The organism is Pseudomonas fulva (assembly GCF_023517795.1).
GTDB classification, from domain to species: Bacteria; Pseudomonadota; Gammaproteobacteria; order Pseudomonadales; family Pseudomonadaceae; genus Aquipseudomonas; species Aquipseudomonas fulva_D.
Window position 1 is genome coordinate 2,850,792 of record NZ_CP082928.1, and the last position, 54,331, is coordinate 2,905,122.

The 54,331-nt window shown below is 63.4% G+C and carries 60 protein-coding genes (2 of these 60 only partly in view); 50 read left to right on the forward strand and 10 right to left on the reverse strand.

Going from position 1 to position 54,331, the window contains the following annotated elements:
• The 7 genes in view from K8U54_RS12895 to K8U54_RS12925 are tightly spaced (at most 2 nt apart) and all read left to right on the forward strand, a layout consistent with a single transcriptional unit that may run on beyond the window.
• Positions 1–37, forward strand: the 3' end of a protein-coding gene (locus K8U54_RS12895; RefSeq protein ID WP_249906238.1) for a lysis protein. The gene continues 587 nt to the left of window position 1, outside the view; 37 of the gene's 624 nt are visible here — the last part of the coding sequence; its start codon lies off the left edge, out of view; the stop codon is at positions 35–37.
• Positions 37–336: a DUF2730 family protein gene (locus tag K8U54_RS12900; RefSeq protein ID WP_249906239.1), complete on the forward strand. Its 300-nt coding sequence runs from the start codon at positions 37–39 to the stop codon at positions 334–336. Before K8U54_RS12895 ends, K8U54_RS12900 begins: the two co-directional genes overlap by 1 nt.
• Positions 336–632: a VpaChn25_0724 family phage protein gene (locus K8U54_RS12905; protein ID WP_249906240.1), complete on the forward strand. Its 297-nt coding sequence runs from the start codon at positions 336–338 to the stop codon at positions 630–632. The genes K8U54_RS12900 and K8U54_RS12905 overlap by 1 nt, the downstream gene beginning before the upstream one ends.
• Positions 633–634: 2 nt before the next feature.
• Entirely contained in the window at positions 635–1,183 is a 549-nt protein-coding gene (locus K8U54_RS12910; RefSeq protein ID WP_249906241.1) for a phage protein Gp27 family protein, read from the forward strand.
• Between the two features lie 2 nt (positions 1,184–1,185).
• A complete protein-coding gene (locus tag K8U54_RS12915; RefSeq protein WP_249906242.1) occupies positions 1,186–2,847 on the forward strand; it encodes a hypothetical protein in 1,662 nt (553 codons plus the stop codon).
• Positions 2,841–4,409, forward strand: a complete 1,569-nt coding sequence (locus K8U54_RS12920) for a DUF935 domain-containing protein (RefSeq protein WP_249906243.1) — start codon at positions 2,841–2,843, stop codon at positions 4,407–4,409. Before K8U54_RS12915 ends, K8U54_RS12920 begins: the two co-directional genes overlap by 7 nt.
• Entirely contained in the window at positions 4,399–5,673 is a 1,275-nt protein-coding gene (locus K8U54_RS12925; RefSeq protein ID WP_249906244.1) for a PBECR2 nuclease fold domain-containing protein, read from the forward strand. The genes K8U54_RS12920 and K8U54_RS12925 overlap by 11 nt, the downstream gene beginning before the upstream one ends.
• Here the strand turns inward: K8U54_RS12925 and K8U54_RS12930 are convergent.
• Entirely contained in the window at positions 5,640–6,107 is a 468-nt protein-coding gene (locus K8U54_RS12930; protein ID WP_249906245.1) for a hypothetical protein, read from the reverse strand. The two genes, K8U54_RS12925 and K8U54_RS12930, sit on opposite strands and share 34 nt — an antisense overlap.
• 129 nt (positions 6,108–6,236) lie before the next feature.
• On the opposite strand from K8U54_RS12930, the gene K8U54_RS12935 reads away from it, so the two are divergent.
• The 26 genes from K8U54_RS12935 to K8U54_RS13060 all read left to right on the forward strand — a co-directional run bounded on the left by K8U54_RS12935 (position 6,237) and on the right by K8U54_RS13060 (position 29,878).
• On the forward strand, positions 6,237–6,806 hold the full coding sequence (locus K8U54_RS12935; RefSeq protein ID WP_249906246.1) for a phage virion morphogenesis protein: 570 nt from the start codon (positions 6,237–6,239) through the stop codon (positions 6,804–6,806).
• Positions 6,807–7,026: 220 nt separating this feature from the next.
• A complete protein-coding gene (locus K8U54_RS12940; RefSeq protein ID WP_249906247.1) occupies positions 7,027–8,124 on the forward strand; it encodes a phage protease in 1,098 nt (365 codons plus the stop codon).
• 2 nt (positions 8,125–8,126) lie between these two features.
• Positions 8,127–8,531: a hypothetical protein gene (locus tag K8U54_RS12945; RefSeq protein WP_249906248.1), complete on the forward strand. Its 405-nt coding sequence runs from the start codon at positions 8,127–8,129 to the stop codon at positions 8,529–8,531.
• 14 nt (positions 8,532–8,545) lie between these two features.
• Positions 8,546–9,436, forward strand: a complete 891-nt coding sequence (locus tag K8U54_RS12950) for a Mu-like prophage major head subunit gpT family protein (RefSeq protein ID WP_249906249.1) — start codon at positions 8,546–8,548, stop codon at positions 9,434–9,436.
• Between the two features lie 10 nt (positions 9,437–9,446).
• The gene (locus K8U54_RS12955; RefSeq protein WP_249906250.1) at positions 9,447–10,091 is read left to right on the forward strand and encodes a hypothetical protein; all 645 of its coding nucleotides are present in this window, start codon (positions 9,447–9,449) and stop codon (positions 10,089–10,091) included.
• A gap of 3 nt (positions 10,092–10,094) precedes the next feature.
• On the forward strand, positions 10,095–10,607 hold the full coding sequence (locus K8U54_RS12960) for a gp436 family protein (protein ID WP_249906251.1): 513 nt from the start codon (positions 10,095–10,097) through the stop codon (positions 10,605–10,607).
• Positions 10,604–11,050: a phage tail terminator protein gene (locus K8U54_RS12965; protein ID WP_249906252.1), complete on the forward strand. Its 447-nt coding sequence runs from the start codon at positions 10,604–10,606 to the stop codon at positions 11,048–11,050. The genes K8U54_RS12960 and K8U54_RS12965 overlap by 4 nt, the downstream gene beginning before the upstream one ends.
• Positions 11,047–11,241, forward strand: coding sequence for a DUF7210 family protein (locus K8U54_RS12970; protein WP_249906253.1), 195 nt, complete (start codon positions 11,047–11,049; stop codon positions 11,239–11,241). The genes K8U54_RS12965 and K8U54_RS12970 overlap by 4 nt, the downstream gene beginning before the upstream one ends.
• A gap of 11 nt (positions 11,242–11,252) precedes the next feature.
• On the forward strand, positions 11,253–11,990 hold the full coding sequence (locus tag K8U54_RS12975) for a hypothetical protein (protein ID WP_249906254.1): 738 nt from the start codon (positions 11,253–11,255) through the stop codon (positions 11,988–11,990).
• 1 nt (position 11,991) lies between these two features.
• Positions 11,992–12,459: a DUF6631 family protein gene (locus K8U54_RS12980; protein ID WP_249906255.1), complete on the forward strand. Its 468-nt coding sequence runs from the start codon at positions 11,992–11,994 to the stop codon at positions 12,457–12,459.
• Positions 12,460–12,497: 38 nt separating this feature from the next.
• Entirely contained in the window at positions 12,498–12,644 is a 147-nt protein-coding gene (locus K8U54_RS12985) for a hypothetical protein (RefSeq protein ID WP_249906256.1), read from the forward strand.
• 67 nt (positions 12,645–12,711) lie between these two features.
• Entirely contained in the window at positions 12,712–13,167 is a 456-nt protein-coding gene (locus K8U54_RS12990) for a hypothetical protein (protein WP_249906257.1), read from the forward strand.
• A gap of 119 nt (positions 13,168–13,286) precedes the next feature.
• Positions 13,287–16,781 (forward strand): tape measure protein, encoded by a 3,495-nt coding sequence (locus K8U54_RS12995; protein ID WP_249906258.1) that lies wholly within the window; start codon positions 13,287–13,289, stop codon positions 16,779–16,781.
• The gene (locus tag K8U54_RS13000; RefSeq protein ID WP_249906259.1) at positions 16,781–17,629 is read left to right on the forward strand and encodes a hypothetical protein; all 849 of its coding nucleotides are present in this window, start codon (positions 16,781–16,783) and stop codon (positions 17,627–17,629) included. Before K8U54_RS12995 ends, K8U54_RS13000 begins: the two co-directional genes overlap by 1 nt.
• A complete protein-coding gene (locus K8U54_RS13005; protein ID WP_249906260.1) occupies positions 17,629–18,498 on the forward strand; it encodes a hypothetical protein in 870 nt (289 codons plus the stop codon). Before K8U54_RS13000 ends, K8U54_RS13005 begins: the two co-directional genes overlap by 1 nt.
• A 2-nt stretch (positions 18,499–18,500) precedes the next feature.
• A complete protein-coding gene (locus K8U54_RS13010; RefSeq protein WP_249906261.1) occupies positions 18,501–20,213 on the forward strand; it encodes a hypothetical protein in 1,713 nt (570 codons plus the stop codon).
• The gene (locus K8U54_RS13015; protein WP_249906262.1) at positions 20,203–21,021 is read left to right on the forward strand and encodes a phage BR0599 family protein; all 819 of its coding nucleotides are present in this window, start codon (positions 20,203–20,205) and stop codon (positions 21,019–21,021) included. Before K8U54_RS13010 ends, K8U54_RS13015 begins: the two co-directional genes overlap by 11 nt.
• A 1-nt stretch (position 21,022) precedes the next feature.
• A complete protein-coding gene (locus tag K8U54_RS25245) occupies positions 21,023–21,445 on the forward strand; it encodes a hypothetical protein (RefSeq protein WP_349654554.1) in 423 nt (140 codons plus the stop codon).
• Positions 21,430–21,645, forward strand: a complete 216-nt coding sequence (locus tag K8U54_RS13025) for a hypothetical protein (RefSeq protein WP_249906263.1) — start codon at positions 21,430–21,432, stop codon at positions 21,643–21,645. Before K8U54_RS25245 ends, K8U54_RS13025 begins: the two co-directional genes overlap by 16 nt.
• Positions 21,638–23,836 (forward strand): phage tail protein, encoded by a 2,199-nt coding sequence (locus K8U54_RS13030; RefSeq protein WP_249906264.1) that lies wholly within the window; start codon positions 21,638–21,640, stop codon positions 23,834–23,836. The genes K8U54_RS13025 and K8U54_RS13030 overlap by 8 nt, the downstream gene beginning before the upstream one ends.
• A 1-nt stretch (position 23,837) precedes the next feature.
• Positions 23,838–24,782 carry a hypothetical protein gene (locus tag K8U54_RS13035; protein ID WP_249906265.1) on the forward strand — a complete coding sequence of 315 codons (945 nt, stop codon included), beginning with the start codon at positions 23,838–23,840 and terminating at the stop codon, positions 24,780–24,782.
• A gap of 170 nt (positions 24,783–24,952) precedes the next feature.
• Positions 24,953–26,398 carry a cytochrome ubiquinol oxidase subunit I gene (locus tag K8U54_RS13040; protein WP_249906266.1) on the forward strand — a complete coding sequence of 482 codons (1,446 nt, stop codon included), beginning with the start codon at positions 24,953–24,955 and terminating at the stop codon, positions 26,396–26,398.
• Positions 26,399–26,400: 2 nt separating this feature from the next.
• Positions 26,401–27,408 carry a cytochrome d ubiquinol oxidase subunit II gene (cydB, locus tag K8U54_RS13045; RefSeq protein ID WP_249906267.1) on the forward strand — a complete coding sequence of 336 codons (1,008 nt, stop codon included), beginning with the start codon at positions 26,401–26,403 and terminating at the stop codon, positions 27,406–27,408.
• Positions 27,408–27,551, forward strand: a complete 144-nt coding sequence (locus tag K8U54_RS13050; protein ID WP_249906268.1) for a DUF2474 domain-containing protein — start codon at positions 27,408–27,410, stop codon at positions 27,549–27,551. Before cydB ends, K8U54_RS13050 begins: the two co-directional genes overlap by 1 nt.
• Before the next feature lie 402 nt (positions 27,552–27,953).
• Positions 27,954–29,030: a methyl-accepting chemotaxis protein gene (locus K8U54_RS13055; RefSeq protein ID WP_434060026.1), complete on the forward strand. Its 1,077-nt coding sequence runs from the start codon at positions 27,954–27,956 to the stop codon at positions 29,028–29,030.
• Between the two features lie 32 nt (positions 29,031–29,062).
• Complete coding sequence (locus K8U54_RS13060) at positions 29,063–29,878, forward strand: nitrate- and nitrite sensing domain-containing protein (protein ID WP_249906270.1); 816 nt, start codon at positions 29,063–29,065, stop codon at positions 29,876–29,878.
• Positions 29,879–29,896: 18 nt separating this feature from the next.
• Here K8U54_RS13060 and K8U54_RS13065 read toward each other — a convergent pair whose 3' ends face one another.
• Entirely contained in the window at positions 29,897–30,685 is a 789-nt protein-coding gene (locus K8U54_RS13065; protein ID WP_249906271.1) for a transporter substrate-binding domain-containing protein, read from the reverse strand.
• Between the two features lie 429 nt (positions 30,686–31,114).
• Here K8U54_RS13065 and K8U54_RS13070 point away from each other — a divergent pair, with 429 nt between their 5' ends.
• Both K8U54_RS13070 and K8U54_RS13075 read left to right on the forward strand, forming a co-directional pair.
• Positions 31,115–32,557, forward strand: coding sequence for a TldD/PmbA family protein (locus tag K8U54_RS13070; protein WP_249906272.1), 1,443 nt, complete (start codon positions 31,115–31,117; stop codon positions 32,555–32,557).
• Complete coding sequence (locus K8U54_RS13075) at positions 32,557–33,876, forward strand: TldD/PmbA family protein (RefSeq protein ID WP_249906273.1); 1,320 nt, start codon at positions 32,557–32,559, stop codon at positions 33,874–33,876. Before K8U54_RS13070 ends, K8U54_RS13075 begins: the two co-directional genes overlap by 1 nt.
• A gap of 75 nt (positions 33,877–33,951) precedes the next feature.
• Here the strand turns inward: K8U54_RS13075 and K8U54_RS13080 are convergent, their stop codons facing one another.
• Positions 33,952–34,248 (reverse strand): type II toxin-antitoxin system RelE/ParE family toxin, encoded by a 297-nt coding sequence (locus K8U54_RS13080; RefSeq protein ID WP_249906274.1) that lies wholly within the window; start codon positions 34,246–34,248, stop codon positions 33,952–33,954.
• Positions 34,236–34,493: a type II toxin-antitoxin system Phd/YefM family antitoxin gene (locus tag K8U54_RS13085; RefSeq protein ID WP_249906275.1), complete on the reverse strand. Its 258-nt coding sequence runs from the start codon at positions 34,491–34,493 to the stop codon at positions 34,236–34,238. The genes K8U54_RS13080 and K8U54_RS13085 overlap by 13 nt, the downstream gene beginning before the upstream one ends.
• A gap of 253 nt (positions 34,494–34,746) precedes the next feature.
• On the opposite strand from K8U54_RS13085, the gene K8U54_RS13090 reads away from it, so the two are divergent.
• From K8U54_RS13090 to K8U54_RS13115, 6 genes are all read left to right on the forward strand, one after another.
• Positions 34,747–35,766, forward strand: coding sequence for a substrate-binding domain-containing protein (locus K8U54_RS13090; RefSeq protein WP_249906276.1), 1,020 nt, complete (start codon positions 34,747–34,749; stop codon positions 35,764–35,766).
• On the forward strand, positions 35,750–36,754 hold the full coding sequence (locus tag K8U54_RS13095; protein ID WP_249906277.1) for an ABC transporter substrate-binding protein: 1,005 nt from the start codon (positions 35,750–35,752) through the stop codon (positions 36,752–36,754). The genes K8U54_RS13090 and K8U54_RS13095 overlap by 17 nt, the downstream gene beginning before the upstream one ends.
• 103 nt (positions 36,755–36,857) lie before the next feature.
• The gene (locus K8U54_RS13100) at positions 36,858–37,625 is read left to right on the forward strand and encodes an ABC transporter permease (protein WP_249910443.1); all 768 of its coding nucleotides are present in this window, start codon (positions 36,858–36,860) and stop codon (positions 37,623–37,625) included.
• The gene (locus K8U54_RS13105; RefSeq protein WP_249906278.1) at positions 37,622–38,416 is read left to right on the forward strand and encodes an ABC transporter permease; all 795 of its coding nucleotides are present in this window, start codon (positions 37,622–37,624) and stop codon (positions 38,414–38,416) included. The genes K8U54_RS13100 and K8U54_RS13105 overlap by 4 nt, the downstream gene beginning before the upstream one ends.
• Positions 38,413–39,444: an ABC transporter ATP-binding protein gene (locus tag K8U54_RS13110; RefSeq protein WP_249906279.1), complete on the forward strand. Its 1,032-nt coding sequence runs from the start codon at positions 38,413–38,415 to the stop codon at positions 39,442–39,444. The genes K8U54_RS13105 and K8U54_RS13110 overlap by 4 nt, the downstream gene beginning before the upstream one ends.
• Positions 39,437–40,288 carry a phosphodiesterase gene (locus tag K8U54_RS13115; RefSeq protein WP_249906280.1) on the forward strand — a complete coding sequence of 284 codons (852 nt, stop codon included), beginning with the start codon at positions 39,437–39,439 and terminating at the stop codon, positions 40,286–40,288. Before K8U54_RS13110 ends, K8U54_RS13115 begins: the two co-directional genes overlap by 8 nt.
• Positions 40,289–40,331: 43 nt before the next feature.
• Here the strand turns inward: K8U54_RS13115 and K8U54_RS13120 are convergent, their stop codons facing one another.
• Positions 40,332–41,453 (reverse strand): methyltransferase, encoded by a 1,122-nt coding sequence (locus tag K8U54_RS13120; protein WP_249906281.1) that lies wholly within the window; start codon positions 41,451–41,453, stop codon positions 40,332–40,334.
• Positions 41,454–41,757: 304 nt separating this feature from the next.
• On the opposite strand from K8U54_RS13120, the gene K8U54_RS13125 reads away from it, so the two are divergent.
• Positions 41,758–42,747 carry a TRAP transporter substrate-binding protein gene (locus tag K8U54_RS13125; protein WP_249906282.1) on the forward strand — a complete coding sequence of 330 codons (990 nt, stop codon included), beginning with the start codon at positions 41,758–41,760 and terminating at the stop codon, positions 42,745–42,747.
• A gap of 349 nt (positions 42,748–43,096) precedes the next feature.
• Here the strand turns inward: K8U54_RS13125 and K8U54_RS13130 are convergent, their stop codons facing one another.
• Positions 43,097–44,017 carry a LysR family transcriptional regulator gene (locus K8U54_RS13130; protein WP_249906283.1) on the reverse strand — a complete coding sequence of 307 codons (921 nt, stop codon included), beginning with the start codon at positions 44,015–44,017 and terminating at the stop codon, positions 43,097–43,099.
• 113 nt (positions 44,018–44,130) lie between these two features.
• Here K8U54_RS13130 and araD1 point away from each other — a divergent pair, with 113 nt between their 5' ends.
• The 4 genes from araD1 (at position 44,131) to K8U54_RS13150 (ending at position 49,644) form a co-directional block, all read left to right on the forward strand.
• Entirely contained in the window at positions 44,131–45,126 is a 996-nt protein-coding gene (gene araD1 / locus K8U54_RS13135) for an AraD1 family protein (protein ID WP_249906284.1), read from the forward strand.
• Positions 45,127–45,195: 69 nt separating this feature from the next.
• On the forward strand, positions 45,196–46,773 hold the full coding sequence (locus tag K8U54_RS13140; protein WP_249906285.1) for an aldehyde dehydrogenase (NADP(+)): 1,578 nt from the start codon (positions 45,196–45,198) through the stop codon (positions 46,771–46,773).
• A 249-nt stretch (positions 46,774–47,022) separates the two neighbouring features.
• Positions 47,023–47,796, forward strand: coding sequence for a ferredoxin--NADP reductase (locus tag K8U54_RS13145; protein ID WP_249906286.1), 774 nt, complete (start codon positions 47,023–47,025; stop codon positions 47,794–47,796).
• Between the two features lie 282 nt (positions 47,797–48,078).
• Positions 48,079–49,644 (forward strand): TerC family protein, encoded by a 1,566-nt coding sequence (locus K8U54_RS13150; RefSeq protein WP_249906287.1) that lies wholly within the window; start codon positions 48,079–48,081, stop codon positions 49,642–49,644.
• Between the two features lie 63 nt (positions 49,645–49,707).
• Here the strand turns inward: K8U54_RS13150 and mscL are convergent, their stop codons facing one another.
• Positions 49,708–50,121, reverse strand: a complete 414-nt coding sequence (gene mscL, locus K8U54_RS13155) for a large-conductance mechanosensitive channel protein MscL (protein ID WP_070886103.1) — start codon at positions 50,119–50,121, stop codon at positions 49,708–49,710.
• Positions 50,122–50,405: 284 nt separating this feature from the next.
• On the opposite strand from mscL, the gene K8U54_RS13160 reads away from it, so the two are divergent.
• The gene (locus K8U54_RS13160; protein ID WP_249906288.1) at positions 50,406–50,660 is read left to right on the forward strand and encodes a DUF465 domain-containing protein; all 255 of its coding nucleotides are present in this window, start codon (positions 50,406–50,408) and stop codon (positions 50,658–50,660) included.
• 80 nt (positions 50,661–50,740) lie between these two features.
• Positions 50,741–50,977, forward strand: a complete 237-nt coding sequence (locus K8U54_RS13165) for a YdcH family protein (RefSeq protein WP_249906289.1) — start codon at positions 50,741–50,743, stop codon at positions 50,975–50,977.
• Positions 50,978–51,145: 168 nt separating this feature from the next.
• On the opposite strand, the gene K8U54_RS13170 is transcribed toward K8U54_RS13165, so the two are convergent.
• Positions 51,146–51,631 (reverse strand): GNAT family N-acetyltransferase, encoded by a 486-nt coding sequence (locus tag K8U54_RS13170; protein WP_249906290.1) that lies wholly within the window; start codon positions 51,629–51,631, stop codon positions 51,146–51,148.
• Positions 51,632–51,768: 137 nt separating this feature from the next.
• Here K8U54_RS13170 and radA point away from each other — a divergent pair, with 137 nt between their 5' ends.
• Together radA and K8U54_RS13180 are read left to right on the forward strand one after the other, a co-directional pair.
• Positions 51,769–53,136 carry a DNA repair protein RadA gene (gene radA / locus K8U54_RS13175; RefSeq protein WP_070886107.1) on the forward strand — a complete coding sequence of 456 codons (1,368 nt, stop codon included), beginning with the start codon at positions 51,769–51,771 and terminating at the stop codon, positions 53,134–53,136.
• A gap of 107 nt (positions 53,137–53,243) precedes the next feature.
• On the forward strand, positions 53,244–53,414 hold the full coding sequence (locus K8U54_RS13180; protein WP_249906291.1) for a hypothetical protein: 171 nt from the start codon (positions 53,244–53,246) through the stop codon (positions 53,412–53,414).
• An 82-nt stretch (positions 53,415–53,496) separates the two neighbouring features.
• Here the strand turns inward: K8U54_RS13180 and K8U54_RS13185 are convergent, their stop codons facing one another.
• Complete coding sequence (locus K8U54_RS13185) at positions 53,497–53,868, reverse strand: PilZ domain-containing protein (RefSeq protein WP_013793044.1); 372 nt, start codon at positions 53,866–53,868, stop codon at positions 53,497–53,499.
• A gap of 346 nt (positions 53,869–54,214) precedes the next feature.
• Positions 54,215–54,331, reverse strand: partial view of a response regulator gene (locus K8U54_RS13190; RefSeq protein WP_070886109.1) — the end only. Its footprint extends 510 nt past the window's final position; 117 of the gene's 627 nt are visible here — the last part of the coding sequence; the start codon falls outside the window, past its right edge; the stop codon is at positions 54,215–54,217.

Sequence of the window (54,331 nt, forward strand, 5' to 3'; positions counted from 1 at the left end):
GCTGCTCGAACTGCACACACGCAAGGAAGCCCCTTGATGGAATGGGAAAACGTTGTACGCATCGGCCAAGGGGTCATCACCGTGGCCGTGCTGGTGTTCTCGGTGATCACCAACCGCCAGAAGGCCTCGGCCGCCAAGGCCCAGGAGCTGGAGACGCGCCTGGTGACGCTCGAGCAGCAGCTGCTGCACATGCCCGATGCTCGCCAGTTCGCCGAGCTGGCCGGCGACGTGAAGGCCATGAAGGCCGAGATGCAGGGGGTTGCCAGAGAGCTTGGCCCTTTGCGCGTATCGCTTGACCGAATGAATGACTACCTCCTGAACAGCAAGGTGCAGTGATGAGCAACCAATACGCCGACTTTCTCCGCCAGGATCAACGCCTGGTGATGCTGCGCATCCTCTCCGAGCTGCCGCAGTACTGCTCCAACTCTTCGGTCATTTCCAACCTGCTGTCTCAGTTCGGTCACAACCCGAGCCGCGACCAGGTGAAGAGCGACCTGGTATGGCTCAGCGAACAAGGTCTCGTGTCGGTGAACGATATTGGCTCTGTCATGGTGGCAACACTGACGGAGCGCGGTGGCGATGTAGCGGCTGGCCGCTCCTCGGTACCTGGCGTCAGCAAGCCGAGACCCTGACCATGGCGCGCAAGAGCAGCGTCGAAAAGGCGCGTGATGAGGTTCGTGACCTGATCAACCGCATGCTGCGCGAGAACCGCCTGACTCTCGATGAGATGAAGGATGTTCTGGCCGAGCAGTTCCCCGACGAGCCAACGCCGAGCCGCACCGCGCTGCACCGCTATCGCCAGGGCTTCGCCGAGATCATGCGCAGCCACCGCGAGATCGAGGTCGCCAGCCAGGCTCTGGTCGCTGAGCTGGGCGAGAACTTCGACGACAAGTCCGGGGCATTGCTGGCGCAGGCGGTGACCACGCTCGCTACCCGAGCGGCGCATGACGCCCTTGGCCAGGATGAAACCGATATCGGCGACGTGCTCGATCTCACCCGTGCAGCGAAATATGCCCAGGAGACCCGTGCGCTCAGCCGTAAAGAGCGCCTGGCCGTAGCAAAAGAGGCACGCGAGCAGCAGCTCAAGGAACAAGAGCAACGTCTGGAAGAAATGCGCGGTACCGACGGCATGAGCGAGCAGCTCGAAGATCGCATCCGCCGCGTGCTGATGGGTAAAGCCTGACCATGGCCACTGACAGCAACGCCAAAAGCCTCAAGGCCACCAGCCTGCCGCGCAAGATCGATCTCGCTGCCGAGATGGAGCTGCACGGCGTCGTCGTGCCCCAGGACATGGCCGACGCGAAGCCCGCCGCCGAAGGCGTGTTTCTGCCGTACCAGCAGCGCTGGTTCGACGACACCAGCCAGATCATGATCGCCGAGAAGAGCCGCCGTACCGGTCTCACCTGGGCCGAGGCTGGCCGTAACGTGATCAATGGAGCCAAGCCTCGCCGCCGTGGCGGCTGCAATACCTTCTACGTCGGCAGCAAGCAGGAGATGGCCCTGGAGTACATCGCCGCCTGCGCGCTGTTCGCCAAGGCGTTCAACGACCTGGCCCAGGCCGACGTTTACGAGCAGACCTTCTGGGACGAAGGCAAGAAGGAAGAGATCCTGGCGTACATGATCCGCTTCCCGAAAAGCGGCTTCAAAATCCAGGCGCTAAGCTCACGCCCCAGCAACCTGCGCGGCCTGCAGGGCGACGTGGTGATCGACGAGGCCGCCTTCCATGAATCTCTGGAGGAGCTGCTGAAGGCAGCGCTGGCCCTGACCATGTGGGGCAACAAGGTGCGCCTGATCAGCACCCACAACGGTGTCGACAACGCGTTCAACACCTACATCCAGGACGCCCGCGAAGGCCGCAAGGACTACAGCATCCACCGCATCACCCTGGACGATGCGATCGCCCAGGGCCTGTACCGCCGGATCTGCTACGTCACCAACCAGGAATGGTCGCCCGAGGCCGAGAAGGCTTGGCGGGACAAACTCTACAAGAACGCCCCCAACATCGAGTCGGCCGAGGAAGAGTACGGCTGCGTACCGAAGAAAAGCGGCGGCGCCTACCTGAGCCGCGTGCTGATCGAGCAGGCGATGGTCGATGACCACTCGGTCCGTATCTATCGCTATGAGGCACCAGAAGGCTTCGAGCAGTGGACGCCCGCCATGCGCGAGGCTGATATCCAGGCGTGGTGCGAGGAGAACCTGGCACCTGAGCTGGCCCGCCTGCGCGACCGCAACCGCCACACCTTTGGTGAAGACTTCGCACGCCGCGGCGACCTGACTGTGTTCACTCCGCTGCAGATCGATCCGATGCTGCGCAAGCGCGTGCCCTTCGAGGTCGAGCTGCGCAACCTCACCTACGAGGCGCAGCGCCAGATCATGTTCTTCATCTGTGATCGCCTGCCGCGTCTTTCCGGCTTGGCGTTCGATGCCACGGGTAACGGTGGGTACCTGGCTGAACAGGCAGCGCTGCGCTACGGCGCCGGCCTGGTCGACCAGGTGCAACTGAACCTCGCCTGGTATGCGCTGTGGATGCCCAAGCTCAAAGGCGAGCTGGAGGCGTTCAACCTGGAGATCGCCCGGCATCAGACACGCCTGGATGACCTGCTGTCGATCAAGGTCGAGAAAGGCGTGCCTGTCATCGACAAAGGCCGCACCAAGGATCTGCAGTCCACCGACAGCAAGGCCAAGCGTCACGGCGATAGCGCCGTGTCACTGGTCATGGCCGTGCGGGCCAGCTTCATGGAAGGCGGCACCATCGAATTCACAGCATTGCCGCGCCACAGCCGCGGCTTCGACAACGTCGACGATATCGACTCAGACCTGAGCCTGCCGGAGTCATCAGCATGGTAACCAACACCCGGATCGTCGACCTCGACGGCAACCCGTTCCAGGTCAGCGAACTGCGCGAGCCGCAGACAGCGCACCTCACCAGCCTGCACCACGAGTTCCAGGGGCACCCATCCCGTGGGCTCACACCGTCGCGCCTGGCGCAGATCATGGATGCTGCCGAGCAAGGCGACCTGGTAGGCCAGTGCGAGCTGTTCGAGGACATGGAAGAGAAAGACGGCCACATCATGTCCGAGATGGGCAAGCGCCGCCGCGCGGTGCTTGGCCTGAATTGGGACATCGTGCCGCCGAGCAACCCGACCGCAGCCGAGAAGAAGGCGACCAGCGAACTGTACGAACTGATGCAAGGGCTCGATGATTTCGAGGACGTGCTGTTCGATACCACCGATGCGATCGGCAAAGGCTTTGCCTGCCAGGAGATCGAGTGGCAGCGCGTCGAAGGCAGCTGGCTTCCCAAGTCCATCACCCACCGGCCGCAGAGCTGGTTCCAGATCGCCAAGGGTTACCGCCAGGAGATCCGCCTGCGCGGCGCCGCTGGCGGTGAGCCGTTGCAGCCTTTCGGCTGGCTGACCCATGTGCACAAGGCCAAGAGCGGCACCCTGGAGCGCTCTGCGCTGTTCCGCGTGCTGGCGTGGCCGTACCTGTTCAAGAACTACAGCGTGGGCGACCTGGCCGAGTTCCTGGAGATCTACGGTATCCCGATGCGCGTGGGCAAGTACCCAGGCGGCGCCACCGAGAAAGAGAAACTGACCCTGCTGCGCGCTCTGGCCAGCTTGGGCCACAACGCCGCCGGCATCATCCCGTTGGGCATGGAACTGGAGTTCCTCAACGCAGCTCAGGGCGACCCGGCCGCGTTCAAGCTGATGATCGAGTGGTGTGAGAAGACGCAGAGCAAGGCGATCCTGGGCGGCACGCTGACCAGCCAGGCAGATGGCGCATCGAGCACCAATGCCCTGGGCAACGTGCACAACGAGGTGCGCATGGATTTGCGCGACTCGGACGCCCTGCAGGTGGCCAAGACGCTGAGCCGTGACCTGGTCTACCCGATCGCCGTACTCAACGGCCTCGCCAGCACTTGGGCGCGCTGCCCGCGGCTGAAGTTCGACATCCAAGAAGCCGAGGATCTGCAAGCCTACGCGCAGGCTCTGCCGGGCTTGGTTGGGCTCGGCTTCAAGATCCCTCGTCAGTGGGCCCAGGAGCGCCTTGCCATTCCTGAGCCTGACGAGGGCGAGGAGATCCTGCAGGCAGCTGCAGCTGCTGCGCCAAAGAGTGAAGCCCCCACGGCCGAGGTGCTCCCGCGCGCGGTGGCCACCGCACAGAAACCCGCAACCACTGCAGCCGATCGTCTGGACGACAGCCTGCAGCCGATCACTGGCGAATGGATCGAGCATATCCGGGCCATGGTCGAGCAGGCGCAAAGCCTGGAGCAGATCCGCGATGGCCTGGCCGCGCTGCTACCCGACATGAGTGTGGAGCAATACGCCGAGGCCATGGCGCAGGCGCTGGCCAGCGCCGCCTTGCAGGGCCGTTACGAGATCCTGCAGGAGGCCGCCAGTGGCCGTTAGCGCAACGTCGTTACCATTCCGGGAGCAGAACGAGTTCCTGCGCCGCAAGCTGAACCTGCCGACGCAGACCTGGACGGACATCTACACCCGCGAGCACGACTATGCGTTCGTGGTCGCCGGTGCCAACCGCGATGGCCTGGTGCAGGACTTCCGCCTGGCGGTCGAGCGTGCGATCGAGGGCGGCACCACCCTGGAAGATTTCCGCCGCGACTTCGACCGCATCGTTGCCAAGCATGGCTGGAGCTACAACGGCGGCCGCAACTGGCGCTCGCGGGTGATCTACGAGACCAACCTGCGCAGCAGCTACATGGCCGGCCGCTATCAGCAGCTCATGGCGGTACGCGAGGAGCGGCCTTACTGGCAGTACCTGCACAGCGATGCCGTCGAGTTTCCCCGGGAAGAGCACGAAGCCTGGAACGGCATGGTGCTGCGCTGGGACGATCCCTGGTGGCAGTACCATTTCCCGATCAACGCCTGGGGCTGCCAGTGCAGCGTGCGGGCCCTGAGCCAGGCCGACCTGGAGCGCATGAGCAAAAACGGCCCGGACACCGCCCCTACGATCGTTTGGGAACAACGCACCATCGGCCAGCGCAGCCCGCAAGGCCCACGCACCGTCGAGGTGCCACAGGGCATCGATCCAGGGTTCGAGCATGTGCCAGGTCGCTCACGCCTGGAAAGTCACGTGCCATTACCGCGTGAGAGTGAAGAGCTAATCCCGGCTAGTGCCCCAGGTTTGCCCAATCGCATCGCCACCGATCCGCTGCCGGCGCCGCAACCTTTTGCAGCCGAGCGTCTGCTACCAACTAATCTAACTGAAGCAGACTATGTACGGCGCTATCTCGCTGAGTTTGGTGCAACGCTGGATTCACCTGCCGTGTTTCAGGATGTACTCGGTGAACGTTTGGTGATCGGCCAGGAGTTGTTTCTGCAACGCAAGAGTGGTGAGCTCAAAGCCAACAAGCGCGGCCGTGGTAAGTGGCTGCCGCTGCTAGCACAGGCGCTGAAGGTGCCTGATGAAATTTGGGTGCGCCTAGAGTGGCTCGGTGCAATAGGCAAGGCTGTGGTGCGTCGTCGTTATGTGGCGCGCTTCAAGATAGAGGGTGAGGTTACGCCGGCATTAGCAGTATTTGAGCTGGGCACCGACGGTTGGACTGGCGTAACCACATTTCCGCCTGAGGACGACGGGTATGTCGAACAGCTACGCCAGGGCGTACGGCTATTTAGGCGCTCTCACTCGTCGAACGATAACGAGCCGACGAACTGAGCCAGACGTTGAGCTTCCGATCTCGTCAAATCAGCAGGTAGCTCGACGGAGATAGTCAGATCGGGCCGGAGAACATATGTGTGTTCAATTGCCTCATCCGTTATTTCCTCTACCGCTGTATCAGTCTCGACAGCCTCTTTGCTTTCTAACCCTTGAGCAGCATCTGCGACGAGCTTGCTTTGTACAGCCCAGACAAATCGAGATTTCCATCCATGGCGCCCCTCTACGTAACGACCACACTCAGCTTGCTCAAGACTTCTGAATGCGGCAATCACTTCAGATCTTTTGAAGTCATAACCGTCAGATGCGAGCCAATACTCGATACGCTGCCTGCCGGTCTCATATTGATTCTTGGCGCGAAGCGCCATGTGATCACATATAGCTCTAACGACGTCGTTATTCCTATATACCTGCTTCAAAGTCTCAATGTGCATCCCGATATCCCTATGGTCCGTTCAAGAAAAAACCCGGCGCTGCCACACCGGGTTCACCGCAAACGTAGGATTGGAGGCCCTGGCAGGGGCTGCTCGCTTGATCGGGTAAATCCAGTATAGGAGCAGACAATGGCCGGAGCCACTATCGAGTTTGAGACCAAAGCTGTACTGGCTGCTATCAGCGATGCGACCGAAGCTCTAGGCAGCCCGGAGCGGATGCTGCGCGATATGGGCGAGTACCTGATGATTGCCCATGACCAACGCTTCGCCAGCCAGACCGCGCCGGATGGCACGCCGTGGCAAGCGCTGAGCCCGGCCTACCAGCGGCGCAAGAAAAAGAACGCCGACAAGGTGCTGGTGCTCGATGGTTACTTGAAGAACACGCTGCGCTACCAGGTAGCGGGTAACGAGATGGTATTCGGCACCAACCGGGTCTACGCAGCCATCCACCAGTTTGGCGGTGAGATCCAGATGCCAGCTCGCAGCCAGCAGGCCTACTTCCGGCAGGACAAGTCCGGCGATATCGGCAAGCAGTTCGTGAGCAAGCGGCGCAGCAACTTCTCCCAATGGGTCACCATGGGGCCCCATGTGATCAAGATCCCGGCGCGCCCCTTTCTGGGTACCAGCGCAGCGGACGATATCGAGTTGACCAACATCGCTATGGGGTACCTGAGCCGCGCAATGGGCACTCCCTCCTGAGAGCCTCCAGAACGCACGCACGGGCGAAATGCCCGGCGGATGTACCCGTAAATTCAGCTATCGCCCCAAAGCGGCCAATTTCGCGTTTATAAACACGGTCGGCGGGGTTGCCAGAAGTCGCCACGGCGTGTTGATGTAGAAAAGAGCCCTCACGGCACCGCTGCAAAGTTTTTGCCCCGTCCAAAAGACCTTCTCCAGGTCGACCGCCATCCTCGGCGGTATGAACAGAAAACGCCTCAAACTCGCCGTCGCACTCGCAGCCTGCAGTTACTCGCTGGGCGAGATTGCTGCCGACAACAGCATCACCATTCAGGTGACACCCGCTGGCCACTTCAAGCCATCTGACGGTCGCGAGATCAAGGTGCCATCCTGGTACATCGATCGGGCCGTTGCCAGCAAAGTCATCGAGCGCTTCGACGCCCGCCGCACGCCCCCGGTGCTGGATTACGAACACCAGACGCTGCACAAGGAAGAGAACGGCCAGCCAGCCCCGGCAGCCGGCTTCTTCAAGGCGCTGGAATGGCGTGAAGGTGAAGGCCTGTTTGCCCGCGTCGACCTGACTACCAAAGCCCGCCAGTACATCGCCGATGGCGAGTACCAGTTCTTCTCCCCCGTATTCGTCTACCACCCCACGACTGGTCATGTGCTCGACGTGCAGATGGGCGCGCTTACCAACAACCCGGCTATCGACGGTATGGAGGCCCTGGGCCTGCGTGCTGCCGCCACGTTCGGGCTCACCCTTGAAGAGGAAACACCCGTGAACCCACTTCTGCTGGCGGTTCTGACCGCGCTCGGCCTGGCCGAGGACACCACCGAAGAGCAGGCCATCGTTGCGCTGACTGCTCACACCGATCAACAGGCGGCTCTGCGCAAGGCGCTGGACATCGATGGCAAAGCCACTGGCGACATACTCATTGCGGCCTGCACTGGCCTGAAGGCCAAGGCTGCAAATGTGGATCCGGCCAAGTTCGTTCCGGTCGATGTGGTCACTGGCCTGCAGGGTGAAGTGGCCGCACTGACTGCTCGCCTCGGTGAGCGCGACCAGAAGGAGCTGGATGCCGAGATCACCGCTGCCCTGGAAGACGGCCGCCTGCACACCACCATGGAAGGCTGGGCCCGGGACCTGGGCAAATCCAACCGTGCGGCGCTGACCTCCTACCTCAGCACCGTCAGCCCGATCGCCGCGCTCACCGCTACCCAGACCGGGGGCAAGCCGCCGATCGCTGACAAAGGAACCGGGTTGACCCAGGAAGAGCTGGCGGTATGCAGCGCGATGGGCGTCACCCCTGAGCAATTCAAAGCCGCGAAGGAAGCCTGATCATGGCCCTGACTACCGATCGCAACACCCCGCGCCGTGACGGCGTGCAGTACAACGACCCAGTGGCCGGTGCCACGCGCATCTACGCCGGCTCCATCGTCTGCCTGAACGCTGCCGGTTTCGCTGTTCCGGGCAGTACCTCGGCCAACCTGAAGGTTCGTGGCCGCGCTGAGGAGCACGTCGACAACCGGGACGGCACGGCCGGCGCGAAGCGCATCGAGGCCCGCCGCGGTGTGTTCGCGTTTGCCAACAGCACCGCGGCTGACGAAATCACCCGCGCCAACATCGGCGCCCCGGCCTACATCGTCGACGACCAGACGGTCGCCCTGACGTCCGCAACCAACACCCGTTCCGTAGCTGGCGTTATCCGCGATGTGGATAGCGCCGGTGTCTGGATCGAGATCTAAGGAGCACGACCCAGATGATCATCAATCAGCAGAACCTGCGCGCACTGTTCACTGGCTACAAGTCCAGTTTCCAGAGTGCATTCGCGGGCGTCACCCCCGACTTCGACCAGTTCACCCTGAGCGTGCCGTCGACCAATTCGGTCGAGCAGTACGGCTGGCTGGGCAATAGCACCGCCTTCCGCGAGTGGCTGGGCGACCGCGTCATCCAGAACCTCGGCCTGCATGACTACAGCATCAAGAACAAGTCCTTCGAGAACACCGTGGGCGTTCCCCGCGAGTCGATCGAGGATGACAGCTACGGGCTGTTCAACCCGCTGATGGGGCAGCTGGGCCAGGATTCGGCCGAGCACCCCGGCACCTTGGTCTATTCGCTGCTTGCCGGCGGTTTCAGCGGCCTGGGCTATGACGGCCAGAATTTCTTCGACACTGACCACCCGGTGACCAACGCCGCTGGCGTGGAAGGCAGCGTGAGCAACTTCCAGGGCGGCACCGGTACAGCCTGGTACCTGCTGGACACCACCCGCGTGCTGAAGCCGCTGATCCTGCAGAAGCGCAAGCCGTACAACTTCGTCACCCTCGACAAAGAGACCGACGAAAACGTGTTCATGCGCAAGGAGTTCATCTACGGCGTGGATGCCCGCCTGAACGTCGGCTACGGCCTCTGGCAGTTGGCGTATGCCAGCCGCGAAACGCTGGATGCGTCGAGCTTCAATGACGCCTTCGCCGCCATGCAGAGCCTGACGGGCGATCGCGGCAAGAAGCTGGGCATTCGTCCGAAGCTGCTGGTAGTACCGCCGAGCATGCGCGCTCAGGCCCTGGAAGTGGTCAAGGCCGAGCGCAATGCCGCCGGCGCCACCAACATCAACCGCGATGTCGTGGACGTGCTCGTCACGCCGTGGCTGTAAGGGGGCGCTAATGGCACGTTCTCAATCGAACAAGCCGGCCAATAAGCCGGCTACCGAGAAAGCAGGAGCCGCTCAGGCCGCTTCTGCAGCCGCCGAAAAGCTGGATAACCAGCCGGCGGCAACTTCCAGCGCTGCAGCCCAGGATGGCCAAGTGGTCGTCATCTGGGATGGCAAAGGTGTTGCCGAGTACCTCGTCGCGCTAAAGGCTGGTGAGGCGGGCGTAATCCCGCTGCAGGATCTCGCCGAGCCGCTGCTGCGCCAGGTCGGCCAACACCTCGACATCGAGGGCGCGGACGCTCTGCAGATCGAGCAGCTCATTCCTCTGATCGAGGCCAAAGCCGAGATCAATGATGGTGAGCAAAGCGGCTTTACACCGCCTGCCGCAGGGTCGGAGCTCGCTGCCGTTGTTCAGGCAGCACCTGGTGCAACCAGTAATAGTGTCGATGATCCTGCGGCGGGTCTGAACGGCGATGACATCCAGGCGCTGTTCATCCGCTCGGTCAGCCCGCGTGGCTTCCGCCGCTGTGGTCACCGCTTCACGCCAGAGGGGCATGGCATCGCCCTGAGCGCTTTGACCGAGGAACAGATCGAGGCGCTGGCCAGCGATCCGAACCTGCGTGTCGAGGTGGGCACGTTCTCGGGCAAGGCGGAGTAACCCATGTACATCTCCCATGCCGAACTGCATGAGCGTCCGGGTGCGCGTGAGCTGGCCGAGGTGGCCACCGCGCAGCATGAACGCATGGTGCCCTACGAGCTGATGGAAGCGGCCTTGACTGGCGCAGATCGCAGCTCCTGGTCGGCTGAGGAGAACGCACGGGCTGACGACGCCCTGCAGCGTATCGATGACGCCCGGCGCGATGCCGGGGCGGTCGTCGATGGCTACCTGTCGAAGCGCGGCTACCTGCCGCTGGATCCGGTACCAGGCATAGTTACCGCCTGGTGCCGGGCCATCACCCGATATTTTCTGCATCAGCACCTCATCAGCGCTGATGACAAGAGCCCGATCGTCCGTGACTACCGGGACGCCCTGAAGTTTCTGCAGCTGACCGCCGAGGGCAAGTTCAGCCTCGGCGCCGATGACCCCATACAGAACAGCCCGAACCTGGTGGATGTGCGCTTCGAGGCGGCACCCAACGTGTTTGGGCGCGACCAGCTGAAGGCATTCCGATGAGCAACGCGCCGCTGGATACGCGCCTGGTCATTGAGCGTTTGAAGCTGCTCAAGGATCTGGAGGTGGTTGGCACTGCCGCTGACTACGCCAAGGTGCAAGGCCTGACTGGCTTTCGCACCCCCTCGGCCTACGCGCTGTTGTCCCGCGAGAACGCGATGGCCAACCCATCCGGCAACCCTGGCGGGCGCGTCAAGCAGATGACCGAGGCGACCTTCGGCGTTGTGGTCGCAGTAAGGAACTATCGCTACAGCGATGCGGATGCCGCTGACGCCCTTGGCCCGATCCTGGACGCCGTGCGCGGGCAGCTCATTGGCTGGGTTCCGCCGCTTCCAGGTGCCCGTGGCTGCCAGTTCGTGGCCGGCCAGGTGCTGGATTCAAACGACTCGACCCTGCTCTGGGCCGAGGTATACGCCACTCAACACTCCATCGGGAGCAACCCATGAGTACCAAAGACCCCAAGCCGGCCGAGATCAAGCGCGTGAAGGTCAAGCTGATCGCCGACCACAAACACGCCGGCGTCGAGTACGCCAAGGACGCCGAGATCGAGGTGACGGAAGCCGAGAAAGATTGGCTGGTCCGCCACAAGAAGATCGAAGGCCCGGCTGAGCCAGCCGCACCTGCTGCCACTAAATAGGAAGCCAACCCATGCTCGTTTCTCTCCAAGGCTCCATCTACCTGGCGACTCGCAGTGCGCTGGGCAAGTATGAAAAGCCCGTCTGGGTTGGCAACGCGCCGACCTGCACGTTGCAGCTCGCCACCGAGACCACGCCCAAGAACGAAAGCTACAGCGGTAACCGCCTGCAGATCGGCCTGCTCGATCGCGGCAAGACCGCAACGCTCAACCTCACCCTGGACGAGTGGCTGGTGCAGAACCTGTCGCTGGGCCTGTATGCCAACCATACGCCGCTGATTGGTGGCACCGTCACTGGTGAGGCGCTTCCCGGCGACCTGATCGAGGGCGAGTACGTGCGTCTGGATCACCCCCACATCGACGACCTGGTGCTGACCTCGGGCGCCACCCCACTCGTACTGGGTACCGACTACCGCATCCACTCGCCCGCTGGTGGCCTGGTCGAGTTCCTGACGCCGCAGGCCACGGCGCCATCGGCGGCCTATGAGTACGCAGCAGTCGACTCGCTGGCCATGTTCACCAGCCGTCCGCCAGAGCGCTGGCTGTTCCTGGACGGCATCAACACCGAGACGGGTGAATCCGTGCTGGTCGACCTGTACCGCTGCAAATTCAACCCGATCGGCGAGCTGGGCCTGATTCATGAAGAGTACGGTTCGCTCCCGCTGACCGGTGCGGTGCTGTTCGATCCGCTCAACGCCCGTAACGCCAACCTGGGCGGTTACGGCCGCATGATCACCAAGCAGGCGAGCTGACATGGCAGTGCGCGCGAAACCACCAGCCAAGCGCAAGCAGGCGGCCTCGGCCGCCGATGCCGGCGCGAATGATCTGGAAGTGCTCCACCCGGATCGCCCGGTGACCATTGCCGGGCGTGAGGTGGTGGTGCGTGAGTACGGCTTCATCGAAGGCCAGCGTCTGCTGCCGATGCTGAAGCCGTTCCTGGATGACCTCAAAACTCTGCTGGTGAACGACGAGCCGCTACGGATTGGTGACGTCCAAACCTTCCTGGGCTGCCACATCGACGCGATCACCGAGGCTGTGGCCATCGCCGCCGACGTGGATCAGGAGTGGATGGCCAGCCTCAACCAGGACGAAGGGCAGACCCTGCTGATGATCTGGTGGAGCGTCAACGGCCCTTTCTACGTGCGCAGTGCCCACGGGCGGATTCAGGCGGATCAGGCGGTCGCAAAGGCGGTCGCTGGGCTGACATCTACGCAACCCTGATCACTGCGGGCTATGGCGATGCCGATCGAGTCGGCCGAATGACCCAGCGCCAGATCCTGCTGCATTACGAGGCGGAACTACGGCGTCAGGCACAAATGAGAGCACAGTACCTGGTGGATGCGAACATGGCATTCGCCGGGGGCAAGGATGCGGAGAACCATCTGAAAACGCTTTTGAAGTCGTAGCACACTTGCCATGTCTTGAGTCGACTGCTGTAGTGGGATCCTTCACTAGAGACAGGGAGTCAGCGACATGGCCACCAACATAGAAAAATTCGACAACCTTACAGGCAAGATTTTTGCCGATCTATATCAGAGTTTTCCCGTAGTACGTCAAATGGCTCCGGTCGACTACTTTCAAACGTTTTCGGAGTTGAGCGGAGACGATCTCAAGCCAAATCGTGCGTATAAAGAAGCTTTGGAATTCTTTGTTCATACAGTTGACTGGCTCAAGGGCGCCGGCTATCTCGACGTTAAAATGACCTTGGTCGATGGAACAGTAAGGGCTGTTTTGACGGCTAAAGGACTGGAGACACTGAAGCAGGTACCGAACTCCTTAGGCGGAGAGACTATTGGAGACCAACTTGCTCAAGCTGCTAAAAACGGCCTGCTGGATAAAGTTCGTGAGCTAGTGGGAACAGCGCTCGGTAAGGGTATAAAGCTCGGTGGTGAGGCTATGCCTGACAACTGGCAAGGTATCGGGGAGTAGCGCTCAGCCGCCTGAAAAGATAGCCGCCTGCGGGCGGCTTCTTTTTGCCCCTTCCAAACTACTCAACCACGCGCGCGCGCGACCATGGCACCTACATTCTCTGCACGTAGTCGCCCACCATGGCCAACAAAGACCTCGAACTCGCCCTCCGCATCAAGGCTGACCTTGAGCAGGGGCGTGTTGCCCTGCAGGAGCTAGGGAATGCTGTCGAAGGTGTTGGTACTACCGCAACAGAAACCGGCAAGAACATCGACGCAATCTCGCAGGCCGCGATCGATGCGGCGGCGAAAACTACAACGGCCAACGACTCCATCACTGCCAGTGAGTCCCGGCTCGCAGCAGCAATCCGTAACGCCAATACTGAGCTGGGCAAACGCAATGCATCACTATCTGCTCCACAGGCCGGAACTGCCGCTGCAACTGTAACCGCTCCGGTCATCAACAAAGCTCCGGTCGTTGATCTGACAGAAGCGACCAGAACCCTCACCGAGACAACGCAAGCGGCCAACGTTCAACTCAACCATCTTGGCGAGTCGGCCGAGCAGCAAACCGCACGCATCAATGCAGTCGTCGCCGCTAGCCTGGCGCAAAAGCGCGCTCAGGATGAAGTCGCTGCGAGCATGCAGAGCCAGAATGCAGCAGCGCGAACCCTCAACGCCAATTGGAAGGAAACCGTCGCTGCCCAGAACGCGTCGATGAACGCCTATCACGCCAATGAACGTGCCGCTGATCAGAAAGCGCAAGCCGAGAAACAGGCCGCTGACCAGACCGCGAAGGCCACCGCGGAGTCAGCCAAGCAGCACAAGGCGCTGCAGCAGCTGCTGGGCACCATCGACCGTAACGAAAAGGCTCTAGGTGCACTCGACAAGCGAGAGCAGCAACTGGCAGCCCACTACAAGGCCGGGCGACTTTCCCTGGAGCAATACACCGCCAGCCTGGACAAGCTGCGGGCCAAGCGCTCGGCTATTACCGATGTCGGCAGCGAAGCGAAAACCAGCACCACACAGATGACCGGATTGGCCTCGGCCATCCGTAGCGTGCAGCGCCTCATGCTGACAGGCTTTGCGGGCTACGGGCTTACCTCAGCCAGCCGGGCAATCGTCAACACCAACGTCGAGTGGCAGCAAGCCATCCACACGATGGAAGCTGCCACAGGGTCGGCCGGCGCCGCTGCCCAGGAGCTGCAATTCGTTCGTGAGGTGAGTGAACGCCTCGGCCTGGAGCTGCTGAGCACGTCCCAGAGCTATGCACGGCTGGTAGCGGCCGCGAAGGAATCCCCCGAACTGGGCAAGCAGATCCGCGGCGTCTTCGAGGGCGTTGCGTCGGCGGCAACGACCTTGCACCTGGGCAAAGAGGAAGTGAACGGCTTGCTTCTCGCCCTGGAGCAGATGGTCAGCAAGGGCAAAGTGCAGACCCAGGAGCTGGTGCTGCAGCTCGGCCAGCGAGTACCTGGTGCATTTGGCCTGGCGGCCAAGGCCCTGGGCACCAACACCGCCCAGCTCAGCCAGTGGCTGGAAAAAGGCATGATCCCAGCCACAGAATTCCTGCCACGCTTCGGTGCCGCCCTGCAGGAAGCCTATGGCGAGCAAGGGCAAAAGGCCGCCAATGGCCTGCAGGGCGAACTGAACCGCCTCACCAACGCCTTTACCGAGCTGAAGATCCAGGCTGGCGAAAACGGCTTCATCGACAGCTATACCACCGCCATTCGTGACCTGAAGGACGTGCTCAGCGACCCGGCCGTGATCGAGGGCCTGAACACCCTGATCACCGCTCTGGGTAAACTCATCGAATACGGCGCCAAGGGCGTCGGCGGTGCAGCGGCTGTGGTCAAGTTCGTTGCGGAGGAAGTGGCCGCTCGAATGGAGGGGCCGGCTGGTGACGACGCTGTAAGACTGGAGGATGCAGTCCAGCGTGAGACGGCCCAGCTCAACCGCGCGCAGCAGTTGCTCGATGACGCGTATCGCAAGAACGATAATGAGTCGGCAGCTCGCATCGAGCGCTGGTTGTCCGAGACCCAGGAGCGTCTCCAGCGCTACAACGACCAGCTCAACGCCATCTATAACCCTGCACCTGGCGCGATCACGCTGCCGGCGACCACCGTTTCCGCTCCGACCACGCCAACCACCCCATTCAAGCCGAGTGCCGGCAACGATACGGCGGCCAAGCGACTGGCCAAGTCCAATGAGGACTGGGTCAAGCAGCTGGAGAAAGAGGCCGCCACGTTTGGCTTAAGTAAAGCCGCGCGCCGCGAATACGAGCTCGACCAACGCAACCTGACCGGTGCCCTGCAGGCCCGAGCCAAGGCCGCATGGGCGACCCTGGACGCTGCTGAAAAACAGAAGAAGGCTGACGACCAGGCCAAGAAGGACACCAAGCTCCTGCAGCAGCTGCAGCTCGACTACCTGAAGGCCACCGGCCAGAACGTCGAGGCCGCCGGCGCGGAGATCGAGAAAAAGTACGGGGCCCTGCAGAAACGCCTGACCGCCAGCGGCAACACTGAGGGCGCTGCCCTGGTCAGCAAGCTGATGGGCATCGAGCAGGCCAAAGCGGAGCTGGATGACCTGGAAGAAGCCCTTAACCGTGTGTTTGGCGAACAGTCCCGCCGTGAACAGACCATCAGCACGCAGCAGCAGGCCGGGCTGATCAGCGAACTCGGCGCCCGTCAGCAGATTCTGGACTTGAACAAGGCCACGGCCGCGCAGGTGCAGGCGCTACTGCCACAGATGCGCGAGCTGGCGGCTGTCACAGGCGACCCAGCGGCGATCGAGCGCGTGAAGGATCTGGAAACTCGCCTGGCCAACCTGACCGTGGTGGCCAACCAATTCAGCAACGCCCTCAAGTCTGGTTTCGAGACCGGCATCCAGAACGCGTTGCGTGGCCTGGCTGACGGCACCATGAGTCTGCAGGATGCGGCAATGGCTTTCATTACCAGCATCTCCAGCTCAATGGCGGATCTCGCCTCGCAGCAACTCGCGCAGATGGCCACTGACGGCTTGAGCAGTTTGTTCGGAGGCGGAGCTACCGAGGCGGCAGGCCTCGCTACCGGCGCGGCTGCAGTAACGACATCTGCAGGCGCTTTGTCTGCCGCCGGCGGAACATTGATCACAGGAGCATCAGCCATACAGGCTGCCGCAACAAGCTTGGCTGCAGCCAACAGCACCTCGGCAGTTGCGGGCGCTGCGAAAGTTGCCGTTGCAACCGGCGGGCACGTTACAGGCCCCGGTACCGGCACCTCGGACTCAATCAGCGCCATGCTCTCGAACAACGAGTTCGTGACGCGCGCAGCTGTGGTCACCCAGCCAGGAGCGCTGGCGTTCCTGCACAAGTTCAACCGCTACGGCATGGCCGCCGTCAACAGCCCGGTCTATCACAGCACCGGCGGTCTGGCCGGTGTCCCTGCGCCTGCAATGCCCGCTCCTGGGCTGGCAAACACCAGCCTGGCCGAGCCAGCCAAGAACATGGCCACCACCCTGAAGAACCAGCAGAACTTCTACCTGGTCGACGACCCATCGCGCATCGCTGATGTGATGTCCGGCCCGGTCGGCCGTGAGGCTGTAGTGGTGGCCATGTCCCGCGACCCCGCCAAATTCCGTTCAATCCTGGGAATCAACTGATGCCTCATACAATCGGCTTCGTCGACAACTCGGGCGGAGTACTCGCCCATTACAAGATGCTGGAGACCATCCGCGACTTCGCCTCGGCCAACGGCTGGCAGGTGCTGCGCTATGACGTTGCCTCGCCCAATCGCCAGCTAATCCTGAAGGGAGTTGGCTACACCGGCGAAGAAGAGATCTTCGTGGGCTTCCGCACGTACCAGAACGCGGATGCCGACTACTACAACCTGCTCGCTGGTGTGTTCACCGGCTACGTGCCAGGCAACAGCTTCGATACACAACCAGGCGCGCGTCTGTCCGGCGTGCCGGCCCACAACAACCGCATCGACTATTGGCTGACCCTCAACCCGCAGCGCATTGCCCTGGCCATGAAGGTCGGCACGCCGGTTTATGAGAGCTGTTATGTGGGCAAATTCTTACCGTACGCACGCCCCAGCCAGTATCCGTACCCAGTGGTCTGTAGCGGCATGCTAGATGGTGCTGCCGCGATTCGTTTCAGTAACACAAACCCCGAGGTGCACGGCATGGGCTACCGGGGCAACTCACTCCGGCTGGGCATGCGCTCGAACGATCAGTGGCGCAATGCCTGGTGCTATCCATGGGGAAATAGTTCGCTGGCCGGGCTGACCCAGCTGCGCGACACCGAGGGCGTCTATTCGCCTGTCCCGGTCGAACTGCATGGCAACACGTCCGATGTATGGGGCGCCTTGGACGGCATTTTCTCTATCAGCGGGTTTAACAACGCCGTCGAGAACACATTCGTCCTCGATAGCTTCAATCACGTAGTGATTCAGGATGTAGGCCGTGTTGGCTTTACCGATTACTTCGCTATGAGGCTCGACAACTGATGGCTTACTTCACTGGTTCAGCGAATGACATGGCAGCCGTACGCAGCGCTCTGGTGGAGGCTTGCATGGCCAACGGGTGGGCCTGGAATTCCAGCACTGACACAATCAGTAAGGATGGCGTATTCGTGCGTCTGCAGGTGGTCAACGGTTCGCTAACACTGTTGGGTCGTACTTCCGCATTGGCTGGGGATGCTCCGAACGTTGTGCGCGTCGGAGCGATCGGTAGCCAAGCGCTGACCTGGCCGGTCGAGTACCACATCAGCGTGTTCGACGCTGAGGTGTACATGTTCATCAACTACGCGGTCGATCGTTACGGTTGGTGCGCGTTTGGGCAGAGCACGGTTGATGTTCCCGGCACCGGCGCCTGGGTTTCTGCATCTCTGGGCTCTGGGGGAGGCCCAGTATTCATGTTCCCAGACGGCGGCGGTACCGGCCTTGCATGTTGCTGCCCAGCGATCTCTTGGGCTACCGACCAGCAGGACACCGGCTCGCGCAACACATGGGTTCACTCAGACCTCGACGGCCAGGGCTGGTCCCCGACGCAGATAATTGGCCAGCCTCCGGTGGGCGTCGCTGCACTCGCACCCCTGATGTCTTTGCTTCCGAACACCTGGAACAGCGAGTCTGTGTTGCTGCCGATCCGTGCGTACAAAGTCCGACTGGAAGCAAAGGTGTCGTTGACAGCCGATCTGGTGAATGCCAGATGCACCCGCATCGACAACTACGCCCCAAGTGAGGTGATCAACATCGGCGGCGAGCGTTGGAAGGTTTTTCCCTGGTACAGAAAAGACGCCACAGCGCGGAATGGCGGTGCTGGCGTTGACCATAGTGGTACGTTTGGCTGCGCCATTCGATATGACGGCCCATAACAATGGCCGTCCTAAATACCCGGCGTCTGCAGACGACCATAGGCGGCCTGCTCGATAGCGGCCAACTGACCAGCGCGCACTGGAGCTTTGAGTGGGTTGACCAGTTCGCCCCTTCGCCGTTTGCCTCGATCACCGAGCGCGCGGAGGTGACCGCACTCACCATGTCCTGGCCGGTCGAAGCCAACAGCAAGCCAATTGCCACCCGCAAAATGCGCTCATGGGTCGATGACTTCTACTTCAGGATTCACATCAGCCCAAGCGTGCTTGATCTTGGTAACGTCGTATCCGATCAATCTTCCGACATCTACGTCTGGAACGCCTGGTTAGCGCCCCGCGCTCTCGCAGCCATCACTGGCACTGATGAGGGCATCATCGTCAGTGGCCAACCAGTTCTGCCTTTGTTGTTCCCCGCACTCAAGGAATTGTTGTTCGAGCTGACAGTGACACCCAATGGCCAGTCGGTGCTCGACACAATCGTTCAGTGGCAGTTTGAGGGTGGTGAGGCTGCTGGTGTCCATGTCACCGCAGTTCGCATCATTGGCTGGACATTCGTTCCAGACTGGGCTGACGGCATCACGGAGCGCCTGATCGGATCGACCGACATTCTGCAGAGCGAGTCCGCCAAGGAGCAGCGCCGCTCACTTCGTCAATCACTTCGTCGCGAGTTCGAAGCGCCGATGTTTGTTGAAGGTAGAGAACGCCAGTATCTGGACCTTGCCCTGATGGGCTGGTCCGCCCGTACCTGGGCGTTGCCGATCTGGCACGAGATTCAGCTGCTGGGCGAACCAGTACCTGTGAAGGCGCTAGTTGTCCCATGTGAAACGGAGTTTCTCGATTTCCATGTCGGTGGCCTGGCCATGCTCCGCGGCGAGTCAGCATTCGTCAGCGAAACTGTCGAAATCGAGGAGGTTCTGGCCGACGGCCTGCAGCTCGCTCGCGGTACTCAGATGGCTTGGCCGGCGGGTACTCGTCTGTATCCGGTGCGCAGTGCCGTGCTGTCAGCCGAGCCATCGCTGACCCGACTGACCGACATCGCCATCTCTGCCGATGTGCGGTTCCTGGTCACCGAGACCAGCGACTGGCCTGCAGAAATGCCCATCACTTTATATAGAGGCTACCCGGTCTTCGACGAGCGACCGGACGAGAGCGAAGATCTGACCCGCACACTGTCGCGTCTGCTGCTTACCCTCGATAACGGCAGCGCGATGCCCTTGTACACCGATACTGCTGAGCGGGGCCTGGCTGTAGTGGGATATCGGTGGATCAACCTTGGCCGAGCAGATCGAGCCCGCGTGCGTTCCTTCATCACCGCTATGAACGGTCGCCAGAAGGCGGTCTGGATGCCAACGCACTCCGATGATCTACACCTGGTCGACGTCATTACCAACGTGGCCACCACCATTGATGTGGCTTACTGCGGATACACCCGGTTCGCCAGTGCGGCTCCTGGTCGTCGTGACATCCGAGTCGAGCTTTACGATGGCAGCGTTTTCATGCGCCGGATCACCGGTAGCTCAGAGATAAGTGGCGAAATCGAGCAGCTCGCGATCGATAGCACATTTGGTCGCCAGATCCTGCCTGATGATGTTTTCCGCATCAGTTGGCTGTCGCTGTTCCGCTTTGACAGCGACACACAAGAAATCCAGCACCAAACCGACAGTGAGGGCGTCGCCTCCTGGTCGACCGTGTTCCGTGAGGTTTCCGATGAGTCATGACAGCCGCGAGCAGTCGATTGCAGATGGCCAACCGATCCGCCTTTATCGGTTCAAGCGCGGCGTCATCGTCTGGCTGTACACCAGCGGCGATCGAGACATCTACCTCGGCCCAGAGGTTTACCGCACGCTTCGTGGCGGCATCACGGACGACGGTATCCGCCGTACAGGCGAAATCACTGCCGATCGAATGAAAGTCTCGGCGCCGGCCGACCTTGAGGTCGCTGCGCTTTACCGTGGCGTGCCGCCCAGCAAAGAGATCGAGCTGGTCATCTATGACTACCACTACGGTGAGAGCACCGCGCAAGTTGCCTGGAGTGGATCGATCGAGACAGTTCGCTGGCCGCAGCTCGATCGCTGTGAAATCAGCGCGCAGACATTGATGGCCACCATCGATGTGCCTGGCTTGCGCTTGACGTGGGAACGCAATTGCGGCGCAGCGCTGTTTGATCGCAAGTGCGGTATCAACCGTGATCTCTGGCGCGTGGATATGGTGATCCAGTCCATGACCGGCGCCGCCGTGAGTAGTGGGGGCGCAGAGGCATTTCCTAACGGTTGGTTCGACGGCGGCTTCATCGAATGGCCTATCGGCTCGGGAGAGTTCGAGCGACGTTCCATTGAACGACAGACAGGCAGCGTGATGCGCATGATGGGAGGAACCGCAGGAATTCCGCTTGGTTCGGTACGCGTCTACCCAGGTTGCAACCGCACCGTGGCCATGTGCGTGGCCAAGTTCAACAACCTGCTCAATTTCAGGGGCGATCCGAACCTGATGGGCACCAATCCTTTCAACGGCAACCCGGTGTTCTGAAATGGTAGTCCCATGGCCGCAAATCATCATGCTGGTAGCCTCGTTCGCCATCAGCTACCTAAACCGCCCGAAAGCGACGACGCCCAAACCTGCCGCTTTCGAGGACTTCGACTTTCCGGTCGCCGAAGTCGGTACCGCGCAGTACGTCATCTTTGGCGATGTGTGGATCGCTGACTGGATGGTGCTGACCTACGGAAACTTCCGCACCACCAAGATCAAGTCCAAGGGAGGCAAGAAGTCGATCGGCGGATGGACGCCTGGCCTCACACCAGGAACAACCAACCCGATCGAGGCGAAATGGCGCGCCCCTTGGGATCCGGTCGGTGACAAGCTGATCGAGTGGGACCCAACCCAGCCTCAGGAGCCCGATGACGACGGCCTCGGTAGCGGTACTGTAGGAGGTAACACATGGATACCTCAGTGATACGGGCCTGGCCGCGCCACATCCACGAACTCGGCCAATGTGCTCGGGGCGCCCGTGCGATCGCTGAGAACCTGAACCTGGACTATAGCCGTTTCGTTCTCGAGGGTATGCCTGTGGACGAACTGCGTGCTACCGGCAACGCCTTTGCCATAGCACTGGCTGAACACGCTGAGAAGGAAGCCGCCAATGGGCATGGGTAACAAGCCGCAGACGATCGGCTATCGATATTTCATGGGTATCCATATGGGCTTGTGTCGCGGTCCGATCAACGAGCTGCGCGAGATCCGAGTTGGCGACCGCACTGCCTGGAGGGGCTCAGCGGTGGGGCAGGCACGCTGGCAGATCACCGCCAGTTCGCTGTTTGGTGGCGATGAGGGTGAAGGCGGCATTTACGGCACCATCGACATGATGCTCGGTACTGAGACCCAGCCAGTGAATCCGCGCCTCAAGCGGATGCTGGGCAGCGCGCTGGTGCCGGCATTCCGCGGGATCACCACGCTGTTCTTCGATGGCCTCATCAGCTCGATGAACCCTTACCCTAAGTCTTGGAAGGTGCGCGCGCGTCGTGTTACCTCCGGCTGGGATGACGATATAGTCTGGTACCCCGAGAAGTCGGTGATCTGGCAGGGCGACAACACCATCAGTAGCATGAACCCCGCCCATATCATTTATGAGGCGTTCACGAATCGGGATTGGGGGCGGGGTCGAGCGACTGCACGTATTCATGAGGCTTCGTTTCGCGCTGCGGCTGATCAGCTGTTCAACGAGGGCTTCGGGTTGTGCATCTGTTGGCGTCGCCAGGATGGCCTCGGAACGCTGGTAAAGAGCGTGATCGATCATATCGGCGCGGTGCTGATCGATGACCTGGTTACTGGCCAGGTGTCCCTGCGCCTGATCCGTGACAATTATGTGGTCGCTGATCTACCAATGTTCGATGAGGACTCTGGGCTGCTTGGCATCGATGATGATGACGCCGCTGATGGCTCGATGGCCACCAACGAGATTGTGGTCAAGTTTCGCAACATGATGGACAGCGGCAAGGACGACCAGGTGCGCGTGCAGAACAACGCCGGCATCCAGTCCGTAGGGGCGGTGCTTTCTGAAACCGTCGACTATCCGCATATCCCAACCAGCGGTTTGGCCGGGCGACTTGCACAGCGTGACCTGGCTGCCAAATCCGCAGCCGTTCGGCGCTTCAAGGTGCGCCTCGATCGCCGCGGGGCCGGCATCCTCCCAGGTAGCGTGTTCCGTGTTCGCTCGCGCAAGCGTGGATACGAACAGCTGGTGCTGCGCGCCGGGCAATGTGACTACGGCACGCTGCAGGCTGGCACGGTCACCATCAGCTGTGTAGTGGATGCCTATGGCCTGCCTGAGACCGCGTACGTCGCCCCACAACCACCGACCATCAAGCCTCCGACCAACGAGCCCCTACCGGCTACCGTGCGCCGCGTGTTCGAGATTCCATACCGCGACTTGGTGCGCTACCTCGATCCCGCTCAGCTGACGTTGGTCACTGAAATATCCTGTGGTGTTGGGGTGATCGCTAGAAGGCCAAGCGCTGCGGCGCTGGGGTACACGCTGCTGACCCGAGTCAGTAACGCAGGTTTTGGCGGAGTTGATGCCGGTGACTGGTGTCCGACTGCTCAGGTGGTTACCCCTCTGGATTACCTTACGACATCGACCCGTCTCACTTATGGCACTGATATTTCGACCGTTCAGGCCGGCGATGTCGGCATGATTGATGATGAAATTGTTCGAGTCGTGAGCCTCGACATCGACACCGGCGATCTAGTTCTGGCCCGAGGCTGCTCCGATACAGTTCCTGCGAAGCATCTGATCGGCGCGCGCATATGGTTCTATGGATCAGACACAGCCGTGGATCCGGCCGACTACGCGCCAGGGGTAACCATCCAGGCCAAAGTCCAGACCCGCACGTCTACTGGCTTGCTCGACATCGAGCAAACGCCAACTGATAGCTATCTCACTGTAGGACGCCAAGCACGCCCGTTCCCTCCAGGGCGTTTCATGATAGGTGGGGCCTCCTATCCCGTAAGCACTGTGGGAAGCGTGGTTTCGACCTGGACGCACCGCGATCGCCTCGCCCAAGCCGACCAACTGGTTGATACAAGTGTCGGCAATATCGGCCCCGAAACTGGTACTACCTACAGCGCTCGGATGCTTAGAGCTGACACTGGTGCTGTGCTGGCAAGCCAGGCAGGCATCAATGGCCTGACAGCTACGCTTTCTTCCTCCTATGAAGGGGAGGTAGTCGTGGAGCTTTGGTCAGTGCGCAGCGGGCTCGAAAGCTTCCAGCGGCATCGCCACCAGCTCACGCTCCTTCAACCCCTAGTGGCACCTAGTAATCTCACCGCCACTTACCTGGAGCAATAACATGAGCGTCCACCTGAAGTGGCAGAACAACAGTTTGGGCGACGCTATCGTTGTATATCGCAGCGCGACACCGATCAGCCCAGAAGCGCTACCGACACCAATTGCAACCTTGGAGGCCGAGGCCCAGAGCTATGATGATTTAGACGCTGTAGATGGTGAGACCTACCACTACCGCTTGCAGCTAGTGCGTGGCACCGCTGGCGTGTTTAGCGAAGAAATCGTGTTCTTGGTATCGCCACCTCCAGCGTTCAGTCCTGCAGAGCTTTTCACTCCAGACACCCTTGGTGCCTTTCTCAACATCAGTGACATCGACACTCTCTGGTCAGATGATGCGGGTACTGTAGCTGCCGCAGTGGGCGATAGAGTCGCGCTGATAAAGGACCAATCTGGCAACGGATGTCATGCCTATCAAACCGACCCATCTCGCCGGCCTTACCTCAGGCGTGATGCTGCAGGTGCACTCTATCTAGAGGCAAACGCTTTCAACTGGATGTATCTGGGCAATACCGCTAGCCAGACCAGCCTGGGTACGTTTGCGTTAGTCATTGCGCAGCGTGCTCTCAATAGCTCTACCGTCGCTGTCGGCAAGCCTCACGCTGCATCTCACAGCGATCCGTTCTTCAGATGGGCGTTCTGGCGGACGGATAGCCGGATCGAATGCCGCGTGAACGGCACCCCATACACCTCAGGAGCCGGCTGGGGAACGACAGATAAGGTATTGGTGCTGGACACAGCAGCCGGTGTTCTGAAGGTTCAGGGAGGCAGCGGCGCGTTCCCAGCTCAAACCATCACCTACCCAAATGCGGTACAAGCACGGCTATTTGCTAACTCGTCGGGTGGTGAGCTGTTCAGTGGGCGGCTGTATTCGTTGGTTATGGTAGGACGAGCCTTGGCGGAAAGTGAGCGCGAGCAATTGGAGCAGTGGGCAGCCGGTACTATGGCTTAATTGGTAATTCACTTGCTCTATGTGAAAATCTGACCCGAGGAGCTTTATCGCGCCCAAAGGTCAGATTTTTCGCGCCGCGCTACATTAACGCAGTGCTGACAACGCAGGTAGTTTTTAGAGGTGGCATAGAAGAAGTCGATAACCGATAACTCTGATCGAGGGGCACGTCCATGTTCGGCCTAGAGGCTTTGGATCTTGCGCGCATCCAGTTCGCCTTCACCATTTCCTTCCATATCATCTTTCCTGCCATCACCATCGGCCTGGCCAGTTACCTGGCGGTGCTCGAAGGCCTGTGGCTGAAGACCGGGCAAACGGTCTACCGCGACCTCTACCACTTCTGGGTGAAGATCTTCGCGGTCAACTTCGGCATGGGCGTGGTCTCCGGCCTGGTGATGGCCTACCAGTTCGGCACCAACTGGAGCGCCTTCTCGGATTTCGCCGGCTCGGTCACCGGGCCGCTACTGGCCTACGAGGTGCTCACCGCGTTCTTCCTCGAGGCGGGCTTTCTCGGCGTGATGCTGTTCGGCTGGAACCGCGTGGGGCCGGGCCTGCACTTCTTCTCGACGATCATGGTGGCGGTCGGCACGCTGATCTCGACCTTCTGGATCCTCGCCTCCAACAGCTGGATGCAGACGCCCCAGGGCTTCGAGATCGTCGACGGCCGGGTGATCCCGGTGGACTGGTTCGCGGTGGTGTTCAACCCGTCGTTCCCGTACCGCCTGGCACATATGGCCACCGCCGCGTTCCTCGCCACCGCGTTCTTCGTCGGCGCCTCGGCGGCCTGGCACCTGCTGCGCGGACGCGACACGCCGGCGATGCGCAAGATGTTCTCCATGGCGCTGTGGATGGCCCTGCTGGTCGCCCCGGTGCAGGCGGTGATCGGCGACTTCCACGGCCTCAATACCCTGGAGCATCAGCCAGCGAAGATCGCCGCCATTGAAGGCCACTGGGACAACAGCTCCGGCGAGCCGACGCCGCTGATCCTGTTCGGCTGGCCGGACATGGAGCGCGAGGAAACCCGCTTCAAGCTCGAGGTGCCGTACCTGGGCAGCCTGATCCTCACCCACAGCCTGGACAAGCAGGTGCCGGCGCTCAAGGAATTCGCCAAGGAGGATCGGCCCAACTCGACCATCGTGTTCTGGTCGTTCCGGGTGATGGTCGCCATGGGCCTGCTGATGATCCTCGCCGGCGTGTGGAGCCTGTGGCTGCGCTGGCGCGGCAGCCTCTACCAGTCGCGTCCGTTCCTGTACTTCTGCCTGTGGATGGGCCCGTCCGGGCTGATCGCCATCCTCGCCGGCTGGTTCACCACCGAGATCGGCCGCCAGCCCTGGGTGGTCTACGGCATCATGCGCACCGCCGATGGCGTGTCGGCCCACAGCGCCGCGCAACTGGGCCTGACCCTGGTGCTGTTCGTGGTGGTGTACTTCGCGGTGTTCGGCGCCGGCTTCGGCTACGTGATGCGCCTGGTGCGCAAGGGGCCGGTCACCGGTGAGGGCGATCACCAGCATGAAGGCGGGCCGGGTACCCGGCACACCCCGGCACGGCCACTGTCGGCGCCCAAGGAGGGCCTGCACGACGGTGATCATGGCGGCGTCGAAGCGAACGGGAGGGCATGAACATGGGTATCGATCTGTCGATCATCTGGGCGGTGATCATCGTCTTTGGCGTGATGATGTACGTGATCATGGACGGCTTCGATCTGGGCATCGGCATCCTCTTCCCGTTGGTGCCCGACAAGGGCGAGCGCGACGTGATGATGAACACCGTGGCCCCCGTGTGGGACGGCAACGAGACCTGGCTGGTGCTCGGCGGCGCCGGGCTGTTCGCGGCCTTTCCGCTGGCCTACTCGGTGGTACTCAGCGCCCTCTACCTGCCGCTGATGTTCATGCTGCTGGGCCTGGTGTTTCGCGGCGTGGCCTTCGAGTTTCGCTTCAAGGCCAAGGACCACAAGCGGCATATCTGGGACAAGGCGTTCATCGGCGGCTCCATCGCCGCAACCTTCTTCCAGGGCGTGGCGCTGGGCGCGTTCATCGAAGGCATCCCGGTCGAGGGGCGCGCCTTTGCCGGTGGCTCGCTGGACTGGCTGGCGCCGTTCCCGCTGTTCAGCGGCCTGGGGCTGATCGCCGCCTATGCACTGCTCGGCTGCACCTGGCTGATCATGAAGACCGAAGGTCGTCTGCAAAAGCAGATGCACGACCTGGCCCGGCCACTGGCCCTGGCGCTGCTGGCGGTGATTGGCATCGTCAGCCTGTGGACGCCACTGTCCCAGGCGAGTATCGCCGAGCGCTGGTTCACCTTCCCCAACCTGCTGTGGTTCGCCCCGGTGCCGCTGCTGGTGCTGGCGAGCTTCTTCTACCTGCTGCGCTCGGTGGCCAACCACGACAACAGCAAGCCGTTCGTGCTGACCCTGGTGCTGATCTTCCTCGGCTACAGCGGCCTGGGCATCAGCCTGTGGCCGAACATCGTGCCCGGCTCGCTGACCATCTGGCAGGCGGCCGCACCGCCGCAAAGTCAGGGCTTCGCGCTGGTCGGCGCGTTGCTGATCATCCCGATCATCCTCGTCTACACCGCCTGGAGCTACTACGTGTTCCGCGGTAAGGTCACGCCGGATCAGGGGTACCACTGATGAACAACAGCAGCGAAAAGAAACCCCTCTGGCAACGCATCGCCTGGCTGGCCGGCATCTGGACGGTCAGCGTGCTGAGCCTGGGGCTGCTGTCCTATCTGTTGCGGCTGTTCATGAATGCGGCGGGGTTGAGTACGCCTTAGGCCAGTGGACCTTTCGGCTCGGCTTGGTGGGCGAACTTCGCGCCTGCGACCCGACCATGCACCCTGCTGGTGCGCCTGACCCGTGTCGCTAGGAGGGTGCTGGCCAAATGCCGCCTTTTGCTACGCCTTGGCGGCGGTCGCCTTGCTGGCATCGTTTCTGCATTGCATCCCTCATACACATGCGCAGGGGCGCACCTCTGCAAGGCAACGACGCCTGAATGCACTGCAGCTTTCATTGCCGTGCATTCAGGCGTTTGTTTAGGGACGGGCCGCACTTCCTGAACTCGCGATGCCCTCGAGGGGGTAATCGGGATCCAGTTGTAGCGGTCAGCGGAGAATGAGTTCATGAAATGGCTTGGCTACCCGGCATTGCTATTGCTACGCGAACTGGGCATCGCCGGCATGCTGCGCAGTCTGCTCGGCATTGCCCTGGTAAGCAGCGCGCTGAGCCTGGCGGGTCACCCACATACGGCTGTTCTGCTGGCCTGGCTACTGTTCGCCTACCTGGCGATCTCCAGCCTATGGCTGCTGCGACGCGAGCTTCTGCTGTTGCAGGGCTATCAGGATCGTCACGCCGATCAGGCTGGCCGGGACCCCGCCGAGGATGATTGGGTATTGCTGCAATCGATCGGTCGAAGCTGGCAGCGCTGGCTCAACCGCGAGCGTCGCCAGCAGCAACTCCTGCAACAACGCCTCGACGAAATATCCCATTCCTCGCAGGAACTCGAACAGAGCTCCGTGCTGGTGACGCGCAATGCCGAAAACCAGAGCGACGCGGCGAGCACGGCGGCGGCTGCGGTCGAGCAGCTGAATGCCAGCATCGTCCAGGTGGCTGCGTTGGCGGAGCAGTCGCGGCAGAGCAGCCTGGTAGCCAGCGAGCAACTGAGTGACGGTATCGCGCGCCTCGGCGAGCTGGTTCAGCAGGTGGTGGAAATGAGCCGCCAGGCAGAAACCACCAATGAGCTGATCCTGCTGCTGAACGCCAATTCGCAGATCATCAATCAGATGTCCGGCACTATCCGTGGCATCGCCGACCAGACCAATCTGCTGGCACTCAACGCGGCGATTGAGGCCGCCCGCGCTGGAGACAGGGGGCGCGGCTTCACGATAGTCGCCGAGGAGGTCAGGCGCCTGGCGCTGCACAGCCAGGAATCGGCGGCCGAGATCAGCCGCAACATCGTCTCGGTACAACAGCATATCCAGAGCGCCACGGTGAAGGTGGCCGGCCTTAGCGAGCTGGCCCAACGCAGTGCGCAAAGCTCGAAGGCCGTGTGCAGCCTGCTCGACCAGGTTCAGCAGTGCACCTGGCAACTGACCGAGCAGGTCGAGCAGGTGGCCGTCAGCACCGAGCAGCAGGGCAAGGCGGTGACGGAAATCGCCGAACTCTCCGACCGCGTGCGCCAGGGTAATGTCGATAACCTCAAGGCCGCCGACCAGACCCGCACCATCGCCCATCATCTGGCAAGCCTGACGGGTTGATGGCGATGGAGGGATGGTACGGATACGCCTCTGTGGTCTGCGTCCTGGTCAGCCTGGTGATGATGGTCTTGGCCCTGCATCGCCGTCGGTTGCGCCAGAAACGGGCACATATTCGCGCGAACATTCGTCAGTTGGCGCTACTGCGCTCGCTGATCGCCGGCCTCCAGCGTCATCGCGGCCTGAGCAACGGCGTGCTCTGTGGCGATGCCGGGCTGAGCGACGAGCTGGCCGCCACCCGGCGGTCGCTCGAAGAGCAGATGCGCATTGCCGCAACCTTCAACGGCAGTCACGCCGCTGGATGGGGTGGCCTGATCGATCACTGGTCGCGCCTGCAGGAAGGGCGCAGCACCAACGCAGCCAACAACCTGGCGCAGCATCACCTGATCATTCGCAACAGCATCTTCCTGATGGAAGACGTGGCCAGCGAGATCGACCTCAGTGAAGGCCGTAGCGATTTCGCCTATTTGCCGTGTATCTGGCGCGAGGTGGTGCAGGCCGCGGAATGGGCCGGCCAAGCCCGGGCGTTGGGGACCGGCATCGCCGCTGCAGGAAAGAGCAGTGCCGAGCAGCGCATACGCCTGCGCTTTCTCTACCAGAAGATCGAGCAACTGGCTGGCGACGCCTTTGCCACTCTGCAGGCGGAGCGTCACCTGTTTCAACTGGCCCGGCGCCAGCAGGCGATCGAGGCGTTTCTGTTGTGCATCGAGCAGGAGCTGCTCGGCCGGGAACAACCGAGCATTGCGGCGAAACGCTATTTCCAGCATGCCACCCTGGCCATCGAGGAGTTGTTGGGCCTCGTCGATACGGCCTTGCTGCAACTGCAGCCGCAGCCCCTGAAGGGTGGTTGATCGCTGGTTCGCGTGCCCTTACTGCCCCGGCACGGCCAGCCAGTGGTCAAGGGTTTTCTGATAAGCGCCGGTGGCCTTGCTCAGGTGCAACCACTGATCGACGTAGCTTTTCCAGGCCATATCGTCGCGGGGCAGCAGGTAGGCCTTCTCACTGTATTGCATGTAGTTCTTCGGGTTGACGGCGCACAGGCCGGGCATGCGTTTCTGCTGATACAGGGCCTCGGACGTGTCGGTGATCATCACGTCGGCGCGCTTATCCAGCAGCTCCTGGAAGATGGTCTTGTTGTCGTGGAAGTTCAGCTGGGCCTCTGGCAGATAGGCTCGCGCAAAGGCTTCGTTGGTGCCGCCGGCCGGCTCGATCAGGCGTACCTCTGGCCTGTTGATCTGCTCGACGGTCTGGTAACGCGACACGTCTTCGCAGCGCACCAGGGGAATCTTGCCGTCCACATCCAGGGTGCTGCTGAAAAAGGCCTTCTTCTGGCGCTCCAGCGTCACCGAAATACCGCCCATGCCGATATCGCACTTGCCTGCCACCATATCCGGCATCAAGGTCTTCCAGGTGGTCGGCACCCACTGCACCTTCACCCCAAGGCTCTGCGCGAGGGACTGGGCCATCTCGATATCGATGCCCTCGTACCCACCGTCTTGGCGCAGAAAGGTATAGGGCTTGTAATCGCCGGTGGTGCACACCGCCAGTTGCCCTTTCTCCAGTACCTTGTCCAGATGCGATGGCGTTTGCTGAGCCTGGGCAAAACCTGAGAGTCCGATAAGCACGGTGGTGATGGCGCTGATTTTTAGATTTTTCATGGTAGGAAGACTCGCGGTTAAAGGCGGTAAGCGAGGGCACAAGGTAAGGATAAGGGCCTGGAGCGGCAAGGCCCGGAGAAGACTTGTGTTCCGAGCCGGTGCTTTGAGTGCGGTGAACCAGCTTCGTGTTATCGACCTACGGGAATCAGCTCTGTAGGGCATACTGGGCGGCGATCCATTCGCGAAGCAGTGCGCCTTGGAGCGCGGGGCTCCGGTTGTGGTGCCGAACCAGGCATGAGTCGGCGGACTATTCGCTGTGGTTGCGAGCGGCCGGCGTTCCGTTTCCGCCCCAGAGGTTAAAATAGGGGGCTCCAGCACTGCGCCAGCAAATAGCCATCCGTCTGCGACGTACTCACAACCTTTCTGGTTGCCCCATCCCGCCAATCCTTCCCATACTGCCTCCCTATGCCGCCTACCAAGGGAGCCTCCATGTTCGCCATCAGCGAAACCCTAGAACGCCGCTTCGCCGCCCTGCATTGCACCGCCGATTTCTGGTCGCTGCGCCATGTGCGGGAAACCACCGAGCGCTATGGGGTGCGCCGTAATGTGGCGCGGGCGCCGTCGTTTGCCGACGATGCGGGCGCCATGCTCAGCGTGCGCGTCGCTGGCGTGGAGGCTTATGCGGCGACCAGCGATCTCAGCCAGGCCGGCTTGCAGGCGGCGCTCGACAAGGCCGAGGCGTTGGCGCGGCAGCTGGCGGGGCGCAATCTGCTCGATCTGCATGAGCTACCGGTGCCTCATCAGCAGGCCGATGACGTGATGCCTGGCTACCAGCGCAGCCTGGCCAGCCCGGCCCACTGGTACGAGCTGCTGGCGGCGGAGTCGGCGCGGGTACCGCGGGATGGGCGGCTGGTGGACTGGTACGCCGGGCTGACCTTTACCGCCACCGAGCAGATTTACCTGAACAGCGTCGGCGCCCGTCTGCGCCGCGCCCAGCATTACGTCTTCCCGCAGCTGGGCGTTACCGCCAGCGATGGCGCCGACAGCCAGAGCCGCAGCTTTGGCGGCACTCATCTCGCGCGCCAGGGCGGTGCCGAGGTGATCGATGAACTTGGCCTGGTCGGCACCGCCAGCCGTATTGCCGACGAGGCACTGCAATTGCTGCTGGCACCCAACACACCGAGCGGCCATCGCGATCTGCTGCTGATGCCGGACCAGATGATCCTGCAGATCCACGAGTCCATCGGCCATCCGCTGGAGCTGGATCGCATCCTGGGTGACGAGCGCAATTTCGCCGGCACCAGCTTTATTCGCCAGGAGGATTTCGGCCGTTATCAGTACGGCTCGGCGCTGCTCAACGTGACCTTCGACCCGACGGTGGCGGGCGAGCTGGCCAGCTATCGCCATGACGACGACGGCACCCCGGCGCAGCGCGAATACCTGATCCGCGAGGGCATCCTGCAGCGGCCGCTTGGCGGTGCGCTGTCGCAGTGGCGCAGTGGGCTTGAAGGCGTGGCCAACAGCCGCGCCTGCAGCTGGAACCGGCCGACCCTGGATCGTATGGCCAACCTCAATGTCGAGCCCGGCACCCAGCGCCTGGAGCAACTGATCGGCGGCATCGAACGCGGCATTCTGATGAGCAACAACCGCTCCTGGTCGATCGATGACGCGCGCAACAAATTCCAGTTCGGCTGCGAGTGGGGCCGCCTGATCGAGAACGGCGAACTCAAGGGTGTGGTGAAGAACCCCAATTACCGCGGCATCTCCGCGCAGTTCTGGCGCAACCTCAAGGCGGTCGGCGATGCCAGTACCTTCGAGGTGCTGGGCACGCCGTATTGCGGCAAGGGCGAGCCGAACCAGGTGATCCGCGTCGGGCATGCCACTCCGGCGTGCGTGTTCGCCGATGTCGACGTATTTGGAGGGGCAGCCTGATGAACGCACGTCAACATTTCGAGGCGTTGCTCGCGCACTTGGACAGCCAGTTGCAGGCCGGCGAAGGCTTTACCCTGGAGTACCAGGCCGAGGCTTCGGACTTTATCCGCTTCAACCATGCCCGCGTGCGCCAGGCCGGCCAGGTCCAGCAGGTGTACGCCACCCTGGCGCTGTACCAGGGCGAGCGGCATGGCGACTTCGAACTGGCCCTGAGCGGGGTGATCGATGACGACCTGACGCGCCTTGACCAGGCGTTACAGCGCCTGCGTGCGGTATTGCCGACGCTCGCCGACGACCCGTACCTGCGCCTGAATCGCGAAGCCTGGCGCGGCGAGACGGCGACGGGTGAGGCGGTTCAGCACAGCGAGGCGGCCATCGCCCAGATCAATGAAGCGGCCGCCGGGCTGGACCTGGTCGGCTTCTACGCCGCCGGGCCGCAGTACCAGGGCTTCGCCAGTTCCTGGGGCGCCTTCGGCTGGCACGGGGCGAGCAGCTTCAACTTCGAGTTCAGCCTGTTCCACGACAACGGCCAGGCGGTTAAAAGCAGCTACGCCGGTGAGCAATGGGATGCCCAGGCCTTCGCCCGTAAACTGGCGTTCGCCCGTGAGCAACTGGAGCACCTGGGCAAACCCGCCCATGATTTGAAGCCAGGGGCGTATCGCGCCTATCTCACACCAGCGGCGCTGGAGGAGTTGTTCGGGTTGTTCGCCTGGGGCTTTTCCGCCGAAGCACTGGCCACCGGTGGCAGCCCGCTGCAGCGGCTGTTCGCCGGCAGCGCCAGCCTGAGCGACAAGGTGACGCTAGACGAGCGCATCGAAGGCGGCCTGGCGCCGGCCTTCACCCGCGAAGGGCCACGCCAGCCACTACGGTTGGTCAGTCAGGGCAAGGCGGGCGAGCGCCTGGTCAGCTCGCGCAGTGCCGCCGAGCACGGGCTGATCGCCAATGGCGCGGGCAGCGGCGAGTACCCGTTCTCGCTGCAGCTGCACGGCGGCGAGCTGGAGGAGGGCGAGATCCTGCAGCGCCTCGGCACCGGGCTGTATATCGGCAACCTGTGGTACAGCAACTTCTCCGACCTGCCGGCCGGGCGCCTGACCGGCATGACCCGCTTCGCCACCTTCTGGGTCGAGGACGGTCGCATCCAGGCGCCAGTGAACACCATGCGCTTCGACGACTCGCTGTTCGACTTCCTCGGCGCGAACCTGGAAGCCCTGACCCGTGAACCGGAGCTGCTGCTGCCCAGCGGCACCTACGGCGCCCGGCAGACCGGCTCGATGGCGCTGCCCGGCGCCTTGCTGTCGCGGTTTACCCTGACGCTTTAAGGGACGCATCCCTGGGTATCGCCAGCCGCATGCTGAACAACACTCATCCAGCATTTGCCGTATCCACAATGAGGCTCACTCGAGCATATGAGCGCGCAGCACACGCTCTTCTCGCATGATGTGGATGATAAAAACCGTTGTATCCGAGGCGCGGTAGAAAACCCGGCAGGGTAGGACAACGATTTCGCGATACACCGAGTTTGGCAGCTCATCCGGGACGCGGCCCGACAAAGGGAACTCCGCCAAACGCCCGACCGCTTCAACCACCTTGCTGACCAACGCGCGAGCGGCATCGGGTTTGTCGAGCGCGATGTAGTGCGCCAGCTCGTCGAGTTGCTGGAAGGCCGGATTGGTCCAAACTATTTCAGCCATTTGCCCAGCCGTTCCTTAGCCTGTTCATGGCTGACGATATTGCCTTCGACCACGGCTCGTTCCCCTTGGGCCAGCGCATCCAGCAGTGCAAGGCGCTTCTGCATGAACTGGTAGTCATCGACATCCACCAGATAAGCCGATGGCATACCGTGCTCGGTGATCAGCACGGGCTCTTTGGATTCGTGAAGATCGGCAAGGATCTTGGTGGCCTGTCGCTTCAGGTTGGTGACCAGCTCGACTTTCATGGCGGGGGCTCGGTGCAAGAATGAAAGTGCCACTTTAGTGATACTTCCCTCTTCGGGCAATGATTGGTCCATGGGGAGTGCTTGGTTGGACTGGCGGCCTGTTCGCTTCGCTACAAGCGGCCGGCGTCCCGGTCCGCACTACGCAGAATCAGAAGGCGCGGGCTGAAACCGAACTGTCATCCCCGTGTCGCGCGACTGCCATCTGCGCTCGCTAAGTTGCTCGCCAATGAGATCGATCTCAAGGCGAGCGAGCATGACGGATCTGAAAGAGGTTGCCCTCCGCGCGGGCGTGTCGCGGGCCACCGCTGCGCGGGCTTTTGCCTCGCCAGACATGGTGCGCCCGCACACCCGTGAGCAGGTGTTCGCCGCGGCGCGCCAGCTGGGCTTTCGCCCCAACCGCCTGGGCCGGCAGCTGCGTTTGCAGACCACCCAGCTGATTGGCGTGGTGGTGCCCAACCTGCTCAACCCGGTGTTCGCCGAACAGTTCCAGGCCATGGAGCAGGCGGCGCGTGGGCGGGGCTACAACCTGCTGCTGGCTACCACCGACTACCATGCCGAGCGCGAAAGCGAGGTGGTCGAGGAGCTGCTGCGCCAGCGCGTCGACGGCCTGGTGCTGACGGTGACCGATGCTCGCAGCAACCGCGTGCTGCAAAGCCTGGCTCAGGAAGACACGCCCTTCGTGCTGGCCTATCACCAGCCCGAAAACCGCGAATACAGCGCCGTATCGGTGGATAACCACGCCGGTATGGCGCTGGCCACCCGGCATCTGCTGGCGGCCGGCCACCGGCGCATCGGCATGGTGGCGGGGTCGGCGTTGCAGTCCGACCGTGCCCGGCTGCGTTATGCCGGCTATCGGCAGGCCATGCACGCGGCCGGGCTACCGGCCTTGCCGCTGATCGAGATGCCTGCCCACACCCAGGCCGATTTCGTCGCCATCCAACCCTGGCTCCAGGGCCAGCAGGCGCCCAGCGCGCTGGTGTGCTCCAACGACCTGCTGGCCATCAGCCTGATCAACGTGCTGCGCCGCAATGGCTGGAGCGTGCCGCGCCAGCTGTCGGTGATGGGTTTCGACGGCATCGCCCTCGGCACCCAGGTGCACCCGACGCTGTGCAGCGTGGTGCAGCCCATCGCCGACCTGGCGCACACCCTGATCGACCAGCTGCTGGCGCAGATCGCCGGCGCCACCCCCGTATCCCACTGCCTGCCGTGCCATATCCGGCCAGGTGAAAGTATCCGCCCCTTCGAGGAGACGCCCGATGACCCGCTTCCGTAAAACCCTTGCAGCCCTGCTGCTGTGCGGTACCGCCAGCCTGAGCCAGGCCGCCGAGACGGCGATCTGCTACAACTGCCCGCCGGAGTGGGCGGACTGGGGCGCGCAGCTCGCCGCGATTGCCGAGAACACCGGCGTGAAGGTGCCGCTGGACAACAAGAACTCCGGCCAGGCCCTAGCACAGCTGGTGGCCGAGCGCGCGGCACCGATGGCCGACGTGGTGTATTACGGGGTGACCTTCGGCCTGCAGGCGCAGAACGCCGGGGTGGTCGGCAGCTACAAGCCAAAGGGCTGGGACGACATTCCCGCCGGGCTGAAAGACCCTGAAGGGCACTGGTTCGCCATTCACTCCGGCACGCTGGGCATCATGGTCAACGTCGACGCACTGGGCGGCCTGCCGGTGCCGCAAAGCTGGGCCGACCTGCTCAAGCCCGAGTACAAGGGCATGGTCGGTTACCTGGACCCGTCCAGCGCCTTCGTCGGCTACGTGTCGGCGGTGGCGATCAATCGCGCCATGGGCGGCGACCTCGACGACTTCGCCCCGGCCATCGACTACTTCAAGAAACTGGCCGGCAATTCGCCGATCGTGCCCAAGCAGACCGCCTATGCGCGGGTGCTGTCCGGTGAGCTGCCGATCCTCGTCGACTACGACTTCAACGCCTACCGCGCGCGCTACAAGGACCAGGCCAATGTCGCCTTCGTGATTCCGAGCGAAGGCAGCATCAGCGTGCCCTACGTGATGAGCGTGGTGGACAACGCGCCGCACCGCGCCAACGCCGAGAGGGTGCTGGACTTCGTGCTCTCCGACCAGGGCCAGGCGCTGTGGGCCAATGCCTACCTGCGGCCGGTGCGCCCGGTGCAGATGCCCGCCGAGGTGGCGGCGCGCTTCCTGCCAGAAAGTGACTATGCCCGCGCCGGCGTGGTGGATTACCAGAAGATGGCCGCGGTGCAGAAAGCCTTCGCCGCGCGTTATCTGAAAGAGGTGCGCTGAGGTGAGCAGCGCCCTGAGCAACCGTGCTGCCGTAAAGGCCGATAGCAGGCCGCTGTGGCGCTGGCGGCCGGGGGCTGCCGTGGCGCTGGTGCCGGCTGCTGCCATGTTGCTGGCCTTCTGGATACTGCCGCTGGCCCATCTGGTGCTGCTTGGCGGCGAAAGTCGCGGCGGGGCGGGCAGTGGCTACTGGCAGGTGCTGAGCAGCGGCCAGTATCTGAGCAGCCTGGCGCAGACCAGCATGCTGGCCGCCACGGTGACCCTGGCGGCACTGCTGGTGGGCAGCATCAGCGGGGTGTTTCTCGCCCGCCAGCGCTTCTTCGGCCGTTCGGCGCTGGTCGCCCTGCTGACCTTTCCCCTGGCGTTTCCCGGCGTGGTAGTGGGTTTTCTGGTGATTCTGCTGGCCGGCCGCCAGGGCGTGTTCGCGGCGCTGGGCCTGGGGCTGGTGGGCGAGCGTTGGATATTCGCCTATTCCCTGGCCGGTCTGTTTCTCGGCTACCTGTACTTTTCCATACCGCGGGTGATCCTCACCGTGATGGCCGCCAGTGAAAGCCTCGATGCCAGCCTGGAGGAGGCTGCCCGCTCGCTGGGCGCCAGCCACTGGCGGGTCACCTGGGACGTGATCGTGCCGGGGCTGATGCCGGCGCTGGTGTCCTGCGGCGCGATCTGCTTCGCCACCTCGATGGGCGCGTTCGGTACCGCCTTCACCCTGGGCACCCAGCTCAACGTCACGCCCGTGGCGATCTACAACGTGTTCACCAACTACGCAAACTTCAGCGTGGCCGCCGCGCTGTCGGTGCTCCTCGGTGCGCTGACCTGGGCGGTGCTGCTGGTGGTCAGGAAGTGGGTGCGCAACGCCGGAGGGCTGCTATGAAACGCTCGACGCTGTTTGCCGCGCAGTTGATCTTCACCTGCCTGGTCTGCGCCTTCATGCTGGTGCCGGTACTGCTGTCGCTGCTCGCCGGGCTGACCCGCAATTACTTCCAGGGGCTGTCCAGCGGCCTGACCTTCGACTGGCTCGTGCAGGTGTGGCAGGCCTATTCACCGACGGTGTGGCTGTCGCTGCAACTGGCGCTGGCCTGCGCCCTGTGCGTCTGCGTGATCGGCGTGCCGGCGGCTTACGCCCTGGTGCGCATGAACAACCGCTTCAGCCGCGCCTTCGAGGAACTGATGGTGCTGCCGGTGGCGATGCCCGGCCTGGCCAGTGCGCTGGCGCTGCTGCTCACCTACGGTCATCTCGGCGGCTTTCGTGGCAGCTGGCTGTTCATTCTGGTCGGCCACGTGCTGTTCACCCTGCCGTTTCTGGTGCGCCCGGTAATGGCGGTGATGCAGCGCCAGAACCTGCCGACCCTGGAAGATGCCGCCGCCAGTCTCGGCGCCGGCCCGCTGCGGCGCTTCTTTACCGTGGTGGTGCCCAACTGCCGTGCGGGCATCCTCGCCGGGGTGCTGATGGTCGTCACCCTGTCACTGGGCGAATTCAACCTGACCTGGATGCTCCACACGCCGATGACCAAGACCCTGCCGGTGGGCCTGGCCGACAGCTACGCCTCGGCGCGGCTGGAAGTCGCCAGCGCCTACACCCTGCTGTTCCTGCTGATGATCGTGCCGCTGCTGATCGCCCTGCAGGCCATCAGCGCCCGCCTGTCCCGTGGAGACCAACGATGACCGCTACCTCCATTCGCCTGCACAACTGCCGCAAGGCGTTCGCCGACGGCACCGTCGCCGTGGACGACCTGAGCCTGGAGATCCACGCCGGCGAGACCCTGGCCATCCTCGGCCCGTCCGGCTGCGGCAAGACCACCACGCTGCGCCTGATCGCCGGGCTCGAGCGCCCGGATGCCGGGCAGGTGTCGTTCGCCGGGCGCGATGTCACGCCGTTGCCCATCGAGCGCCGCGACGTGGGCATGGTATTCCAGAACTACGCGCTGTTTCCCAACCTCAACGTGGCCGACAACATCGGTTATGGCCTGAAGGTGCGCAAGGTGCCCCGCGCCGAGCGCGAACAGCGCTGCGCCGAACTGCTCGAACTGGTCGGCCTGCAGGGCTATGGCCATCGCGCCATCCATGAGCTGTCCGGCGGCCAGCGCCAGCGCGTCGCCCTGGCCCGCGCGGTGGCGCCACGCCCGCGGGTACTGCTGCTCGATGAACCCCTGGCGGCCCTGGATGCCCAGTTGCGCGAGCGCCTGCGCAGCGAGCTGGGCCAGTTGCTGCGCGAGCTGGCCATTACCGCGGTGTTCGTCACCCACGACCAGGGCGAGGCCATGGCCCTGGGCGACCGCATTCTGGTCATGGAGCGCGGCCGCATCGCGCAGCTGGCCACGCCGCGGGCGCTCTATCAGCAGCCGGCCAACGCCTTCGTGGCGAATTTCATCGGCACCCTGAATGCCTTCGCGGTGCTCGGCCGCACGGCCAACGGCGTGCAGGTCAACGGCGGCGAGTTGCCGTGGAGCGCCAGCGAGCTGCCAACCACTCTGTATTGCCGGCCCGAGCACCTGCAGGTGACCCGTACGCCCGGCCATGTGCGCGGGCGGCTGCTCGGGCAATTCTTTCAGGGCGCGCAGAGCCGCCTGCTGGTGGACGTGGGCGGCGCGCAGCCGCTGTCGGTGGACAGCAGCGACGACCGCCTGCATGCCCCCGGCGATTTGATCAACCTGGCCGTCGAGCCCCAGCGAGTGTTCAGCCTCAATGCCTGATGTCATCCCCAGCGTTCCGACCTTCCTTATTGCGCAGATCAGCGACCTGCACCTCAAGGCCGGCGGCAAGCCGAGTTACGGGGTGGTCGATACCTTGGCGGCGCTGCGCCGCGCGGTCGACCACCTCAACGCCAGCCAGCCACGCCCGGACATCGTGGTCATCAGCGGGGACCTGGTGGACTTCGGTCACCCCGACGAATACGCCGTGCTGCGGCCCGAACTGCAGCGCCTGGCCATGCCCTGTTACCTGGTGCCCGGCAATCATGATGATCGCGCCCACCTGCTGGCCGCCTTTGCCGACCACGGCTACCTGCCGCGGTCGCCCGAGGCGCCGCTGGACTGGGTGGTCGACAGCCACCCGGTGCGCCTGATCGGCCTGGACACGACGATTCCGGGCAGCCATGGCGGGCAACTGCAGGACAGCCAGCTGCGCTGGCTGGACGCCCAGCTGGCGCTGCGCCCGCAGGTGCCGACGGTGCTGATCCTGCACCACCCGCCATTCACCAGCGGTATCGGCCATATGGACCGCGAGCCGTTTCGCAACGCGGCGGCCCTGGAGTGGCTGATCGGCGGCCACCCACAGGTGGAGCGGCTGCTCTGCGGGCACCTGCATCGCCCGATCCAGCGGCGTTTTGCCGGCAGCCTGAGTTGCGTGTGCCCCGGGGTTTCCCACCAGATCGTGCTGGACCTGCAGCCCAGCGCGCCGGCCCACTTCAACCTGGAGCCGCCTGGCTACCTGCTGCACCACTGGCACGCCGAACACGGCCTGGTTACCCACACCGGGGTGTTCGGCGAATACCCGGGGCCCTATCCGTTCTATGACGGCAATGGCCTGATCGACTGAGCAAAGGATTCCTGGGTGTCGCCGTCGATGCAGTCTTGCGGGGTTACTTGGTCGCCTTGAGCACCACGAACTTCGGCGTAGCCGCCACCTGCTCGACGCCGCGGAACAGCCGCGACAATTTGGCGTGGTAGCCCAGGTGGCGGTTGCCGACGATCCACAGCTCGCCGCCGGTGACCAGCGCACTGCGCGCCTGCTGGAACATGCGCCAGGCGAGGAAGTCGCCGACCACCTGCTGCTGGTGGAAGGGCGGGTTGCACAGCACCAGGTCCAGCGAGTCGGCAGGCTGCTCGGCCAGGCCATCACCGGCGCGGACTGTCACCGGGCGTTCGCCCAGCGCGGCTTGCCAGTTCTCGGCGGCGGATTGCACGGCCATATAGGATTCGTCCACCAGGGTCAGTTCCGCCTGGGGGCTGCCGAGGGCATAGACGATGCCCAGCACGCCGTTGCCGCAACCCAGGTCGGCCACCCGGCGATTGTCCAGGTGGCGCGGCAGGTGCGGCAGGAAGGCGCGGGTGCCGATGTCCAGGCCTTCGCGGCAGAACAGGTTGGCGTGGTTGCTGAGTTCCAGCGCCGGTTTGTCGAGGCGGTAGCGGGTCGGGTAGGGCGACTGCGCTGCCGGCTTGGCTTCGGGCGTGGCGTGCAGCAAACGGGCTTTTTTCACCGCCAGTGAGGCCTGCACCGGGCCGATGTACTTCTCCAGCAGGTCGCCAGCGGCGCGCGGCAGGTGCTTGATCATCGCCCCGGCGATCACCTGGGCGTCTGGCGCCAGCTGAGCTTGCAGACGGATCAGCTGTTCTTCCAGCAGCGCCAGGGTTTTCGGCACACGGATCAGCACCATATCGAACGGACCACTTGCTGGCTCGCTGGCCGGCACGAAGGTCACCGCGTCTTCAGGGAGGCCGTTACGCGCCAGGTTGAGGCGCAGCGCCAGGTGGCCGAGGTGCGAGTCGCCGCTGCTGGTTACCCGGGCGCGCCCGACCAGGGCACAGGCCAGGGCGCCGAAGCTGTCGTTGAGCAGCAGCACGCGCCCGGTACTCGGCAGCGTCTGCACCTGCTCGAGCAGGTAGGCATCGGCGGCGTCGAAGGCCTGCAGGGGCATGCCGGGTTGCTCGGGTTGGCGCTGCAGCTCGAGGGTGGCGAACGGGGTGGCGAAGGACGACGACATGCTGATCTCGTGGTGGGCGTGGCGGGGCGCATTCTGCCACGGCACGGGCATTGAATCTTCAAGCTGTGCAGCAGTTGGCGTTATTGCGCTTGTTCTGCGGCGGAGGATGGAGAAGAATCGCGCCCCTGCCAGAACGGGCGCCTTTTCACCGTGCCCTCTGCACAGCCCTCCAATAATAGTCGGACACCCGCGCTCCGCGCCGGGCCTAGCCGACAGCGACCTCAGCGAAGGTCATCCGAAACCCCCATTTCCCTCAGGTGCTGCCTCGCGCATGCGCCGCTGTCTGCTATTGCCGAGGTGTTGCATGTTCAAGTCCGTTGTCACCACAGCCCTGTCCGCCCTGCTGCTGATCTGCACGCCGGCGTTCGCCGCCGAGCCCATCGTCATCAAGTTCTCCCACGTGGTCGCCGAAGACACCCCGAAGGGCCGTGGTGCGCAGCTGTTCAAGGAACTGGTGGAGCAGCGCCTGGGCGACAAGGTGAAGGTCGAGTTGTACCCGAACTCCACGCTGTTCGGTGACGAGGACGAACTGCAGGCGCTGCGTGAGGGCAAGGTGCAGCTGCTGGCGCCGTCGCTGTCCAAGTTCGACGCCTACACCAAGCAACTGCAGGTGTTCGACCTGCCGTTCCTGTTCGACGATCTGGAAGCGGTGAAGCGTTTCCAGAAGCGCGAGAAGAGCCGCGAGCTGCTGCGTTCCATGGCGGGCCACGACATCTACGGCCTGGCCTACTGGAACAACGGCATGAAGCAGCTTTCCGCCACCCGCGCGCTGAAGGCGCCGGCCGATGCCAAGGGTCTGAACTTCCGTATTCAGCCATCTCCAGTACTGGAGGCGCAGTTCGCCCAGATCGGCGCCACCGCCAGCAAGATGGCCTTCAGCGAAACCCTGGCGGCGCTGCAGAAGGGCACCGTGCAAGGCGCGGAAAACCCCTGGTCGAATTTGGCCAGCCAGAAGCTCGACAGCGTGCAGCCGTTCATCACCGAAACCAACCACGGCTCGCTCAACTACATGCTGATCAGCAATTCCAAGTTCTGGATCAGCATTCCCTACCAGGTGCGCACCCAGCTGGAAGCGATCATCGAGGAGGTCAGCTTCAAGGTGAACCAGGACGCCGAGGAGCTCAACCGCAAGAGCCGCGAGCAACTCGTTGCCGCCGGCCGCGCGCAGATCATCACCCTGACCCACGAGCAGCGCGAAGCCTGGCGCGAGGCGATGCGCCCGGTATGGCAGCGTTTCGAAGCCGAGATCGGCACCGACGTGCTGCGTGCGGCGCAGACGGTCAATCGGCGCTGATTGGTTGCGCCGGCTTGATGCATATCCCTGTGGGAGCGCAAGTCCGTAGGATGGGTGAAACCCATCGGGATTGGGGGCACCTGCGCGGCCCGACCCATCCTAGGAAGCTATGTGAATCCTTTGAGCTCGTAGGGTGGACGACGCTTCACCCGTCCACCGCTGCAGTCGCATGGTGGATGAAAAAAGCGTCATCCACCCTACAACTACTATGTGAATCCTGTGAGCGTATGGCATGGTCGCGGTTTTTCGCGGGCATGGCCCGCTCCCACATCTGAAGGCGCTCAAGGCCGTAGGATGGGTGCAACCCATCGTGGGATTGATGGGTTGCACCTACACGGCCCGACCAATCCTACGAAGTCCGCAACTCCTCCAGCAGCAAACGCGCTGGCGATGACAGCGGCGAGCCGCGCCGGCTGATCACCCCGTAGGGCTCGCTGCGCAGCACCTGGGCCACATCCAGGCAGGCCAGCTGGCCCGAGCGCGCCGCCGACTGGGCGGTTTCCCGTGGCATCAGGGCCACCAGGTTCGGGTCCTCCTCCAGCAGCATCAGGGTGGCGAAGGTCGAGGCGGTTTCCAGCGGGTAGCGCGGAAACTCCAGTTCGGCGTCGCTGAATGCCCGCTCCAGCACCAGGCGCATCGGCATGTTCGCCGGGAACACCACCCAGCTGTAGGCGGCCAGTTGCGCCAGGCTCAGGCCCGGCGTGTTAGCCAGCGGGTGCGCGGGATTGGCCACCACTTTCAGCTGCTCGTCATGCAGGCTCAGGCAATCGTAATCATCTGGCCGGCGGCTTACGCTGGTCCGGCAGATCGCCAGATCCAGGCGGCCCTGGTCGATCAGGCTGAGCAGCCGCGCGCTGGTGTCCTCGACGATTTCCACCGACAGCTCCGGCTGCCGCGCCCGCAACCGCGACAGGGCGCGGGTCAGGTGCGGCACCGCGCCCATGATCACGCCCACCACCAACCGGCCGCCCTGGCCTTGCAGGATGCCGAGCATCTCCTCGCGCAGATGCGCCAGGTCGCTGTGGATCAGCCGCGCGTAGCGGATCGCGCAACGCCCCAGATCGTTGGCCTCCAGACCCTGGCTGGTACGGGTGAACAGCCGCGTGCCGAACGCCGATTCGATTTCGTTGAGGGCCTTGGTCGCCCCCGGCTGGCTGATCGCCACGGCGTCGGCGGCCTTGTGCAGCGAACCCTGCTCGTCGAGGGCGATCAGCAGACGCAGCTGTTTCAGGCGCAGTCGGGACACCAGAGCAGGGAGGGATGCGAGCATGGTGATAACCATCGGTTATTGCTTGATCAGAGCCTGTCATTAGGCAGGCTGGCGCGCAGTTCGTAAAGTCTGCCCTGTACCCGTTCGGGCAAGACTGACAAGAGAGACAAGCCATGCGACTGATCCAGTTCGAATCCACCCGCGGCCAGCGTCAGGTTGGCGTTGTCGACGGCGATGCCGTGCGTACCGTACGGGGCGTTGCCAGCACCCGCGAGTTGGCCCTGGCGGCGATCCGCGCCGGGCGCAGCCTGCAGGCCGAGGTCGAGAACCGCGGCAGCGACGCCGGCCCGGCCTATGCCGAGCTGCAGCAGGGTGGGTGCATTCTGCCGCCGCTGGATCATGAAGACCCGGCCCACTGCCTGATCAGCGGCACCGGCCTCACCCACCTGGGCAGCGCCGCGACCCGTGACAAGATGCACCAGCAGAAGGGCCAGGACGAAGCGACGCTGACCGACACCATGCGCATCTTCCGCTGGGGCCTGGAGGGTGGTAAACCGGCCGCCGGCCAGGTTGGCGCGCAGCCGGAGTGGTTCTACAAGGGCGATGGCAGCAGCGTCGTGCGCCCTGGCGCCGACCTGCCATTGCCGGCATTCGCCGAAGATGGCGGTGAGGAGCCGGAGCTGGTCGGCCTCTACGTGATCGGTGACGACGGCAAACCCTATCGCCTCGGTTACGCCCTGGGCAACGAATTCTCCGACCACGTGCTGGAACGCCGCAATTACCTGTACCTGGCCCATTCCAAACTGCGTTTCTGCGCCTACGGGCCGGAGCTGCGTGTTGGTGCGCTGCCGGCGCACCTGGCCGGCACCAGCCGTATTCATCGCGGCGGCGAGGTGATCTGGGAGAAGGAATTCCTCAGCGGCGAGGAGAACATGTGCCACAGCCTGGAGAACCTGGAATTCCACCACTTCAAGTACCAGCAGTTCCTGCGCCCGGGCGATGTGCACGTGCATTACTTCGGCACGGCTACGCTGTCCTATGCCGACGGTATCCGGGCGCAGCCCGGCGATACCTTCGAGATCGAAATGAGCGAGTTCGGTGCGCCCCTGCGCAACGGCCTGGTAGCGGCCGATGAGCCGCTGCAACCGGGCAGCGTCACCACCCTTTGAAGCATTCATCGTTATCCATGCCAGGGCCAGGTTCGGCCCCGGCTTGGTGCTGACCAGGAGGAAACATTCATGTCCGTTAACGGCCACAACATCATCGGTGGCGCCTACAGCGCCCGCGGCAGCGTGAAGCTGCAGAGCGTCGATGCCGCCACTGGTGAAACGCTGCCGTACGAATTCGTCGAGGCCACCGAGCAAGAAGTCGATGCCGCCGCCAAGGCCGCTGCCGCCGCATATCCGGCTTATCGCAGCCTGCCGGCGACCCGGCGCGCCGAGTTTCTCGAGGCCATCGCCGACGAGCTGGATGCCCTGGGCGAGGACTTCATCGCCATCGTCTGCCGTGAAACCGCGCTGCCCGCTGGCCGCATCCAGGGTGAGCGCGCGCGCACCAGCGGCCAGATGCGCCTGTTCGCCCAGGTGCTGCGCCGCGGTGACTTCTACGGTGCGCGCATCGACCGCGCCCTGCCGGATCGCCAGCCGCTACCGCGCCCCGACCTGCGCCAGTACCGCATCGGCCTCGGCCCGGTCGCGGTGTTCGGTGCCAGCAACTTCCCGTTGGCGTTCTCGACCGCTGGCGGCGATACCGCCTCCGCCCTGGCGGCCGGCTGCCCGGTGGTGTTCAAGGCCCACCCCGGGCATATGACCACCACCGCCCTGGTGGGCGCGGCGCTGCTGCGCGCGGCCGAGAAAACCGGCATGCCCAAGGGCGTGTTCAACATGATCTACGGGGGCATCGTCGGCGCCGCGCTGGTCAAGCACCCGGCCATCCAGGCGGTCGGCTTCACCGGTTCGCTGCGCGGCGGTCGTGCCCTGTGCGACATGGCCGCGGCGCGCCCGCAGCCGATCCCGGTGTTCGCCGAGATGAGCAGCATCAATCCGGTCATCCTGCTGCCCGAAGCCCTCAAGGCCCGTGGTGGGAAAATCGCCGGCGAACTGGCCGCCTCGGTGGTGCTGGGCGCCGGCCAGTTCTGCACCAACCCGGGCCTGGTGCTCGGTATTCGTTCGCCGGAGTTCAGCGCCTTCCTGGAAAGCTTCACCGCCAAGATGGCCGAGCAGCCGCCGCAGACCCTGCTCAATGCCGGCGGCCTGGAGGGCTATGCCAAGGGCATCGCTGCGCTCGCCGCACACCCCGGCATCAGCCACCTGGGCGGCGCCAACCAGGAAGGCAATCAGGCGCGTCCGCAGCTGTTCAAGGCCGATGTCAGGCTGCTGCTGGACGGTGACGAGCGCCTGCAGGAAGAAGTCTTCGGGCCGACCACCGTCGTCGTCGAGGTGGCCGACCGGGCCGAGCTGCAGAAGGCGATCGAGGGCCTGCATGGCCAACTGACCGCCACGCTGATCACCGAGCCGGGTGATCTGGCTGGCAGCGAAGCCCTGTTCGCGCTGCTCGAGCAGAAGGTCGGTCGGGTGCTGTTCAACGGCTATCCGACCGGTGTCGAGGTGTGCGATGCCATGGTCCACGGCGGCCCGTACCCGGCAACCTCCGATGCCCGTGGTACCTCGGTCGGCACCCTGGCCATCGACCGCTTCCTGCGCCCGGTGTGCTACCAGAACTGCCCGGACGCGCTGTTGCCCGATGCCCTGAAAAACGCCAACCCGCTGGGCATCGCCCGCCTGGTCGACGGCGCCAGCAGCCGCGAGGCGTTGTAAGCGCCTGCTGCGTCGCTAGAGAAAGCCGACCTCTGGGTTGGCTTTTTTGCGGGCGGTGGTTTCCCGGGTGTCGCTCCCACAAGGCACGGTGGTGCCAGCCAGTAGGGTGGATAACGCGAAGCTTATCCACCAATCACATCGGGACCGTGCACCCGTCAATCCCGTCCAACCGTTCTCCCTGATCTTTACCGGTGTTTCCCGCGGCGGCTTTGCGCGACACTAGGGCCATGAGCCCTGATGGAGCCGCCGATGAGCAACGATGACAAGTTTACCCGCCAGACCCTTCTCGACGTACAGACCCTGACGCCCAGCCTGTTCACCCTGCGCACCACCCGCGACGCCGGGTTTCGTTTTCGTGCCGGGCAATTCGTGCGCCTGGGCGTGGAGAAGGCCGACGGCTCGGTGGTCTGGCGCGCCTATTCGCTGGTCTCGGCGCCCCACGACGAGCATTTGGAGTTCTTTTCCATCGTGGTGCCCGGCGGTGAATTCACCAGCGAACTGAGCCGTCTGCGCGTCGGCGACACCCTGCTGGTGGAGAAGATGGCCACCGGTTACCTGACCCTGGACCGCTTCGTCGATGGCCGCGACTTGTGGCTGCTCGGCAGCGGCACCGGCATCGCGCCGTTTCTGTCGATGCTGCAGGATTTCGAGGTCTGGGAGCGCTTCGAGCGCATCGTGCTGGTGTACAGCGCCCGCACGCTGGCCGAGCTGGCCTATCAGGACATGATTCACGGCTTCTCCGCCTTGGAGCACCTGGCCGAATTCACCCACAAGCTCATCTACCTGCCGGTGGTCACCCGCGAGCAGGCGCCGGGCTGCCTGAATGCGCGCATCACCGAGCTGATCGACAATGGCGAGCTGGAACGCGCCGCCGGTCTGCAACTGACCCCCGAACATTCGCGGGTGATGATCTGCGGCAATCCCCAGATGATCGACGACATTCGCGGGTGCCTGAAGGCGCGCAACATGAATCTCAGCCTGACCCGGCGACCCGGGCAGGTAGCCGTGGAAAACTACTGGTAAAGCACGGTTACAAACTTGGCGCTTTCAGTGTGACCCGCGCTCCAGTAGATTGCAGGGTCTGTTTCCCATTATCCGGTCTTCATGGACAGCGACAGTAGACGATCGCCCTCGCCGTTATGGACGAGGGCGGTACTTCCCCAAGGCGGCGCCACCCGGCGCAAGCCTCCCGTGCAGCAGAGCGCTGCGCATTCTTCCCGACAGCCGAGCCTTCACGCGCCTGCCTTGCGCATGCGTGGTGCATTCGGCCGTCTCCGTTTTCCCCTAGAGAGAGCTGCACACTAAATGGAATGGATGGCTGATCCGACGGCCTGGCTGGGCCTGTTGACCCTGATTGTCCTGGAAATCGTCCTGGGCATCGACAACCTGGTGTTTATCGCCATCCTCGCCGACAAGCTGCCGCCCGAGCAGCGGGATCGTGCGCGGGTAATCGGCCTGAGCCTGGCGCTGATCATGCGCCTGGGCTTGCTGGCCAGCATGGCCTGGCTGGTGACCCTCACCGACCCGCTGATCGAGGTGTTCGGCAAGACCTTCTCCGGGCGTGACCTGATCATGCTGTTCGGTGGTGTGTTCCTGCTGTTCAAGGCCACCATGGAGCTGCACGAACGCCTGGAAGGGCGGGTACACCAGCCGGGTGGTGCACGCACCTACGCCAAGTTCTGGCCGGTGGTGGCGCAGATCATCGTGCTCGACGCGGTGTTCTCCCTGGATGCGGTGATCACCGCCGTCGGCATGGTCGAGCACCTGGAAGTGATGATGATCGCGGTGATCATCTCCATCGGCCTGATGATCGTCGCCAGCAAACCGCTGACGGCCTTCGTCAACGCCCGCCCGACGGTGATCATGCTGTGTCTGGGCTTCTTGATGATGATCGGTTTCAGCCTGACCGCCGAAGGCCTTGGCTTCCACATTCCGAAAGGCTACCTCTACGCGGCCATCGGCTTCTCGATCCTCATCGAGCTGTTCAACCAGGTCGCCCGTTCGCGCCGCAAGCGCAGCCTGCAGGGCCAGCGCGGCCTGCGTGACCGCACCGCCCATGCGGTGATGCGCATGCTCGGCGGCAAGGTGCAGGCCGATGAAGTGGGTGAGGACATCGCCGACATGCTCGAGGGCGAGCAGGGCGGAACCGCGCTGTTCGATCGTCGCGAGCGGGTGATGATCAGCGGTGTGCTGAACATGGCCGAGATGTCGATCCAGAAGGTCATGACCGATCGCATGGAAGTCGATTGCATCAACCTCGACGACGCCCCGGAGAAGATCCAGCAGGCGCTGCTCGATTCGCCCCACTCGCGTCTGGTAGTGATCCGTAACGACTCGCGCGACGAACCCCTGGGCTACATCCACAAGAAGGAGCTGTTCAAGGAACTGCTCAAGGGCCAGCAACCGGATATCGAGAGCCTGGTACGGGCGCCGATCAACCTGCCGGACAGCTCCAGCGTACTCAGCTCGCTCGAGCAGATGCGCCAGGGCTCGACCCACGTGGCCTTCGTGGTCAACGAGTTCGGCGGCTTCGAAGGCCTGCTGACCCTCACCGATATCCTCGAGGCCATCGCTGGCGAGCTGCCGGATGCCAGTGAGGTGGAGGGGCCCGATGTCGAGGAAGTGGACGGCGGTTACCGGGTCAACGGTGCGGTCAACCTGGCGGTGCTGCGCGAGCGCATGAACTTCGCGGCCAAGCCGACCGACGACTACCAGACCCTGGCCGGCCTGGCGATGAGCCTGCTCGACCGCCTGCCGCTGATCGGCGACAAGGTCGAGTACCTGGGCTGGGAGCTGACGGTGATCGAGGTCAAGGAGCGCCGCATCACCCGGGTGCTGCTCAAGCCGGGCAGCGGCGAATCCGTTGCCTGACCTGAACCTGATAGGAGAACGGCGCCCTGGAGGCGCCGTTTTCTTTCCCGAGCCGCTACCCGGTCAATCCTTGTGCTGCTGGTTCTTGAGCAGGTCACGGATTTCCGTCAGCAGCACTTCCTGGGTGCTGGGCGCTGGCGGCACCGATGGCGCCACGGCTTCTTCACGCTTGAGTCGGTTGATCGCCTTGACGCCCATGAAGATGGCGAAGGCGATGATGATGAAGTCGATCACCGTCTGGATGAAGCGCCCGTAGGCCAGCACCACGGCAGGCAGGTCGCCTTCGGCGGCCTTGAGGGTGATGGCCAGGTCGGAAAAATCCACCCCGCCGATCAACAGCCCCAGAGGCGGCATGATCACGTCGCCGACGAAGGACGAGACGATCTTGCCGAAGGCCGCGCCGATGATGATACCGACCGCCATGTCGACGACGTTGCCCTTGACCGCGAAGGCCTTGAATTCGTTGATGATGCTCATGTGCAACCCCCTGGATCCGATTGGTGCGCTGAAGTGTAAAGCACTGCTGCCTGTGTGCCATGTGCCGCCGTTTGGGCAGCGCTAGGTTTGTGACCCTGGCGCTGGGCAATTGTCCGAATTTATTGCCGGCCAATCACCCTGGCAGATTCATTGCAGGGCTCTGCGTTGCGGCTGCGAGCACCGACGACAGGCGCTTGCCCGACACTGCCGCCGTTGACGAGGATCAACGGCCAGGACCGTTTGGCCGACTACAGTGCGCCCATTCATCTATCGGGAGCCCGGCCATGCATATCGATTATTCCGCCCAGTCCGACGCCATCTCGCGGCTGCGCAGCAACCCCGCGTACGCCGCGCTGGTGGAGCAGCACGACGATGTCGACCGCCGCATCGCCCGTATCGAGAGCGGCCTGGAGCGGCCCGAGGGCCTCAGCCTGGCGGCCCTGAAACTGCGGCGCTCGGGCTTGCGCGAGGACCTGGCGCGCCAGCAGCGCAAAGCCCAGGGCGGGTGCTGCAACTGCGGCAACAACTGCGGCGGCTGATGCAGTTCGTCGGGCGGTTAGTGCTGGCGGCGATGGGCTAAGGTCAATGCATCATCACCCCCACACAGAGGAGCGCCCCCATGACCGCCGAGCACAACCTGCGCGAAGAATTCCGTGAGTACGGCGATGCCCTGACCGAGCGTCGCAAGAGCAACCCGGGTTTCGATGGCCTGGTAGGTCGCTACCAGGACCTGGACAAACGCATCGTCGATCTCGAATCGGGCAACCAGCCCTTCGACGACGAAACCCTGGGTCGCCTGCGCCGCGAGCGCGTGCTGCTCAAGGACAAGATCGTGCAGGAACTGACGCAAGGCTGAGCCTTTAGCTGAGGGCGAGCGCAGCGATGCTCTAGGGCTTTAGCGAGGGCTTCACGGGTATCGCTGCGCTCGGCCGCTGGCTACCGCTTCGATCGTTCCCCGGGTATCGCAACGCCGGACCACGAGCGTTTCGTAGCCGGGCTTAGCCGCAGGCGTAACCCGGGCTCTTCAAGCCTGCACCCTGAAAGGTTGCAGCCCTGGCTCGTCCCCATCCCTATCCAGCTCGTATACCGCGAATGGCAGTTCACCGAGCACTTGCCGGCAAAAGGCGCTCGCCAGCTTATCCTGCTCATAGCAGCACACCAGCCAGCGGCGCCCGTCGCTGACCGTTTGCTGCAGCAACGCGCGGCCGATACCCAGGCGCCGGTACTTCCTGAGCAGGAACAGGTCGGCGAACTCCATGTCCGCCACGGCCGCGCCCTCGCAGGCTTCGAGCAGCAGAAAACCGGCGATGAAACCGTCGACCAGAATCAGATTCGCGCTCCAGCCCTCGTCCTGCCAGTAACGCTGCAGGTGTGGCTGGTGCACGTAGAAGCGCCCATCGACCTCGACATCCTCCTGCTCCCAGCCCGACGACTCGTAGGCATAGAACTGGTAGAGGTTGCTGATCAGCGGCAACTGCTCGACGCTGGCGGGAATCAGTTCGATGGACATCGCGGGCCTCGGGGCAGGGGAGCGGGGCATTATCGACCCGGGTGACCCAGCGCCGATAGCCCGTGTGCGCAGGTCTGTAAATTTATCCAGTTGTTCGGTATCGTTTCGGCCTCGATTGATCAGGCAGGACGACTCCCATGGCCAAGGCCAAACGCTTGTACGGCTGCACCGAGTGCGGCGCGACCTTTCCCAAGTGGGCCGGGCAATGCGGCGAGTGCGGCGCCTGGAATACCCTCACCGAAACCATGATCGAAGCCGGCGGCGCCGCAGCGCCCAGCGGGCGAACCGGCTGGGCGGGACAGCAGGCGCAGTTGAAGACCCTGGCCGAAGTCAGCGTCGAGGAGGTGGCACGCTTTTCCACCGCCTCGGCCGAACTAGACCGCGTGCTTGGCGGCGGCCTGGTGGACGGCTCGGTGGTGTTGATCGGCGGCGATCCCGGGATCGGCAAGTCGACCATCCTGCTGCAGACCCTGTGCAACGTTGCCCAGCGCTTCCCTGCGCTGTACGTCACCGGCGAGGAGTCCCAGCAGCAGGTGGCCATGCGCGCCCGGCGCCTGGGCCTGCCCGAAGACAAGCTGAAGGTGATGACCGAAACCTGCATCGAAAGCATCATCGCCACCGCCCGCCATGAAAAGCCCAAGGTCATGGTGATCGACTCGATCCAGACCATCTTCACCGAGCAGCTGCAGTCGGCGCCCGGCGGCGTCGCCCAGGTTCGCGAGAGTGCGGCGCTGCTGGTGCGCTTCGCCAAGCAGAGCGGCACGGCGATCTTCCTGGTCGGCCACGTGACCAAGGAAGGCGCCCTGGCCGGCCCGCGGGTGCTCGAGCATATGGTCGATACCGTGCTGTATTTCGAGGGCGACCCCGATGGGCGCCTGCGCCTGTTGCGTGCGGTGAAGAATCGCTTCGGGGCGATCAACGAGCTGGGCGTGTTCGGCATGACCGACAAGGGCCTCAAGGAAGTCAGCAACCCGTCGGCGATCTTCCTCACCCGCGCCCAGGAAGAAGTGCCGGGCAGCATCGTCATGGCCACCTGGGAAGGCACCCGGCCGATGCTGGTGGAAGTGCAGGCGCTGGTCGACACCAGCCATATGGCCAACCCGCGCCGCGTGACCCTGGGTCTCGATCAGAATCGCCTGGCCATGCTGCTGGCCGTGCTGCACCGCCATGGCGGCATCCCCACCTATGACCAGGACGTGTTTCTCAACGTGGTCGGTGGCGTGAAAGTGCTGGAAACCGCCTCCGACCTGGCGCTGATGGCCGCGGTGATTTCCAGCCTGCGCAATCGGCCGCTGCCCCATGATCTGCTGGTGTTCGGAGAGGTCGGTCTGTCTGGTGAGATCCGCCCGGTGCCGAGCGGCCAGGAGCGCCTGAAGGAGGCGGCCAAGCACGGCTTCAAGCGCGCCATCGTGCCTAAGGGCAACGCGCCGAAGGAGGCGCCGGCGGGTTTGCAGGTGGTCGCGGTAACGCGCCTGGAGCAGGCGCTCGACGCGCTGTTCGAGTGACTGCGGCGTTGTGCCGCTGGGTGCGCCTGGCGGCTATTGACCTGGGTCAACCCTGGGGCAGGGCAGCGGTCGCAGGATGAAGGCGTACCCACAGAGGAGACGCCATCATGCTGCTGTTCTACGACATCATCGCCAAAGCCAGTTTCTCGCCGGTCGACCGCCTGGGCGTCGAGCGCAAGCGTCAGCCATTTGTGGATCTGCTGCCGCGGGTGGTGAAAGTGCGCCGCGCCCGCCGCCGCGAAGCCGACGCGGCCTGCTGCGATTTCACCATTCATTGAGTGAGCGTGAGGCGCCGCTAGCAGCGCCATCGATATAGAAGAACGGCCGCTTCCGGTTTGCCCGGGCGGCCGTTTTGCGTGGTCAGTTGTCGTCTTCGCAGAGCGCGGCCAGCTCGCGTTCGAGCAGGGCTTCGTCGCCCAGGTTGAGCTCCACCAGGCGGCGCAGGTGGCTCATGGAATCCAGGTCGATGTGGTGGCAGAGAAAGCCCAGCACGCGCTCCTCGCGGTGTACCAGCTCGACCTGCATGGTCACTTGCAGGTTGTCATCGAGGGCGATGCGCAGCAGGTAATCCTGGCCGGCTTCGCCTTCCCAGTTCCAGGGCCGGCGCACCAGCACGCCGCGGAAGGAAATGTCGTGCAGCTCCACCTGCCAGCTCTGCTCGCCCTGCACGATCTCGGCGGGCGCGTCGAAGGCGATGCGCTGGAAGCGCCGACGTTCGTGGTTGTCACTCATGGAAGCTGTCCTCTGTTGGTTTAGGGTCTGTTGCCGTTTCAACGCGAGCCGCGTTGCCGCGAGAAATCTCGCCAGGCTAGGCGGAGGACGCAGGGAATGGTTGTTCCCTTGCCAAGTCCTCCAACGACGCATGGCGAGATGTCTCGCACAACCCGCAGGGCCGGGTCCGTTTTGTCGCGATGCGGCGTTTCTCGCCGGCTCATTTAGCTAGCTAAACTTCGCGGCTCGTGCCTTGCCTCGCGACAAAACGGACTCCGGCGCGGCCGTGCGTGAAACGGCAGCAGACCCTAGCCCACTATAGCCAAGCCGCGCGATGGCGTCGCCGCAGGCATGCTCGGCGGTGACCTCAGGTTTGCGGCGACCAGCCATACTCCATGGCGTGCTTGACCAGATCGGCAGGCTTTTCGATATCCAGTTTGCGGCGAATGTTCAGCCGGTAGGTTTCCACGGTGCGCACGCTGAT

What these genes read in the sequence shown, in the direction of transcription:
- K8U54_RS12900 (WP_249906239.1), top strand. Translation starts at nt 37, where the DNA reads ATGGAATGGGAAAACGTTGTACGCATCGGCCAAGGGGTCATCACCGTG.
- K8U54_RS12905 (WP_249906240.1), top strand. Translation starts at nt 336, where the DNA reads ATGAGCAACCAATACGCCGACTTTCTCCGCCAGGATCAACGCCTGGTG.
- K8U54_RS12910 (WP_249906241.1), top strand. Translation starts at nt 635, where the DNA reads ATGGCGCGCAAGAGCAGCGTCGAAAAGGCGCGTGATGAGGTTCGTGAC.
- K8U54_RS12915 (WP_249906242.1), top strand. Translation starts at nt 1,186, where the DNA reads ATGGCCACTGACAGCAACGCCAAAAGCCTCAAGGCCACCAGCCTGCCG.
- K8U54_RS12920 (WP_249906243.1), top strand. Translation starts at nt 2,841, where the DNA reads ATGGTAACCAACACCCGGATCGTCGACCTCGACGGCAACCCGTTCCAG.
- K8U54_RS12930 (WP_249906245.1), bottom strand. Translation starts at nt 6,107, where the DNA reads ATGCACATTGAGACTTTGAAGCAGGTATATAGGAATAACGACGTCGTT.
- K8U54_RS12935 (WP_249906246.1), top strand. Translation starts at nt 6,237, where the DNA reads ATGGCCGGAGCCACTATCGAGTTTGAGACCAAAGCTGTACTGGCTGCT.
- K8U54_RS12940 (WP_249906247.1), top strand. Translation starts at nt 7,027, where the DNA reads ATGAACAGAAAACGCCTCAAACTCGCCGTCGCACTCGCAGCCTGCAGT.
- K8U54_RS12945 (WP_249906248.1), top strand. Translation starts at nt 8,127, where the DNA reads ATGGCCCTGACTACCGATCGCAACACCCCGCGCCGTGACGGCGTGCAG.
- K8U54_RS12950 (WP_249906249.1), top strand. Translation starts at nt 8,546, where the DNA reads ATGATCATCAATCAGCAGAACCTGCGCGCACTGTTCACTGGCTACAAG.
- K8U54_RS12955 (WP_249906250.1), top strand. Translation starts at nt 9,447, where the DNA reads ATGGCACGTTCTCAATCGAACAAGCCGGCCAATAAGCCGGCTACCGAG.
- K8U54_RS12960 (WP_249906251.1), top strand. Translation starts at nt 10,095, where the DNA reads ATGTACATCTCCCATGCCGAACTGCATGAGCGTCCGGGTGCGCGTGAG.
- K8U54_RS12965 (WP_249906252.1), top strand. Translation starts at nt 10,604, where the DNA reads ATGAGCAACGCGCCGCTGGATACGCGCCTGGTCATTGAGCGTTTGAAG.
- K8U54_RS12970 (WP_249906253.1), top strand. Translation starts at nt 11,047, where the DNA reads ATGAGTACCAAAGACCCCAAGCCGGCCGAGATCAAGCGCGTGAAGGTC.
- K8U54_RS12975 (WP_249906254.1), top strand. Translation starts at nt 11,253, where the DNA reads ATGCTCGTTTCTCTCCAAGGCTCCATCTACCTGGCGACTCGCAGTGCG.
- K8U54_RS12980 (WP_249906255.1), top strand. Translation starts at nt 11,992, where the DNA reads ATGGCAGTGCGCGCGAAACCACCAGCCAAGCGCAAGCAGGCGGCCTCG.
- K8U54_RS12985 (WP_249906256.1), top strand. Translation starts at nt 12,498, where the DNA reads ATGACCCAGCGCCAGATCCTGCTGCATTACGAGGCGGAACTACGGCGT.
- K8U54_RS12990 (WP_249906257.1), top strand. Translation starts at nt 12,712, where the DNA reads ATGGCCACCAACATAGAAAAATTCGACAACCTTACAGGCAAGATTTTT.
- K8U54_RS12995 (WP_249906258.1), top strand. Translation starts at nt 13,287, where the DNA reads ATGGCCAACAAAGACCTCGAACTCGCCCTCCGCATCAAGGCTGACCTT.
- K8U54_RS13000 (WP_249906259.1), top strand. Translation starts at nt 16,781, where the DNA reads ATGCCTCATACAATCGGCTTCGTCGACAACTCGGGCGGAGTACTCGCC.
- K8U54_RS13005 (WP_249906260.1), top strand. Translation starts at nt 17,629, where the DNA reads ATGGCTTACTTCACTGGTTCAGCGAATGACATGGCAGCCGTACGCAGC.
- K8U54_RS13010 (WP_249906261.1), top strand. Translation starts at nt 18,501, where the DNA reads ATGGCCGTCCTAAATACCCGGCGTCTGCAGACGACCATAGGCGGCCTG.
- K8U54_RS13015 (WP_249906262.1), top strand. Translation starts at nt 20,203, where the DNA reads ATGAGTCATGACAGCCGCGAGCAGTCGATTGCAGATGGCCAACCGATC.
- K8U54_RS25245 (WP_349654554.1), top strand. Translation starts at nt 21,023, where the DNA reads ATGGTAGTCCCATGGCCGCAAATCATCATGCTGGTAGCCTCGTTCGCC.
- K8U54_RS13025 (WP_249906263.1), top strand. Translation starts at nt 21,430, where the DNA reads ATGGATACCTCAGTGATACGGGCCTGGCCGCGCCACATCCACGAACTC.
- K8U54_RS13030 (WP_249906264.1), top strand. Translation starts at nt 21,638, where the DNA reads ATGGGTAACAAGCCGCAGACGATCGGCTATCGATATTTCATGGGTATC.
- K8U54_RS13035 (WP_249906265.1), top strand. Translation starts at nt 23,838, where the DNA reads ATGAGCGTCCACCTGAAGTGGCAGAACAACAGTTTGGGCGACGCTATC.
- K8U54_RS13040 (WP_249906266.1), top strand. Translation starts at nt 24,953, where the DNA reads ATGTTCGGCCTAGAGGCTTTGGATCTTGCGCGCATCCAGTTCGCCTTC.
- cydB (WP_249906267.1), top strand. Translation starts at nt 26,401, where the DNA reads ATGGGTATCGATCTGTCGATCATCTGGGCGGTGATCATCGTCTTTGGC.
- K8U54_RS13050 (WP_249906268.1), top strand. Translation starts at nt 27,408, where the DNA reads ATGAACAACAGCAGCGAAAAGAAACCCCTCTGGCAACGCATCGCCTGG.
- K8U54_RS13055 (WP_434060026.1), top strand. Translation starts at nt 27,954, where the DNA reads ATGCTGCGCAGTCTGCTCGGCATTGCCCTGGTAAGCAGCGCGCTGAGC.
- K8U54_RS13065 (WP_249906271.1), bottom strand. Translation starts at nt 30,685, where the DNA reads ATGAAAAATCTAAAAATCAGCGCCATCACCACCGTGCTTATCGGACTC.
- K8U54_RS13070 (WP_249906272.1), top strand. Translation starts at nt 31,115, where the DNA reads ATGTTCGCCATCAGCGAAACCCTAGAACGCCGCTTCGCCGCCCTGCAT.
- K8U54_RS13075 (WP_249906273.1), top strand. Translation starts at nt 32,557, where the DNA reads ATGAACGCACGTCAACATTTCGAGGCGTTGCTCGCGCACTTGGACAGC.
- K8U54_RS13080 (WP_249906274.1), bottom strand. Translation starts at nt 34,248, where the DNA reads ATGGCTGAAATAGTTTGGACCAATCCGGCCTTCCAGCAACTCGACGAG.
- K8U54_RS13085 (WP_249906275.1), bottom strand. Translation starts at nt 34,493, where the DNA reads ATGAAAGTCGAGCTGGTCACCAACCTGAAGCGACAGGCCACCAAGATC.
- K8U54_RS13090 (WP_249906276.1), top strand. Translation starts at nt 34,747, where the DNA reads ATGACGGATCTGAAAGAGGTTGCCCTCCGCGCGGGCGTGTCGCGGGCC.
- K8U54_RS13095 (WP_249906277.1), top strand. Translation starts at nt 35,750, where the DNA reads ATGACCCGCTTCCGTAAAACCCTTGCAGCCCTGCTGCTGTGCGGTACC.
- K8U54_RS13100 (WP_249910443.1), top strand. Translation starts at nt 36,858, where the DNA reads ATGTTGCTGGCCTTCTGGATACTGCCGCTGGCCCATCTGGTGCTGCTT.
- K8U54_RS13105 (WP_249906278.1), top strand. Translation starts at nt 37,622, where the DNA reads ATGAAACGCTCGACGCTGTTTGCCGCGCAGTTGATCTTCACCTGCCTG.
- K8U54_RS13110 (WP_249906279.1), top strand. Translation starts at nt 38,413, where the DNA reads ATGACCGCTACCTCCATTCGCCTGCACAACTGCCGCAAGGCGTTCGCC.
- K8U54_RS13115 (WP_249906280.1), top strand. Translation starts at nt 39,437, where the DNA reads ATGCCTGATGTCATCCCCAGCGTTCCGACCTTCCTTATTGCGCAGATC.
- K8U54_RS13120 (WP_249906281.1), bottom strand. Translation starts at nt 41,453, where the DNA reads ATGTCGTCGTCCTTCGCCACCCCGTTCGCCACCCTCGAGCTGCAGCGC.
- K8U54_RS13125 (WP_249906282.1), top strand. Translation starts at nt 41,758, where the DNA reads ATGTTCAAGTCCGTTGTCACCACAGCCCTGTCCGCCCTGCTGCTGATC.
- K8U54_RS13130 (WP_249906283.1), bottom strand. Translation starts at nt 44,017, where the DNA reads ATGCTCGCATCCCTCCCTGCTCTGGTGTCCCGACTGCGCCTGAAACAG.
- araD1 (WP_249906284.1), top strand. Translation starts at nt 44,131, where the DNA reads ATGCGACTGATCCAGTTCGAATCCACCCGCGGCCAGCGTCAGGTTGGC.
- K8U54_RS13140 (WP_249906285.1), top strand. Translation starts at nt 45,196, where the DNA reads ATGTCCGTTAACGGCCACAACATCATCGGTGGCGCCTACAGCGCCCGC.
- K8U54_RS13145 (WP_249906286.1), top strand. Translation starts at nt 47,023, where the DNA reads ATGAGCAACGATGACAAGTTTACCCGCCAGACCCTTCTCGACGTACAG.
- K8U54_RS13150 (WP_249906287.1), top strand. Translation starts at nt 48,079, where the DNA reads ATGGAATGGATGGCTGATCCGACGGCCTGGCTGGGCCTGTTGACCCTG.
- mscL (WP_070886103.1), bottom strand. Translation starts at nt 50,121, where the DNA reads ATGAGCATCATCAACGAATTCAAGGCCTTCGCGGTCAAGGGCAACGTC.
- K8U54_RS13160 (WP_249906288.1), top strand. Translation starts at nt 50,406, where the DNA reads ATGCATATCGATTATTCCGCCCAGTCCGACGCCATCTCGCGGCTGCGC.
- K8U54_RS13165 (WP_249906289.1), top strand. Translation starts at nt 50,741, where the DNA reads ATGACCGCCGAGCACAACCTGCGCGAAGAATTCCGTGAGTACGGCGAT.
- K8U54_RS13170 (WP_249906290.1), bottom strand. Translation starts at nt 51,631, where the DNA reads ATGTCCATCGAACTGATTCCCGCCAGCGTCGAGCAGTTGCCGCTGATC.
- radA (WP_070886107.1), top strand. Translation starts at nt 51,769, where the DNA reads ATGGCCAAGGCCAAACGCTTGTACGGCTGCACCGAGTGCGGCGCGACC.
- K8U54_RS13180 (WP_249906291.1), top strand. Translation starts at nt 53,244, where the DNA reads ATGCTGCTGTTCTACGACATCATCGCCAAAGCCAGTTTCTCGCCGGTC.
- K8U54_RS13185 (WP_013793044.1), bottom strand. Translation starts at nt 53,868, where the DNA reads ATGAGTGACAACCACGAACGTCGGCGCTTCCAGCGCATCGCCTTCGAC.